Annotated in this window: 32 protein-coding genes, 1 other RNA gene and 2 pseudogenes (1 of these 35 only partly in view); 13 read left to right on the top strand and 22 right to left on the bottom strand. The window is 65.7% G+C overall.

Annotation, left to right across the window (positions count from 1 at the left end; translation table 11 throughout):
• Positions 1-211 precede the first annotated feature (211 nt).
• Both XCSCFBP4642_RS0107555 and lpxH read left to right on the top strand, forming a co-directional pair.
• A complete protein-coding gene (locus tag XCSCFBP4642_RS0107555; protein ID WP_029218350.1) occupies positions 212-1,132 on the top strand; it encodes an IS110 family RNA-guided transposase in 921 nt (306 codons plus the stop codon).
• 362 nt (positions 1,133-1,494) lie between these two features.
• Positions 1,495-2,238, top strand: coding sequence for a UDP-2,3-diacylglucosamine diphosphatase (gene lpxH / locus XCSCFBP4642_RS0107545; RefSeq protein ID WP_029219263.1), 744 nt, complete (start codon positions 1,495-1,497; stop codon positions 2,236-2,238).
• A 123-nt stretch (positions 2,239-2,361) separates the two neighbouring features.
• On the opposite strand, the gene XCSCFBP4642_RS0107540 is transcribed toward lpxH, so the two are convergent.
• The 11 genes and pseudogenes from XCSCFBP4642_RS0107540 to XCSCFBP4642_RS0107495 form a co-directional block, all read right to left on the bottom strand.
• The gene (locus tag XCSCFBP4642_RS0107540; RefSeq protein WP_029219262.1) at positions 2,362-2,781 is read right to left on the bottom strand and encodes a hypothetical protein; all 420 of its coding nucleotides are present in this window, start codon (positions 2,779-2,781) and stop codon (positions 2,362-2,364) included.
• Positions 2,782-2,913: 132 nt separating this feature from the next.
• Positions 2,914-4,167, bottom strand: coding sequence for a zinc-dependent metalloprotease (locus XCSCFBP4642_RS0107535; protein ID WP_029219261.1), 1,254 nt, complete (start codon positions 4,165-4,167; stop codon positions 2,914-2,916).
• Between the two features lie 570 nt (positions 4,168-4,737).
• Positions 4,738-5,583: a ferritin-like domain-containing protein gene (locus XCSCFBP4642_RS0107530; RefSeq protein WP_029219260.1), complete on the bottom strand. Its 846-nt coding sequence runs from the start codon at positions 5,581-5,583 to the stop codon at positions 4,738-4,740.
• 174 nt (positions 5,584-5,757) lie between these two features.
• A complete protein-coding gene (purF, locus tag XCSCFBP4642_RS0107525) occupies positions 5,758-7,224 on the bottom strand; it encodes an amidophosphoribosyltransferase (RefSeq protein WP_029219259.1) in 1,467 nt (488 codons plus the stop codon).
• A gap of 30 nt (positions 7,225-7,254) precedes the next feature.
• Positions 7,255-8,004, bottom strand: coding sequence for a CvpA family protein (locus XCSCFBP4642_RS0107520; RefSeq protein ID WP_029219258.1), 750 nt, complete (start codon positions 8,002-8,004; stop codon positions 7,255-7,257).
• Positions 8,005-8,217: 213 nt separating this feature from the next.
• Positions 8,218-9,300: an SPOR domain-containing protein gene (locus XCSCFBP4642_RS0107515; protein ID WP_029219257.1), complete on the bottom strand. Its 1,083-nt coding sequence runs from the start codon at positions 9,298-9,300 to the stop codon at positions 8,218-8,220.
• A 68-nt stretch (positions 9,301-9,368) separates the two neighbouring features.
• Positions 9,369-10,598 (bottom strand): bifunctional tetrahydrofolate synthase/dihydrofolate synthase, encoded by a 1,230-nt coding sequence (gene folC / locus XCSCFBP4642_RS0107510; protein ID WP_425480184.1) that lies wholly within the window; start codon positions 10,596-10,598, stop codon positions 9,369-9,371.
• Positions 10,599-11,008: 410 nt separating this feature from the next.
• A non-coding RNA gene (locus tag XCSCFBP4642_RS26615) (sX9 sRNA) lies at positions 11,009-11,080 on the bottom strand.
• Between the two features lie 60 nt (positions 11,081-11,140).
• Positions 11,141-11,785: a histidine phosphatase family protein gene (locus XCSCFBP4642_RS0107505; protein WP_029219255.1), complete on the bottom strand. Its 645-nt coding sequence runs from the start codon at positions 11,783-11,785 to the stop codon at positions 11,141-11,143.
• A gap of 62 nt (positions 11,786-11,847) precedes the next feature.
• Positions 11,848-12,363, bottom strand: a pseudogene (locus tag XCSCFBP4642_RS26610) (S46 family peptidase); the annotation flags it as partial.
• 93 nt (positions 12,364-12,456) lie between these two features.
• Complete coding sequence (locus XCSCFBP4642_RS0107495) at positions 12,457-14,544, bottom strand: phosphocholine-specific phospholipase C (RefSeq protein ID WP_029219253.1); 2,088 nt, start codon at positions 14,542-14,544, stop codon at positions 12,457-12,459.
• 196 nt (positions 14,545-14,740) lie between these two features.
• Between XCSCFBP4642_RS0107495 and XCSCFBP4642_RS24255 the strand changes: the two genes are divergently transcribed.
• The gene (locus XCSCFBP4642_RS24255) at positions 14,741-17,059 is read left to right on the top strand and encodes a TonB-dependent receptor (protein ID WP_033898135.1); all 2,319 of its coding nucleotides are present in this window, start codon (positions 14,741-14,743) and stop codon (positions 17,057-17,059) included.
• Positions 17,060-17,434: 375 nt separating this feature from the next.
• Complete coding sequence (gene tdh / locus XCSCFBP4642_RS0107485) at positions 17,435-18,469, top strand: L-threonine 3-dehydrogenase (protein WP_029219252.1); 1,035 nt, start codon at positions 17,435-17,437, stop codon at positions 18,467-18,469.
• 159 nt (positions 18,470-18,628) lie between these two features.
• Here tdh and XCSCFBP4642_RS0107480 read toward each other — a convergent pair whose 3' ends face one another.
• The 5 genes and pseudogenes from XCSCFBP4642_RS0107480 to XCSCFBP4642_RS24250 all read right to left on the bottom strand — a co-directional run bounded on the left by XCSCFBP4642_RS0107480 (position 18,629) and on the right by XCSCFBP4642_RS24250 (position 23,773).
• A complete protein-coding gene (locus tag XCSCFBP4642_RS0107480; protein ID WP_029219251.1) occupies positions 18,629-19,345 on the bottom strand; it encodes a TorF family putative porin in 717 nt (238 codons plus the stop codon).
• Between the two features lie 473 nt (positions 19,346-19,818).
• Complete coding sequence (locus tag XCSCFBP4642_RS0107475; RefSeq protein WP_029219250.1) at positions 19,819-20,853, bottom strand: sulfate/molybdate ABC transporter ATP-binding protein; 1,035 nt, start codon at positions 20,851-20,853, stop codon at positions 19,819-19,821.
• A 7-nt stretch (positions 20,854-20,860) separates the two neighbouring features.
• On the bottom strand, positions 20,861-21,814 hold the full coding sequence (gene cysW, locus XCSCFBP4642_RS0107470) for a sulfate ABC transporter permease subunit CysW (protein WP_029219249.1): 954 nt from the start codon (positions 21,812-21,814) through the stop codon (positions 20,861-20,863).
• Positions 21,811-22,674, bottom strand: a complete 864-nt coding sequence (gene cysT / locus XCSCFBP4642_RS0107465) for a sulfate ABC transporter permease subunit CysT (RefSeq protein ID WP_029219248.1) — start codon at positions 22,672-22,674, stop codon at positions 21,811-21,813. Before cysT ends, cysW begins: the two co-directional genes overlap by 4 nt.
• A gap of 2 nt (positions 22,675-22,676) precedes the next feature.
• Positions 22,677-23,773, bottom strand: a pseudogene (locus XCSCFBP4642_RS24250) (sulfate ABC transporter substrate-binding protein).
• Positions 23,774-23,864: 91 nt separating this feature from the next.
• Here XCSCFBP4642_RS24250 and kbl point away from each other — a divergent pair.
• A complete protein-coding gene (gene kbl, locus XCSCFBP4642_RS0107455) occupies positions 23,865-25,073 on the top strand; it encodes a glycine C-acetyltransferase (RefSeq protein WP_029219247.1) in 1,209 nt (402 codons plus the stop codon).
• A 2-nt stretch (positions 25,074-25,075) separates the two neighbouring features.
• Positions 25,076-25,480, top strand: coding sequence for a hypothetical protein (locus tag XCSCFBP4642_RS0107450; protein WP_029219246.1), 405 nt, complete (start codon positions 25,076-25,078; stop codon positions 25,478-25,480).
• Here XCSCFBP4642_RS0107450 and XCSCFBP4642_RS0107445 read toward each other — a convergent pair.
• The 3 genes from XCSCFBP4642_RS0107445 to XCSCFBP4642_RS0107435 all read right to left on the bottom strand — a co-directional run bounded on the left by XCSCFBP4642_RS0107445 (position 25,419) and on the right by XCSCFBP4642_RS0107435 (position 28,104).
• On the bottom strand, positions 25,419-26,279 hold the full coding sequence (locus XCSCFBP4642_RS0107445) for a pseudouridine synthase (protein ID WP_029219245.1): 861 nt from the start codon (positions 26,277-26,279) through the stop codon (positions 25,419-25,421). The genes XCSCFBP4642_RS0107450 and XCSCFBP4642_RS0107445 overlap by 62 nt on opposite strands.
• Positions 26,280-26,298: 19 nt before the next feature.
• The gene (locus XCSCFBP4642_RS0107440; RefSeq protein WP_029219244.1) at positions 26,299-26,805 is read right to left on the bottom strand and encodes a hypothetical protein; all 507 of its coding nucleotides are present in this window, start codon (positions 26,803-26,805) and stop codon (positions 26,299-26,301) included.
• Positions 26,806-27,006: 201 nt separating this feature from the next.
• Positions 27,007-28,104 carry an OmpA family protein gene (locus tag XCSCFBP4642_RS0107435; RefSeq protein ID WP_029219243.1) on the bottom strand — a complete coding sequence of 366 codons (1,098 nt, stop codon included), beginning with the start codon at positions 28,102-28,104 and terminating at the stop codon, positions 27,007-27,009.
• A gap of 413 nt (positions 28,105-28,517) precedes the next feature.
• Here XCSCFBP4642_RS0107435 and XCSCFBP4642_RS0107430 point away from each other — a divergent pair, with 413 nt between their 5' ends.
• From XCSCFBP4642_RS0107430 to XCSCFBP4642_RS0107420, 3 genes are all read left to right on the top strand, one after another.
• Positions 28,518-29,540: a zinc-binding alcohol dehydrogenase family protein gene (locus XCSCFBP4642_RS0107430; protein ID WP_029219242.1), complete on the top strand. Its 1,023-nt coding sequence runs from the start codon at positions 28,518-28,520 to the stop codon at positions 29,538-29,540.
• 295 nt (positions 29,541-29,835) lie between these two features.
• Entirely contained in the window at positions 29,836-31,875 is a 2,040-nt protein-coding gene (locus XCSCFBP4642_RS0107425; protein WP_029219241.1) for an NADPH-dependent 2,4-dienoyl-CoA reductase, read from the top strand.
• 720 nt (positions 31,876-32,595) lie between these two features.
• A complete protein-coding gene (locus tag XCSCFBP4642_RS0107420; RefSeq protein ID WP_029219240.1) occupies positions 32,596-33,057 on the top strand; it encodes a cell wall hydrolase in 462 nt (153 codons plus the stop codon).
• A 43-nt stretch (positions 33,058-33,100) separates the two neighbouring features.
• Here XCSCFBP4642_RS0107420 and XCSCFBP4642_RS0107415 read toward each other — a convergent pair whose 3' ends face one another.
• Complete coding sequence (locus tag XCSCFBP4642_RS0107415) at positions 33,101-34,834, bottom strand: chloride channel protein (RefSeq protein WP_327192082.1); 1,734 nt, start codon at positions 34,832-34,834, stop codon at positions 33,101-33,103.
• Between the two features lie 457 nt (positions 34,835-35,291).
• On the opposite strand from XCSCFBP4642_RS0107415, the gene XCSCFBP4642_RS0107410 reads away from it, so the two are divergent.
• Positions 35,292-35,906, top strand: coding sequence for a glutathione binding-like protein (locus XCSCFBP4642_RS0107410; protein ID WP_029219238.1), 615 nt, complete (start codon positions 35,292-35,294; stop codon positions 35,904-35,906).
• A 188-nt stretch (positions 35,907-36,094) separates the two neighbouring features.
• On the opposite strand, the gene XCSCFBP4642_RS0107405 is transcribed toward XCSCFBP4642_RS0107410, so the two are convergent.
• A complete protein-coding gene (locus XCSCFBP4642_RS0107405; protein WP_029219237.1) occupies positions 36,095-37,081 on the bottom strand; it encodes a malate dehydrogenase in 987 nt (328 codons plus the stop codon).
• Positions 37,082-37,201: 120 nt separating this feature from the next.
• Positions 37,202-37,696 (bottom strand): peptidylprolyl isomerase, encoded by a 495-nt coding sequence (locus XCSCFBP4642_RS0107400; RefSeq protein ID WP_010368631.1) that lies wholly within the window; start codon positions 37,694-37,696, stop codon positions 37,202-37,204.
• A 243-nt stretch (positions 37,697-37,939) separates the two neighbouring features.
• Here XCSCFBP4642_RS0107400 and typA point away from each other — a divergent pair, with 243 nt between their 5' ends.
• The 3 genes from typA to XCSCFBP4642_RS0107385 all read left to right on the top strand — a co-directional run.
• On the top strand, positions 37,940-39,769 hold the full coding sequence (gene typA, locus XCSCFBP4642_RS0107395; RefSeq protein WP_029219236.1) for a translational GTPase TypA: 1,830 nt from the start codon (positions 37,940-37,942) through the stop codon (positions 39,767-39,769).
• An 18-nt stretch (positions 39,770-39,787) separates the two neighbouring features.
• Positions 39,788-40,255, top strand: a complete 468-nt coding sequence (locus XCSCFBP4642_RS0107390; RefSeq protein WP_033898126.1) for a DUF2127 domain-containing protein — start codon at positions 39,788-39,790, stop codon at positions 40,253-40,255.
• A gap of 108 nt (positions 40,256-40,363) precedes the next feature.
• Positions 40,364-40,861, top strand: the start of a protein-coding gene (locus XCSCFBP4642_RS0107385; RefSeq protein WP_029219234.1) for an amidase. 1,116 nt of this gene lie beyond the right edge of the window; only the first 498 of its 1,614 coding nucleotides appear in the window; it begins with the start codon at positions 40,364-40,366; the stop codon falls past the right edge of the window.

Raw genomic sequence — 40,861 nt, 5'->3', positions numbered from 1 at the left:
CCCCTTATCTCTTGGCGATCTGCCAGATTAGGCGTCGAGAGGCGGCGTGGTCGACCGATAACCCATAGGTCTGAGCGACCGCGGGAGAGCGAGGTCGCCACGCCGCAATCTCCTGGCAAACGCCCGAACAGTTGCTCGAGTAGGCGCTCGTAACGATAAGGCTGGGCTGCCCAGGAGAGCTCTCGACCCGTCGAGCATAGCGGAGTTGATCATGAACGAGAGTGTCGGAATCGATGTCTGCAGGCAGTGGTTGGACGTGCATGTGCATGGCTTGCAGCAGGCGCGGCGATTTGCCAATCAGGCCACGGGCCTGCGTCAGTTGCGTGACTGGCTGGCGCCGCTGACGTTGTACCAAGTGGTGGTGGAAGCAACCGGGGGTGCTGAGCAATTGGCGCTGGACACGCTGCATGCTGCCGGCCTGCCGATGGTGCGGATCAATCCGCGCCAGGCGCGCGATTTTGCCAAGGCCACCGGTCAGCTGGCCAAGACCGATCGGCTGGATGCGCGTGCGTTGGCACACATGGCGGCGGTACTGCCGCTGACACGCTATCAGCCGTTGGAGGACTGGCGCCGGCAACTGCGCGCCTATCAGCAGCGGCGGATGCAGGTGGTGACCGTCGTGCAGCAGCAGCGCCAGCAGCTGTCTACGCTTACCGATGCCTGGCTCAAGCGGCAGGCGCACAGCGCAGTGCGGCAGTTGCAGCAGCAGGTGGCGCAGCTGGACGCACGCATCGCCCAGCAATTGGCCGCGCGTGCAGAGTTGCAGGTGCTGCGTCAGGTCAAAGGTGTCGGCCCGGTGCTGCTGGCGAGCCTGGCGGCACAGCTGCCGGAACTGGGCCAGCTGAGCGGCAAGGCCATTGCCAAGCTGGTCGGGGTCGCACCGCTGGCGCGCGACAGCGGCGCGATGCGTGGGGTGCGGCGCATCTGGGGCGGGCGGGCCGGCATCGGCCAGGTGCTGTACATGGCCACCCTGGTGGCCGTGCGCTTCAACCCGCCACTGCGCGATTTTTATCAACGGCTGCGTGACAAGGGCAAGGCCGGCAAAGTGGCCCTGGTGGCGGCCATACGCAAGTTGCTGGTCATCCTCAACGCCAAAATGCGGGATCAACTGGCGGCTGCCGCCGCCAGTTGATCAAGACAGTTGCTCTCCCGNGGCAAAGTGGCCCTGGTGGCGGCCATACGCAAGTTGCTGGTCATCCTCAACGCCAAAATGCGGGATCAACTGGCGGCTGCCGCCGCCAGTTGATCAAGACAGTTGCTCTCCCGTAGGAGAGGGGCTTGCTGCTGCGGTCAGCTGAAAAAACCCTTTAAACCGGACGCATATCCGGCGTATTTGGAGCCTGGCCGGCAGGCTAACCGGATGGCAGTCACCGGCTACTGGTACCGAAAGACGCGCATTGCTCGGACAACAGATGTTGAGGGGCCATACCGCCGCACGCCTCACCAATTCCCGATTCCCGATTCCCGTCCGCGTTCCCACCGTACAATGACGCAATGACGACCCTGTTCATTTCCGATCTGCATCTGGATCCGGCGCGGCCGGCGATCACCGAGCTGTTCCTGGAGTTCCTGCGCATGCAGGTCCCCGGCAGCGATGCGCTGTACATCCTTGGCGATCTGTTCGAAGCCTGGATCGGCGACGACACCCCGTCGACCGCGGCCGACGCGGTCGCCCTGGCGCTGCATGCGGTGGCCGATGCGGGCGTGCCGGTGTTCTTCATGGCCGGCAACCGCGACTTCCTGGTCGGCGAACACTATGCGCGGCGTGCGGGTTTCCGCATCCTGCCCGACCCCACGGTGATCGACCTGTACGGGCACACCACCCTGCTGATGCACGGCGACCTGCTGTGCACAGACGACACCGCGTACCAGGCCTTCCGCGCGCAGACGCGCGACCCGGTGTTTCAGGCGCAATTCCTGTCGCAGCCGCTGGCCGCGCGCGTGGCGTTTGCGCAGCAGGCACGTGCCGCAAGCCAGGCCCGCTACGCCGAACTCCAGCAAGGCGATCAGGCGCAACTGGAAACCGTCACCGATGTCTCGCCGTCCGAAGTGGAGACCACCTTTGTGCGTTACGGTGTGGATCGCCTGATCCATGGGCATACCCACCGCCCCGCCATCCATACCATGCAGGCCGGCGACCGCACCTGCACGCGCATCGTGCTGGGCGACTGGTACGAACAAGGCTCGGTGCTGCGCGTGGATGCCGACGGCGTCGCGCTGGAACAGCTGCCACTGTAGTGCGCCGCCAGTGTGTTGCGAGCGGCCAACCCGCCGCTCACGTACCAGCGAGCACTACCTTCGCGCTGCGGCCGGGAGTCGGCACCTGCCGGTATTGAAGACGCCTGTGGTGAAGCGCAGGCCCTACTGCAAGCTGCGCGCGCGCTCGGCATAGTCGACGAAATCGGCGTTGACCACGTCGTACCATAACACCGTGCCATCGGCCTGCACGCGGAAGCGGTCGCGCACCGGGCTGGTCTGCGGGTCACCGGGGCAGCCATTGCCGTGGCGTTCGTGGACGGCAAATTCAAATGCATCAGCGGCAGGTGTATCGCCGGCTTCGGTAAGGATGCTGATGCAGTTGTCCGGATACGCATGATCGCGCTGCAGCTGCGCTTGGAGCACATGCAGTGCGCGGGCCTCGGCATCGTTGCCGGTCACTACTGCCGAGGTTGCCGCGGCAGGCGTGGGCGTGCTGACGGCGGGCTCGGCCGGTTGCTGCCGGCAGCCGATGATGGCCAGCGCGACCAGGCACGCGAGGGCATAACGCAAGAACGTGGACATGAGGACTCCGCTGGACAGGACGTGGCCGGCGGGTACCGGCGGTGTCTCTAGTCTGCGCGATCATCGTGTGCGGGAGTAGCGCTCCTGCCCCGGCACCTGACCGGTGCCGGGGCAGGAACGGCAGGCACGGCGTCAGCGGAAGCCGGCGATCGTGGCCTTGGTGTTGACCAGCACGCGCTGGTTGTCGGCGGTACTGGCATTGCCCATCGGCACGCCGTTGTAGCTGATGTTGGGATTGGACCAGTAGTTCAAGCGCGGGCAACCACTGGTGCAGTCGTAGGCCATGATGGTGCGCCAGCTGTTGCCGTAGCGATACCCGTGACCGTAGGCATACGGCGATGTGCTCGGGTCGTTCGTGGCATCGTGACGCGCGCTCTGCAGGTGGCCGATTTCATGCGCGAAACTGTAGTAGCCGGTCGCGCAATCCCAGTACACCGAGGCGAATGCACTGGCCGCATTCGACCCAATGCCCGAGGCCAGGCCGCAGTAACTGCTGTTGTCCAGCACGATCACGCCCACGTCCGCGGTGTAGGTATTACGGCTGGTGTGGATGCTGTCCATGTAACCGTCGTTGGTCACCCGGAAGCGCTGCAGGTCGGTGGTGAAGTTGCCGGTTTCGGTGTAGCTGGTGGTCTCGTAACGCGCCAGCTGCAAGGTGATGCCGACGTTGCTGTTGATGTAACCCTGGTTGGCTTCGGCCACCGCCAGCTGCACCAGCGATTGCATGTTGCCGCCATACGCGGTCACGGCCTTGTTGGTGGCCACGACCAGTACGCGGATGGTGGCCGGGCTGCCGGATGAGGCAGCAGCGATGGTCACGCGCCCGTCGCCCGGCATGTCGAACTTGGGCAACAGGCTGTACTCGGCCGGATGCTCCTGCGGCATGCGCTGCTCGTCGACCTGCACCAGCACGTGGCGGCCATCGGCAAGCGGACGCAGGCGATAGAGCTTGCCGGCATAGCGAATCGTGCCGGTCACGGTGTCGCCGCTGCGCGCCAGGATGGCCGAGTTCATCGGGTCCACGCCCGACAGCGTGCGCGCGCGCGTGCCGGCACGCGGGCCGAGATTGCCGTACCAGACGCTGTCGCCGCCCTCCAATGCATCCACCTTGGCCTGCGTCGCAGTGATGGTCTGGCCGTCCAGCTGCAACTCCAGCAATTTTTCGCCGGCGGTCACCGCACCTGCATCGAGCTGGACCACCTGCGCATTGGCAGTGGACGGAGCGCTCAACAGGCGTTGCAGCGAAGGTTCGGCTGCAGCGGTGGCGGTGGCACTGCGGCTCAGCGCAGGGCCGGTTTGATACAACGGCTTGCCGGCAGCGGCGGCCGAGCCGGCCAGACACATGGCAATCAGACCGACCGTGGTGCACATCGACTTCGACTTCATCGTCTTTCTCTCCTAAGACATGAAAGTTACGGATGTGAAACACCGGGCCCCTGTCCCCGGGACGCCATTAGGACGCGTGTAACTGTACAGAATGCAAGTTGTTGTAACGGAAAATTATGTTTCTGTGATGTTTACCGATACATGGATGCGATTCCAGCAGCTCTCCAACGAGAACCAGCGCACAGTCCTACTGAGAAGAGCGCGTTCCGAAGGCGCGTGCAAAACGAGCACAAGCCGCATTCACGGACAACTGGGCGATCCCGCGTCGTCATGCGGATCGCTGCACATAGACCTGATTGCGTCCGCCACGCGATTGGCTGCGTCGATCCTCACCTGTGTTGCAGACACCGCGCCGCGTCGGAGTCGTGCAGGTGGCGTGTGCCGCCACGTCGTCATGCATGGCACCGCGTGCATCGATACCCGCCTCATCGGCCATGACGTGAAGGTGCGCTCAAATCTGTGGCGCGTGACGCGGCGTGTGTGGCGTCATTGGAATCCGCGCACGCATGCGTCAGGTGGATTCACAGCACAGGTCACGAACGCAGATTCGCCGCTCCCGTGCAGGCACCCTCAGCCAGCCTGCTCCACCAAGTCGGCTAGCTCGTCCTCGTCGAAACCGGCAAGCAGGCGCGCCTGCAGATTGAACGGCCCATGCAGATACCCGCCAGCGTATTCGCGCAGCAGAGCCTTGAAGCGTGCGCGCGGCTCGACGCCGGCCTGCTCGCAATACCAGCGGTACCAACGCGAGCCGGCGGCCACGTGCGCCACCTCTTCGCGCAGAATGGTTTCGAGCACCTCGGCAGTGGCAGCGTCGCCGAGCGAACGAAGTTTGACGATCATCGCCGGTGTCACGTCCAGGCCGCGCGCTTCGAGCACCCGCGGCACCAGGGCCATGCGCGCCAGGCCATCGTGTGCAGTCTTCTCGCACATTTCCCACAACCCGTTATGCGCGGCGAAATCGCCGTAGTCGTGGTCGTGCGCCTGCAATCGTGCGCGCAGCAGCATGAAGTGGCGCGACTCGTCATCAGCTACCGCGACCCAATCGGCATAGAACGCCGCAGGAAGCCCGCGAAAGCGATACACCGCATCCCAGGCCAGATCGATGGCGTTGAGTTCGATGTGCGCAATGGCGTGAATAAACGCAGCGCGCCCTTCCGGCGTGCCCAGTCCACGGCGCGGCAAGTCGCGCGGATGCACCAGCAGTGGCGTTGCCGGACGGCCTGGCATACCGATCGGCGCAGGCGCAGACGCCGCCGGATCGAGCGTCAAGACGCCTTCGCGAAAGGCGGCTGCGTAGTGCTGAGTCAGCGCGACTTTCTGTCGCGGGTCGGCCTGGTCCAGGCACAGGCGCGCGGCGTCGAACAGATCCGCGCTTGCGAACGGATCGCTGCTCACTCCGTTGGCCGCACGGGGCACTGACACGCTGCAAAAACGCATTGCGCTGGCACTTGTTCGCGCGTAGGTAGCTGCCCGTTGCGCAGGCGCGCTTCATCGAGCGTGTCGATGGCTGCAGCGTTTTGTTTGCCGCACCCCGCCGACACTCTCCGCACGCCAACCAGCGCGGCCAATTGGCCGCCCTGGTTCGGTGACTCAGGCGCGGCGACGCTTCTTGGCATCGTCCGAGCGCAGCTGCTGGATGCGTTCGAAATACCCTGGCTCGATGCCGGTGATGTATTCGCCGTTGAAGCACGAGGAATCGAACTGCTTGATGTCCGGGTTGCCCTCGCGCACCGCCACTTCCAGGTCTTCCAGATCCTGGTAGATCAGCCAGTCGCAGCCCAGAAACTCCTGGATTTCCAGCTCGCTGCGGCCATGCGCGATGAGCTCTTCGGCCGCCGGCATGTCGATGCCGTAGATGTTGGGGTAACGCACCGGCGGCGCGGCCGAGGCCAGGTACACCTTGCGCGCACCGGCATCGCGCGCCATCTGCACGATCTGCCGGCTGGTGGTGCCGCGCACGATGGAATCGTCCACCAGCAGCACCACGCGGTTGCGGAATTCCAGGTGGATCGGATTGAGCTTGCGGCGTACCGATTTCTGCCGTTCGCCCTGCCCCGGCATGATGAAGGTGCGGCCCACATAGCGATTCTTGACGAAGCCCTCGCGGTATTTCACGCCGAGCACGTTGGACATTTCCAGCGCCACATCGCGCGAGGTGTCCGGGATCGGGATGATGGTGTCGATGTCATGGTCCGGGCGCAGGCGCAGGATCTTTTCGCCCAGCTTCAGGCCCATGCGCATGCGCGCCTTGTGCACCGAGATGTTGTCGATCATCGAATCGGGACGCGCGAAGTACACGTACTCGAAAATGCACGGCGCATGGTCGGTCGGTGCGGCGCACACTTCCGAGAACAGCTCGCCGCGCGCGGTGATCACCAGCGCTTCGCCCGGGCGCACATCGCGCACGCGCTGGTAGCCGAGGATATCCAGCGCTGCCGATTCGGAGGACACGATGTATTCGGTGCCTTCGGCGTGTTCGCGCTTGCCCAGCACCAGCGGGCGGATGCCGTGCGGGTCGCGGAACGCCACCAGGCCCAGGCCCAGCACCACGCTGACCACCGCATAGCCGCCCTTGCAGCGGCGGTGCACGCCAGCCACCGCGCGAATCGCCGCTTCGGGGGTGAGCATGCGCTGCGCGTCCAGCTCGTAGGCGAACACGTTCAGCAGCACTTCGCTGTCCGAATCGGTGTTGATGTTGCGGCGGTCGGCTTCGAACACCTGCTGGCGCAGCGCCTCGGTGTTGATCAGGTTGCCATTGTGCGCCAGCGCGATGCCGTACGGCGAATTGACGTAGAACGGCTGCGCTTCGTCCATGCCTTCCGACCCGGCGGTCGGGTAGCGGCAGTGTGCGATGCCGACACGGCCCTCAAGCACCGCCATCTTCTTTTCGTCGAAGACATCGCGCACCAGGCCGTTGGCCTTCTGCACGCGTAGACGCGTGCCGTCGGCGGTGGCGATGCCTGCGGCGTCCTGCCCACGATGCTGCAGGACGGTCAGGCCGTCATACAGCTGCCCGGCGACGCTCTGGTTGCCGACAATACCGACGATGCCACACATGGTGCGTGTTCTCCGCTTCGGCTTGCGCCGTTACTGTGAAGGTGGCCGTGCCTGGCCATGGGACTCGACCCGCGCGGGGTCGCTTTCTCCGCCGCGAACCTGCGCCGGATCGATATTGGCCGGCATCGCCTGCGCCGGATCGCGTCCGTCGCTGGCGGCCTTGCCGGGTTGCTTGCCAAGGGCACGCGTGATGGTGTCGCTCAGCCCGGAGCCCGCAAGCGCCTTGCCCAGGTCCGCATTATCGCCTGCCGGGGGCAACTTCCCCAACTCCGTTGGCAGGTTGCCGAGTTCCATCGATGGCATCTCCATCGACGGCATCCGCCACGCCGGCAGTTGCGCCCGCATCCAGCCCGCACCGGGCTGCAGTACCGGCAACAGCACCGACTGCCGCCATGCCGCCTCGCGCGGCAACGGGGTGAACCCCATCAGCAGCACCAGCACGCTGGCCAGGAATGCGCCGCGCACCGCGCCCAGCCCGAACCCGAGCATGCGATCGGTGCCGCCGAGCTTGATCGCATCCACGCCCGCGCGGATCACCATGCCAATCACTGCCACGCTGATCAGCACACCGACGAACACCATGGCGTAGCCGCCGAACGATTCGGTCGCAGACGGGTGCCTGCCATCGGCCAGCCAGCGCGCGGCCGCGCCGCCGAACAGGAAGGTAGCCCAGCCGGCCAGCAACCACGACAACGTGCCCACCACGATGGCGACAAAGCCGCGCAACAAGCCCAACAGGGCCGACACCAGAATAATGACGCCCAGCACCATGTCGATCATGGGCAACCTCTCCGCGTGGCGCGCGCGCCGTGAATGCAATTGGGCTCGGTCGTCACTGCCCTCCCCTCCATGGGTGCGAGGCGTTCGAACATCCAGCAGCTGCAGGCGCGCAGTGCAGGCAGTGAGCAGACACGTGACGGTCCGCCGACAGTGCAGTGTACGAGCGGCTGCCACCTGCGCGGCGGCCGCGTTTGCTTGCGGCCGGCACGGCGATTACGGATGCGGACGCACCATGCCGGAGATACCGACCTTGGCTGCCACCTGGGCACGCAACTGTTCGGCATCGCTGCGATTGGCGACCGGGCCGACACGCACACGATTGAGTGCGCCCTTGTCGGTGCGGACCTGTTCGACGAATGCGCTGAAGCCGGCGGCGCGCACGCGGTCGCGCAGCGCATTGGCGTCTTCGGCGCGGCCGAAGGCACCCAGCTGTACCGCAAACCCGATGCCGCTGGCAGCCGGCGCTGCCGGGGCCGTGGGGGCAGGCGCAGCCGGCTTGGCCATTTCGGGCTTGGCGGGCTCCGGCGTTGCCGGGGTCCTGGCGACCTCGGTCTTGGCCGGTGCCGGCTTCGGCGCCTCGGCCGACTTGGGCGCGGCGGCAACCGGCTTGGCCGGCTCCGGCGGCAGGCTTTCGGTCCTGGTGGCGGCAGGCGTGCCAGCGGCAGTGGCGGTGGTGCTGCTGGCCGGCTTGGGCGCCGGTGCCGGGGTCGGGGTTGCCACCGGCGGCGGAGCGCTGGCGCTCGCATCCAGCGTCACCACCTGGGCGTTGACGTCGCTGCGGACCTTCACCGCCTGCAACCGGGCCGATTCGGCCTGGGCCTGATCGGCATACGGGCCTACGCGCACGCGCCAGGCCGGACGACCGCTGATCTGGGTCTTTTCGCTGAAACCAGGCAACTGCGCCTGCTTGAGCCGGGCGATCACCGCATCGGCATCGGCGCTGGTGGCGTAGGCGCCGAAGTTGACCGCGTAGTTGCCGGCCGCCACGTCCGGCGCGGACGGGGCGCTGGAGGGCGCGGCCAGATCGGCGGCGTCGGGGTTGTCCTGCACCGTTGCCGGGGCGCCGGGGGCACCGGCCATGCCCAGCGCGCCACCGGCCGGGGCATTGCCCGGCGTCACCAGCGGCAACTCACGGGTTTCGAATTCGCCCTTGCCGGGCGCGGCAGGCGCCTCGAGCGGCACATCGGCCACGCCGCTGGACGGCGCAGGGCCCTTGACCAGCATCGGCAGGAAGATCACGGCGAGCGCCACCAGAACGATGGCGCCAATCAATCGCTGTTTCAGAGCAGTGTCCACAGAAGAGAGCTAGAGGCGGCGTGGCGGGGTGCCGCGGCGATTATAAGGCCGGCGCCACCCCGACGACCTCAGCGGGCTGAATGAAGTGCGTCAAGCGCGTCGGCCACGGTGTGAAACGAGCCGAAGACCAGCACGCGGTCGCCGGGGCTGGCCGTGTCCAGGACCGCGCGCACTGCGACGGCAACATCGCGATGACACGGCGCCTGCGCGGCGGCACTGCCTTGCAGACGGGCCTGCAACGCCTGCGCCGATTGGCCGCGCGCGCCTTCAAGCCCCGCCAGCGCCCAATGGTCGATCTGCCCAGCTACTGCCTGCACCACGCCCCGCACATCCTTGTCGGCCAGTGCGGCGTAGATCGCATAGGTGCTGCCGGCATGCGCCTGCGTACCGAGCGCGGCGGCCAGCGCGCGCGCGGCCTGCGGGTTGTGTCCGACATCCAGCAATACCTGCACGCCATCGACCTCAAGCCGCTGCAGTCGCCCGGCCACTTGCGCGTTGCCGATACCCTGCGCCCAGGCTGCGTCGGGCACTTCCACCGGCAATGCCTGCAATGCGGCGATCGCGGCAGCGGCGTTGGCCAGCTGCACCGGCGCGTGCAGTACCGGCATCGGCAATTGCAGCGTCACTGCCACATCGTGCCAGCGCCAATGCGGCACGTCGGCTTGCGGGGTCTCACCCTGCCCTGCGTCGATCGGCTCGAAGAAATAATCGCTGCCGGCGCGGATCGCATTGGCACCCAGCTGGTAGGCGCGGCGCAGCACGCTCGACGGCGGGTCGATCTCGCCCAGCACCACCGGCTTCCACGCGCGGATGATGCCGGCCTTCTCGGCACCGATCGCCTCGCGGTCCCCGCCCAGCCAGTCGGTGTGGTCGATATCGACCGTGGTGATCACGGCGACGTCCGAGTCGACGATATTGACCGCATCCAGCCGTCCACCCAGGCCGATTTCCAGCACCGCCAGATCCAGTGCGGCGCCCTGGAACAGCCACAAGGCCGCCAACGTGCCGAATTCGAAGTAGGTCAGCGCGGTGTCGCCACGCGCCGCTTCGACTGCGGCAAAAGCAGTCGTCAGCGGTGCATCGCCGGCCTCTTCGCCATCGATACGCACACGCTCGTTGTAACGCAGCAGATGCGGCGAGGTGTAGGCGCCCACCCTCCACCCGGCAGCACGCCCGATCGCCTCGATGAAGGCCACCGTCGAGCCCTTGCCGTTGGTGCCGCCCACGACGATGACGTGCTTGGCTGGCGCTTCGATCTGCAGACGCGCAGCCACCTCGCGCACGCGCTCCAACCCCATTGCGATACTGCTGGGGTGTTGCTGCTCGATGTAGGCGAGCCAGTCGGAGAGTGTGGTGGGAGTGTTCACGGGGTTACCTGATGTCGTGCGTCGCGCCGCGCATTATCGCGCTTGCGATGCCGCTGTGGTCTTTGAATCATCACAGCAGTTACTGCATCGGAGTCATGTGGCGCCGACGATGCAATCCATTTCGATTGACGCGTCTGTCGGCAGAGAGAACTAATATCTGGCACGCACGCAATGTCAGGAAGATCGGCAGACTTTTGAATTCCATCCGATGGCATCGCCGGTTGCCGGTGCGCTGACGCCTTCAATGCTGGGCCGGAGACCGAGCCCTCTCAACGCCGTGACTTAGCACCCATCGCGGTTGCGTCCTGCCGGACGCGCTACCCGTCAGATCGCCTTCGAGCGGCTATCAACACGTAGCGGGCGGTCGTCAGGTGTGTACGCCGCGGAGGAACGGGCGTGCACGCGTGGTACATGCCGATTCGAGCACCGGCGGCGCCCGCCTGGCAGCCGCGCAGTCGTTTTGCTAGCTGCTCTTATAGCGCCCGATGCTTGGCCTCACCAAAGAACGGTGTGTGGTGCGCACAGTCGTTGAGGCGCACCACTTCCAGGTGCTCGACGTCATCGCCTTCGAGCAGGTTCAGCGTGGTCGGGGCCTGGCAGAAGCTCCATAGCCTGGACAACGGCAGGCCCAGGATCTTGCACAGGATCACGCGATTGACCGCATCATGCGCAACCACCAGCAGGGTGTCGTCGGCGACCAGTCCGTCGGCGGCGCGCGCCAGGCCGCGCCAGCTGCGGTCCAGCACCTGGCGCAGCGATTCGCCGCCGGGCATCAGCACGGTATCGGGTTCCTCGCGCCATGCGCGCAGGCGTGCCGGGTCCTTGTCGTTGATTTCGCTTGCAAGCAACCCTTCCCATTCGCCGTGCGCGATTTCCTGCAGGTCGGCATCGGTCTGCAGCAGCGATAGGCGCGACGCTCCCAGGGCAGCCTTGGCAGTGGCCTGCGCGCGCGACAGCGGCGAGGCGACCGCGCGGGTGATCTGCAAGGCCTGCAGCCGTTCGCCCAATGCGCGCGCCTGGCCTTCGCCGACCGGCGACAGCGGAATATCGATCTGGCCCTGGTAACGGCCTTCGGCGTTCCACGGCGTCTCGCCGTGACGAGCAAGCAGGATGCGCATGCGCTGAGAGTTCCTTGGGGGAGGGGCCGGCTCGCGGCAGCGAAACCGGACCGCATCATAACCGCAGGCAGCGCGATGTACTGGCTGAGCCAGTAGCACTGCAGCTGCCGGTCCATGGCCGGCACGTAGCGGCGCTCCATCTGCTTCATCGTGCCTTCGATGGCCGGCAGGTCGCGCTCCTGACACCCCGATTCGCGCTCGGCATTGGGCTTGGCGCGCTCCAGGGCCAACCGGTACAGCGTGACCGCCGCGCCCACCGTGCCGGTGGTCTCGAACTGGCGCAGCACGAAGTCGCGGTGCTGGGTGGCCTGGTCGCGCTTGACCAGCGTGACCAGGGTGTCGTGGGCCCTGAGCGCGGCGCGGCCGCTGGCGCCCTACCGCTTGGCCCAGGTCGGCACGGCGGGTTCACCGGCCTGCTTCTGCGCCTGCGCGCCGATCCCCTTGAGGAAATGCCTGGGCTGGTAAGGCACGTTGTCTTTTGCGTAAGCGGCCGGCTTGCCGTCCTTGCCGACATAGGCGCGGTAGAACGAGAAATCGCCGGTGTGGCGCGGCCACATCCAGTAGTCGACGTCGCCGCCGACGATTGCAGCCGAACGCACGACCAGTGGCAGGGATGCGCTGCCTCGCAACCGCGCCAGACCACTTCATGCGCAGCTGGCCGGCCTGGGTCATCAGGCCCAGGCGCGCCCGAAGCTGGGATCGCTGCGACTGGGCCGCCCGGTTTCCAGGTGGCCGGCCAGGCGGCGGCGGAAGGCCGCGCCCGGCTGCTCGATCACCAGGTCGTACCAGTGATCGCTCGCCGCCAGCGGCAGGCGGATGCTCTGCCGCTGGCCGGCAGCCAGTTGCAGCGGCCGCGGCGTCGGGCCGCCATGGTCCAGCGCACGCAATTGCAGCGCACAGGCCTGTTGGCCGGCGTTGCCGATCTCCAGCACCAGCGCATCGCCGTCCTGTCGCGCTTCCACCCAGGGGCTGGCCTGCTGTGCCGCATCGGGGTGCAGCTCGCCGGCGAACTCGCGCAGGAACCCATTCGGCCCATGCACGCGCAGCGCATACGTCCCCTCGTGCAGCGCACCTACCGGAACATCGTCGAGCTGCGTGCCCGGCAACACGGTGTAGTACCAGGGCCCACCACTGGCGGTGCGGGTGTAGACGTTGAACGCTGCCGCAGCGGTGCCGCTGTTGACGAACTGCAGCTGCAGTGCGTTGCCGGCGTGCACGCGCGCGTGCACCTGCAGGGCATAGGGCAACGCGCGCGCGGGGCGTTGGCCCGGCTCCTGCCTTGGCATGCCGGGGTTGCTCGGCGGCACCGGTAACGGTTTGTTGCGCAACGCAGCGGTCCGCGCGCGGTAGTCGTCGATCGATGGCAACGCGCTCAGCGCCGAATCGTCGGGCTTGCGGAAATCGAACACGCTGGTCAGATCGCCGCTGACCGCGCGGCGCCAGGCGCTGATGTTGGGCTCGGCCACGCCGAAGCGGCGCTCCAGCAGACGCAGCACCGAGGTGTGGTCGAACACCTGCGAATTGACCCAGCCACCGCGTGTAAACGGCGAGATCACCAGCATCGGCACGCGGATGCCCAGACCCACCGGTACGCCGTCATAGGCTTCGCCGCGCACATCGACATTGCTGCGCCCCATGCGTGCATCCAGCGCCGGCAGCGGCGCCGGCACATGATCGAAGAAGCCGTCGTTCTCGTCGTAGTTGATGATCAACGCGGTCCTGGCCCAGACCTGCGGATGGGAGGTCAACGCATCGATCAGCCGCGCCACCAGCGACTCGCCGTAGGCCGGCGGTGCTTCGGGATGTTCGCAGTACGCAGTGGGTGGAATGATCCACGACACCTGCGGCAGGCGATTGCCTTGCACGTCGGCCGCAATCGCGGCAATCAGATGATCGGCCTGCGTGGTGGCCGCGTTGTCTGCGGTGGACCCGGGCACGCAGGCACGCGCGCGGCGATAGCGCTCGTCGGCGCGATCGAGCCCACGGTAATGGGAAAAATACGCCAGCGAGTTGCAACCGAAGTTGTCGTATTCCTGGTACACGCGCCAGTCGATGCCTGCCGCCTGCAGCCGCTGCGCATAGGTGGTCCAGCCCATCGCCGCGTAACCGGGTTTGTCGCGCGCCATGTCGGCGGTCCAGTTGCCGTCATCGGCATTGCTGGCCACCTGCGCACGCAGATCGCCCACGCTCAGGCCACTGGTGCCGGTGAACAGATACATGCGATTGGGATTGGTAGGCCCATGCATCGAACAGAAATACCCATCGCAGATGGTGAAGGCATCGGCGAGCGCGTGGTAGTACGGGATGTCCTGGCGCTGGAAATAACCCATCGTCAGCTCGCCCTTGTACGCCACCCAGGCATCGTATTCGGCCCAGCGCGCCGGGTCCTGCCCATGGCCGGCCTTCCAGGAATGATCCAGGCTCTTGATCAACGGCGCGCTGGTGTTGCGCGAATCGAACGCAAACGGCAACAGCCGGCGCCCATCGGCGGCTGGCTGGCTCCAGACCAGGCTGCCGTCGCGCAGCTGCAGCGCGTGCGGGTCGCCGAAGCCGCGCACGCCGCGCAGCGCGCCGAAGTAATGATCGAACGAGCGGTTTTCCTGCATCAGGATCACCACATGCTCGATGTCGCGCAGCGTGCCGGTGCGCGCATTGGCCGGCAACGCCAGCGCGCGGCCGATCGATGACGGCAAGGCTCCGGCGGCGGTAAGTGCGGCAACCCGCTTGAGGAAGTCGCGGCGCGAAGAAGATGACGTCATGACGAAAGCCTTGCCGAAGTCGGGGGCGATGCAGCGCGTGTCGCAATGCGCAGCGCACACGTATAGCCGTCAAGCACGACAGTTTTGCGACAGCGGCCGTCATCAATGTTTCATGAGCTGTTGACACCCTGCGTCGCGAAACGTCGGTCTTGCACCGCGCGTCCGCCCCCAGCCGTGCTCGAACAGGATTCCTGCCATGACTTCCGCTCGTCGTTTTGAGGTCACTCCGTTAGCGCTGGCCGCGCTGCTTCCCGTCATGGCATACGCCGCCGAGCCGGTTGCCGCCGGCAGTGCAGATGCTCCGGCCGCAGTGGCCGATGCCGCGGGCACCGCCACCCAACTGGATGCGATCAACGTGGTCTCGCAGGGCAGTACGCGCCAGGTGCAGCGCATCAGCCGGCAGGACATCGAGCAGCTGACACCGGGCAGCAGCGCCTTCAAGGCAGTGGAAAAGCTGCCGGGCGTGCAGTTCCAGTCCGCCGACCCGTTCGGTACCTACGAGTGGTCCACGCAGGTCACCCTGCACGGTTTCGATCAGAGCCGCCTGGGCTACACGCTGGATGGCATTCCGCTGGGCAACATGAGCTACGGCGTCACCAACGGCCTGCACATCACCCGCGCCATCATTTCCGAAAACCTCGGCTCGGTAGAGATCGCGCAAGGCGCCGGTGCGCTGGGCACCGCCTCCAACACCAATCTCGGCGGGACCATGCAGTTCTACTCGGCCGATCCGCAGACCACGCCCGGTGCGCGGCTGGTGCAAACGGTGGGCAGCGATGCAACCCGCCGCACCTTCGTGCGCGCCGATACCGGCGATCGCAATGGCTTGTCGGCGTACCTGTCCTACGCCAATGCCAGCACCGACAAGTGGAAAGGCTTCGGCGACCAGACATCCGAACAGGCCAACCTCAAGACCGTGTATCAGTGGGGCGACGGCCATCGCCTGAGCCTGTTCCTGGATACCTCGCGGCGCAAGGAATACGACTACATGGACCTGTCGTTGACCAGCCAGCGCGCGCTGGGCTGGGATTACGACTACCTGCAGCCGGATTGGGCCACTGCCGTGCAGATGGCACGCGCGTACCAGAGCACCGGCGCCACCAGCGGCGTGGCCAATGGCTATCCGCAATCGCTGGCCGGCCTGCCCAGCGACTACAGCTGGCTGGATGCCAGCTACTACGCCGGCGGCGGCCTGCGTCGCGATACTCTGGCCGGCCTGTCGGCCACGTTCGTGTTCGGCGGCGCAACCCTGGATGCCGCCGGCTACTACCACGCCAATCGCGGCGAGGGACAATGGGTGACGCCGTATGTCGTCACTTCGGCGCAGATTCCAGTGTCGATGCGCACCACCGACTACGGGCTGGATCGTTTTGGCGGCACCAGTGCGCTGAAGTGGTCGTGGGGCAACCATGATCTGGAGATCGGTGCCTGGGCCGAGAACGCGCGCACCACGCAGGGTCGCAACTACTTCGCGCTCGGTAACGAGGGCTACACCTCGCTGTACAACGTCTTTGAGGCGCAGACTCCGTTCCGCCGCGATTTCCTGCAGCGCTACACCACCCAGACTCGCATGCTGTACCTGCAGGACACCGTGCGCCTGCTCGATGACCGCCTCACGTTGAACTATGGCGCAAAGTCGCTCGACACCACCACGCGCGCGCAATCGCTGGTGCCGACCACCTCGCTGGCGCAAGGCCGCATCCGTGCCGAAGACAACTTCCTGCCGCAGGTGGGCATCAACTACAAGCTCGACGAGCGCCAGGACCTCTACGCATCCTACAGCAAGAACATCGCTGCGTTCGGGTTCACCCCGTTCGCCACCTCGCAGGCCGCGTTCGACCGCAGTCGCTCCACGCTGGAGCCGGAAGAATCGCAGACCGTGCAGGTGGGCTACCGCGTGCAGGACGCCCAGTTCCAGCTCTCGGCCGATGCCTACTTCACCAAGTTCTCCAACCGCCTGTTGACCACCTCGCCGTGTACCGCAGTGCAGACCTGCGCGGCGATCCTGAGCAACGTCGGCGCCGTGCATAGCGCCGGTGCCGACCTGGCGCTGATGTGGCGCCCGATCGAAGGCCTGAGCTGGTTGAACTCGCTGTCGTGGAATCGCTCGCGCTACCAGGACGATTACCTCAACAACGGCGTGGTCGCCACCTCCGGCAAGGAGGTGGTCGGCATCCCCGCGCTGATGTTCTCCTCCAGCGCCAGCTACCAGTTCGGCAACCTGCGCCTGGACCTGGACGGCAAATACGTCGACAAGCGCTACATCACCTTCCTCAACGATTCGCAGGTGCCTTCGTACTGGCTGTTCAATGCCGGCGCGCGTTACGACTTCGGCCGCCTCGGCGGGGTAGCTGACGTGGCCCTGGCACTCAATGTCACCAACCTCACCGACAAGCACTACTTCGCCAGCACCGGTACCAACGGCTATGTCGCCTCCGATCCGGCCGGCTACAACCAGACCATGGTGGCTGGTGCGCCGCGGCAAACCTTCCTGAGCCTGGATGTGAAGTTCTGAGCATCTGCCGTTGCGCCCTCATCCGGCGCTGCGTGCCACTTTCCCGCATGCGGGAGAAGGGTCAAGGCGGTGGTGACCTCCATCCGGCGCTGCGTGCCACTTTCCCGCATGCGGGAGAAGGGTGAAGGCGGTGGTGACCTCCATCCGGTGCTGCGCACCGCCTTCCCCCGCATGCGGGGGAAGGTGCCCGAAGGGCGGATGGGGGCAGCGCGCGAAGTCGCCCCTTGCCCGGCTCGTGCGCCCGCTCGTCCACCGCCTACTCCCGTCTCCCGGCAGGCGCCGGATCAACGTGGGCGACCGTCCTGCACTGCCGCATGGCGGATGCGGCATCGGGCATATAATTGCGGACTTATTTCACTTAGCAGGCCTCGCCATATGGCGCAGACGATGAAAGCGCTGGTCAAGCGCGACGCGGGAAAAGGCATCTGGATGGAGCAGGTGCCGGTTCCCACTCCCGGCCCCAACGAGGTGCTGATCAAGCTCGAAAAGACCGCCATCTGCGGCACCGACCTGCACATCTACCTGTGGGACGAATGGAGCCAACGCACCATCAAACCCGGCCTGACCATCGGCCATGAGTTCGTCGGCCGCGTGGCCGAGCTCGGTTCGGCGGTGACCGGCTATCAGGTGGGCCAACGCGTCTCGGCCGAAGGCCATATTGTCTGCGGCCATTGCCGCAACTGCCGCGGTGGCCGCCCGCACCTGTGCCCCAACACGGTTGGCATCGGCGTCAACGTCAACGGCGCGTTTGCCGAATACATGGTGATGCCCGCCTCCAACCTGTGGCCCATCCCGGACCAGATCCCGTCCGAACTGGCGGCATTCTTCGACCCCTACGGCAACGCCGCGCATTGCGCGCTGGAGTTCGACGTCATCGGCGAAGACGTGCTGATCACCGGCGCCGGCCCGATCGGCATCATTGCGGCGGGCATCTGCAAGCACATCGGTGCGCGCAACGTGGTCGTCACCGACGTTAACGATTTCCGTCTCAAGCTGGCCGCCGACATGGGCGCCACCCGCGTGGTCAACGTGTCCAATACGTCGTTGAAGGACGTGATGAAGGACCTGCACATGGAAGGCTTCGACGTGGGCCTGGAGATGAGCGGCAACCCGCGCGCGTTCAACGACATGCTCGATTGCATGTACCACGGCGGCAAGATCGCCATGCTTGGCATCATGCCGCGCGGTGCCGGCTGCGACTGGGACAGGATCATCTTCAAGGGTCTTACCGTGCAAGGCATCTACGGCCGCAAGATGTATGAGACCTGGTACAAGATGACCCAGCTGGTGCTGTCGGGCTTCCCGTTGCAGAAGGTGCTGACCCATCAGCTGCCGATCGACGATTTCCAGAAGGGCTTCGACCTGATGGAAGAAGGCAAGGCCGGCAAGGTCGTATTGAGCTGGAACTGATCGGCTGATCCTGCCGATACGCAAAAGGCGCCGCGAGGCGCCTTTTGTATTTCCATTTCCTGACGTCACCTGGATGCAGGAACCGAAGATGCTGCGCGCAACGCTTCGCTACGCACGGCAACGCGAGGAAGGTGCGAGAGTCGCTTCAGCCAATCGCACTCATGGCCAGGTGACCGTTGCCGTCGCCACCAGATGGTTCTGCGAATTCTGCCGCCCGAAGCCGAATTCGGCCGCTTCGCTGGTGTCGTAATAGCCCACGCTCAGGCCAAGTGGACCGAAGGTCTTGCCCACGTTGACGCCGAAATCGTTGTAGTCGTGATCGATCTGGCTCAGCGCCGAGGTGTAGATGCTGTGCCCGGCATGCGCGCCGATGGTGAAGTTGTGCGGCAACGCCCAATTGGCATCCAGTGCGTAGTAATAGCCATCGGTGTCGCTGCCGTACAGATCGTTGGTGTACGCCAGGGTCAGGCTATAGGTCTTCAGGAACGTAGTCTTGGTGATCAGCTCGGCGTAGTTGGACGCACCGGCACCGAGATAGTGATAGCGGTTCACCATCACGTCGAAATTGAAATTCGCACTCAGGTCGGTGTTGTAGCCGGCAAAACCGTCCACTTCCCAGTCCGGATCGCCCGCGCCGAAATCGACATTGGAACCCCAGGTCCCGACATAAAAGCCGTAGGGCAGCTTGTAGGTCAGGCCCGCCTGGAACGCAGGTTCTTCGTTGGTCTGCGAGATGCCGCGGAACAGGTAATCACTGGTCAGCGCAAACGTGCCGCTGAGCGGCGGCGCGGGCGCGTCTTCGTCTTGCGCCTGTGCCAGCGGCACCACGCCGAACAACAGCAACGACAGACAACAAGCGAGCGAGGACGGCTTCATGGGGGGCTTCTCCTGGAGCGATGGGCGGTCGGATGGCGCGAAGCGAGAGCTGCAATGAATTCTTAGTCGAACTGTCGTTGCAGCGCAACATAAAAGTCGCGCTCGCTTGATCCAGCGCACATCCTTCGCCTGGCGATGCGCCGATCGGGTATGCCTGTCATCGACCGCGGCTGCGGAATCTTGATGTTGGGGAATCGGGAATCGGGAATCGGGAATCGGGAATCAGAGTCGGAAGCCAGATTCGGAAGCCAAGGACATGGGAGTCTGGAATCCGTATTGGAAGTGTCGGGCAGGCCGCTGGAGACGTGCCGTTCGCGAACCACTCCACTGCTCCGCTTGCAACGCGGCTAGCGCCGGTCGCTTGCCGGTCGGTCCTGGGACACCGCATTCAAGGGCACGGCAAACCGCGGGTTCCCTCAGCAATTCCCGGGCACGTCCATCGCGCCCGAGTGAAACGCCTCGGCGGCGGATCCTCAGGCCGGAAACACCCCGTAATGGCGTGCGGTCAGTCGCAGCTGCTGGCCGGGCTGGAAATTGCCGGCCGAGGCCGGCAGCTCCACTTCCACCTCGTTGCCTGCCGGCTGCAGCGTGGCGCGCAGCCGCAGCCGTGGGCCGCTGCGCTGCGACCAGGCCACGGTGGCCGGCCAGCCGGCGTCATCATCGGGCACCAGGTCCTCGGGCCGCACGTAGACTTCCACCGGGCCGGCGGCCAGTGCGGCATTGGCTGCCGGCAAGGCATGACCTGCCACCTGGATCTGCCCCTGCTCCAGCACGCCGGGAATACGGTTCACTGCCCCTACGAAGGAATACACGAACGGCGAGGCCGGCGTGTCGTAGATCACCGCCGGGGTGTCGAGCTGTTCGATGCGACCGCGGTTGAGGATGGCAACCCGGTCAGCCAGCTCCAGCGCTTCCTCCTGGTCATGGGTCACGAACACCGTGGTCAGGCCAGTGCGCTCGTGCAACTCACGCAGCCAGCGCCGCAGGTCGCGGCGCACCTGCGCATCCAGCGCGCCGAAGGGTTCATCCAGCAACAGCACGCGCGGTTCGATCGCCAGCGCCCGCGCCAGCGCCACGCGCTGCCGCTGGCCGCCGGACAACTGGGTAGGATAACGCTGCTCCAGTCCCTGCAGCTGCACCAGCGCCAGCAGCTCTTCCACCCGCGCACGGATGCGCGCTTCGGCCCAGCGCTCGTCGCCGCGCCGCACGCGCAGCCCGAACGCAATGTTCTCGAACACGTCCATGTGCTTGAACAGCGCGTAATGCTGGAATACGAAGCCGACCCGGCGCGACTGCACGCTCATGCGGGTGGCGTCCTCCTCGCCGAACAGCACCTGCCCACCATCGGCATGCTCCAGCCCGGCCATGATCCGCAACAAGGTGGTCTTGCCCGAGCCGGACGGCCCCAGCAGCGCCAGCAGCTCGCCTTGGCGCACGTCCAGACTGATGTCGTCCAGCGCGGTAAAACTCTCGAACTGCTTGCGCAGACGGTGGATACGGATGCCCATGGTGACCTCAGTGGCGGTGATTGGCGGCCAGCGAATCGCCGTGCCGCCATTCCAGGTACGTCTTCAGCGCCAGCGTCAGCAGCGCGGTCAATGCCAGCAGCGAGGCGCAGGCGAATGCGGCGCTGTAGGCGTATTCGTTGTAGAGAATCTCCACGTGCAGCGGCAGCGTATTGGTACGCCCGCGGATATGCCCGGACACCACCGACACCGCGCCGAACTCGCCCATCGCCCGCGCCGCGCACAACAGCACGCCGTACAGCAGGCCCCAGCGGATATTGGGGACAGTCACTCGCCAGAACATCTGCCAGCCATTGGCGCCCAGGCTCAGCGCGGCCAATTCCTCGTCGCTGCCCTGCTGCTCCATCAGTGGCATCAGTTCGCGTGCGATGAAGGGAAATGTCACGAACGTGGTGGCCAGCACGATGCCAGGCAACGCAAACACGATCCGTGGCAGCTGAATCACGAAGTCGCCCAGCGCCGGCAGCTGCACATGCCAGCCTTCGTCGATCAATGGCCAGGCCCAGCCATTGCGGCCGAAGATCAGCACGAAGATCAGCCCCGCCACCACCGGCGACACCGAAAACGGCAGGTCGATCAGGCTGACCAGCAGGCGCTTGCCGCGGAACTGGTGCTTGCTCACCGCCCAGGCAGCGGCCACGCCGAATACCAGGTTCAACGGCAGCACGACGGCCGTCACCAGCAGCGTCAGCTTGATCGCCGACAGCGCATCCGGGTCGACCACCGCGCGCAGGAAGGTCTCCCCGCCGCCGCGCAATGCTTCGGCGAAGACCAGCACCAGCGGCAGCAACAAGAACGCCAGCAGAAATCCCAGTGCACCCAGGATCATCAGCCCCTGCACCCAGCGCGGCTCGTTGGTGGCCGAATCGGTGATGCGGCGCGCCTGCTCGGTCATCGCACGGGTCTGCAGCATCGAGGGCAACGAGGAAACAGCATCGGTCATGCTGGCCTCCGTTGATAGCGCAACAGGCGTGCCTGCAACGTGTTGACCACCAGCAGGATCACCAGCGACAGCAACAGCATCGCCGCGGCGATCGCGGTGGCGCCGGCATAGTCGAACTCTTCCAGCCGGATGGTGATCAGCAGCGGCGCGATTTCGGTGGAATTGGGCAGGTTGCCGGCAATGAAGATCACCGACCCGTACTCTCCCACCCCGCGTGCGAAGGCCAGCGCAAACCCCGTCAGCACCGCCGGCCACAGCCCCGGCAACACCACCCGCCAGACCGTCTGCCAGCGCGAGGCGCCCAGCGTGGCGGCCGCAGCCTCCATTTCACGATCGCTTTCGGCCAGCACCGGCTGCACCACCCGCACCACGAATGGCAGGCCAACGAACACCAGCGCGATCACGATGCCGAGCTGGGTATAGGCCACCTTGATACCGGCCGCCTCCAGCCAGCGCCCGATCCAGCCGTTGCCGCCATACAACGCAGTCAGCGCGATACCGGCCACTGCGGTGGGCAGCGCGAACGGCAGGTCGATCACCGCGTCGAAGAAGCGCTTGCCGGGAAACCGGTAACGCACGAACACCCAGGCCACCCAGGTGCCCATCAGCGCATTGAACGCGCCTGCCGCCAGGGCGGTGCCGAAGCTGAGCCGCAACGCCGCCAGCGCGCGCGGTTCGCTCCAGACCTTCCACAACCCTTCCCAACCCAAGCCGCTGGTCTTGATGAAGATGCCCAGCAACGGAATCAGCACGATCAGGCCGAGCCAGGTCAGGGTGATGCCCAGACTCAGGCCCAGCCCCGGCATCACGCGGCGGCGGCGCGCTGGCGCCACCGGGTGGGGTGCAACCGAGGTCTGCATGCCTACTTCTTGGCCTGGATCTGGTCGAACAGGCCGCCGTCGGCGAAGTGTTCCTGCTGTGCCTTGTCCCAGGACCCGAACGCCTGCTGGATCGTCACCAGCTTGATGTCCGGGAAACGGGCCAGGTCCACCGGATCGGCAAACTCCGGATGGCGCGGGCGATAGAAATGCCTGGCCGCCAGCTTCTGCCCTTCCGGCGCATACAGGTAGCGCAGATAGGCGTCGGCCACCTCACGGGTGCCATGCTTGTCGACGTTCCTGTCCACCAGCGCCACCGATGGCTCGGCCAGGATCGACAGCTTCGGCACCACGATCTCGAACTTGTCCTTGCCCAGTTCCTCGCGCGCCAGCAGCGCCTCGTTCTCCCAGGCCAGCAGGACGTCGCCGATACCACGCTGGACGAAGGTGGTGGTCGCACCGCGCGCACCGGTGTCGAGCACCGGCACGTTGCGGAACAGCGCCTGCATGTAGCGCAGGATGCGCTCGCGGTCGCCCTTGAAGATGTGGTCCGCATACGCCCAGGCGGCCAGATAATTCCAGCGCGCGCCGCCGGAGGTCTTGGGGTTGGGCGTCACCACCGCCACACCCGAACGCAGCAGGTCAGGCCAGTCCTTGATGTTCTTCGGGTTGCCCTTGCGCACCAGGAACACGATGGTGGAGGTATACGGCGCGCTGTTGTCCGGCAGCCGCTTTTCCCAATCGCTGTCGATCAGCTTGGCCTTCTGCGCGATCGCATCCACGTCGTAGGCCAGCGCCAGGGTCACCACGTCCGCCTCGATGCCGTCGATGACCGCGCGCGCCTGCTTGCCGGACCCGCCGTGCGAGGTCTCCACCGTGACCGTGTCCTGCGGGTGCTGCTGCTTCCACTGCGCCGCGAATGCGGTGTTGAAATCGCGGTAGAACTCGCGGGTGGGGTCGTAGCTCACATTGAGCAAACCGATGTCGCGAGCGCCTGCTGGGCCGGCCAGGGCCAGCAAGATGCATACGAGGGAAACGAGGCGGAAGCGGGGGTGTGTCACAACGATCTCCTGGCCGGGGGGCACAGCTGAACAGCAAGCATGCCATGCTGCGCAGCGTCACGCGGGCGGTGAAATGACATCCACGCCGTTGCTTATGCCGATTTTGCATGACGTAGTGGTATGCCATGGTGATCGTTAAGATTGCGCTTCTTCCTTGCCACTGCGACCGCCATGACCCGTCCGCCTGCCGCGCTCACCTCCCACTACGCCGCCGAGCTGGATGCCATCCAGTCCCAGGGCCTGTTCAAGTCCGAGCGCATCATCACCGGCCCGCAGTCGGCACGGATCACGCTGGCCGCTGGCCGCAGCGTGCTGAACTTCTGCGCCAACAACTATCTGGGCCTGGCCGACCACCCGGACATCATCCAGGCCGCCAAGGATGCGCTGGACAGCCACGGCTTCGGCATGGCGTCGGTGCGCTTCATCTGCGGCACCCAAGACCTGCACAAGCAGCTCGAGCGCACCATCGCCGAGTTCTTCGGCACCGAGGACACCATCCTTTATGCCGCCTGCTTCGACGCCAACGGCGGCCTGTTCGAACCACTGCTCGGCGAGCACGATGCGATCATTTCCGATGCGCTGAACCACGCCTCCATCATCGACGGCGTGCGCCTGTGCAAGGCCAAGCGCTTCCGCTACGCCAACTGCGACATGGCCGACCTGGAGGCGCAGCTGCAGGCTGCCGATGCGGCCGGCTGCAAGACCAAGCTGATCACCAGCGACGGCGTGTTCTCGATGGACGGCTTCATCGCCCCCCTGGACGAGATCGCTGCCCTGGCCCGCAAGTACAACGCACTGGTGCATATCGACGAATGCCATGCCACCGGCTTCCTGGGCGCCACCGGTCGCGGCTCGGCCGAGGTCAAGGGCGTCCTGGACCAGATCGACATCTTCACCGGCACCCTGGGCAAGGCCATGGGCGGCGCACTCGGCGGCTTCACCACCGCAAAGCGCGAAGTGATCGAGTTGCTGCGCCAGCGTTCGCGCCCCTACCTGTTCTCCAATTCATTGCCGCCGCACGTGGTGGCTGCCGGCATCAAGGCCTTCGAAATGCTGGATGCCGCGGGCGAGCTGCGCACGCAACTGGTGGAAAACACCCGCTACTTCCGCGAACGCATGACCGCCGCCGGCTTCGACCTCAAGCCCGGCGTGCACCCGATCAGCCCGGTAATGCTCTACGACGCACCGCTGGCGCAGACGTTCGCCGAGCGCCTGCTGGAAGAAGGCATCTACGCGATTGGCTTCTTCTTCCCGGTGGTGCCCAAGGGCCAGGCCCGCATCCGTACCCAGATCAGCGCCGCGCATACCCGCGCGCAGCTGGATCAGGCGATCGACGCCTTCATCAAGATCGGCCGCGAACTGGACGTCATCAAGGCCTGAGCATGCGGACAGTGCTGCGCCAACGGCTCCTGCTCGCGGCGCAGACCGATGCCCAGGCCCGGTTGCTGGACGGCAGCTGGGAAACCCGCTGCCTGCATTGCCGTCGCCGCCTGCACATCGGCACCGACGGCGAACCACTGGGGCACACCACGCTGGAACACGTGGTACCGCAGGCCTGGTTCGGGCGCCGCGCCGCAGCCGACCTGTGCATGCTGGTGGGCAATGCGCCCAACGATGCGCGCAATCTGGCGCTGGCCTGTGCAGGCTGCAATCACGCCAAGGGACGGCGCCATGACGCCAACGGTGCCGGCGACGCACGCGCGGTGGACGTGGTGAGTGCCTTGCTCAGCGCGCGCCTGGCGCGCTGGCGCGACCCGGCGTCAGCGCCAGGACTTCCGCCGCACTGAGCATCCGCCAGGCGCCTGTGCCCAGCGCGCCGATCGCCAGCGGCCCGATCGCCACGCGCACCAGCCGCAGCACGCCGATGTCCACGGCCGCGAGCAATCGGCGGATCTGCCGGTTGCGGCCTTCGTCCAGCACGATTTCCAACCAGGCATTGCGCTCACCCTCGCGCAGCAGGCGCGCCTGTTTTGCACGCAGCAATCCGCCATCACCGTCGGGGTCGGGATCGATCACACCGATCTGCAGCTGCGCCAGCTGCCCGGCGTTCGGGTGGCAATCGATCTGCACATGATAGGTCTTGTCCGGCCCGCTGGCGGGATCGGTCACCGCCGCCGCCCATTGCGGATCGTTACTGAACAGCAGCAGACCTTCGCTGGCCTTGTCCAGGCGCCCGACCGGCGCGATCCATGGCAGGCCCGCACCATCGAAACAGCGGTACACGGTGTCCCTGCCCTGCTCGTCGCGCACCGTGGTAACCACGCCGCGCGGCTTGTTGAGCATCACATAGATCCGCGAAGGTCCAGCCAGGGGTTGGCCGTCGATGGTGACGGCCGCCGGTTGATCGGTGCGGATCGGGAATTCAGGGTCGCGGATCACCCGTCCATCGACGCTGACCCGCCCATCGGCGATCCAGCGGGCCGCCTCGGTCCGCGAGCACACGCCCAGCTTGGACAGCACCCGCGCCAGCCCATGTCGCGGCGCGGAGTTGCCCTGTGCGGTGGTGGACGCACGCGCGGCGCGCGCCGGCGGTGCCGGGCCACGCGTGCGAGGCCGGGACGTCGCCGGCGGAAGCCGCCGGGTCATGTCGTCCCGACCGCGTGGATTACTTGTTCTCGACCGGCTTGGCGTCGGCTGCCGGCGCCGCTGCAGCAGGAGCCGCACCGGGGGCTGGACGCGCCTTGACCACGCGCACGCCGCGCGCCTTCATCCAGGCGTCGAATTCTTCGGCCGTCATGCGCTTGCCGTTCTGGCTCATGTCGAAGCGCCACGGCGTGTTGTCGAACGCGGTGGTGGCCTTGTAGGCGACCGGATCGTTCGGATTGACGGTGCCGCCCGGCGGAATGACCTTGGCCAGATCCTGGCAGCCTTCCACGCGCAGACGCAGCAACACGCGGTCCACCGACTGTTCGGTGGTGTAAGGCTGTGCCAGCACGCCGGTGGGCATGCCCAGCTGCACGCTACGGGTGTAGAACTCGGCGGCCGCCGGCGCAATCACGGTGGCGGGCAACGGCAGTGGCTGGGACACCGTGCTGCCGGCGCAGTTCGGAGCGGCGTAGGCGGCGGGAATCAGAGCGAGACAGAGCAGTCCTGCCGTAGCGGTACGCAGCATCGTTGGTTCTTCCAGTAAGAGTGTGGTGTCGACGCGGCGAGTGTAGGCAGCGATGAACGCTGTTTCAACAGGAACCGTGCCGGGAGGGCAACACAGACAGCATTGCAGCCTGTACGCGGAGGAATTAGCGGACTTTCGGAGCACACATAGACAAAACCCGGCGCAAGGCCGGGTTTTGTATGAAACAAGCTGGCGGTCCGATTAGTTCTGGACGTTCAGCTCGGTACGACGGTTCTTCGCACGGCCTTCCGGATTGTCGGAACCATCCGGGTTGGCGTTCGGAGCGATCGGGCGGCTCTCGCCGTAGCCGATCGGGCCGACCAGACGCGACGCATCGACGCCGTTCTTGGTCAGGTAGTCGTACACGGTGGTCGCACGACGCTCGGACAGCTTCTGGTTGTACGCGTCGGTACCCTTCGAGTCGGTGTGACCGGCAACCTCGACCTTCAGATCGGGGTAACGCTTCAGGATCTCGGTCGCTTCGCTCAGGATCGACACGGCATCCGGACGCAGGGTCGACTTGTTGAAGTCGAAGTTCACGCCCTTCAGGTCGATCGACACAGGCACCGGGCAGCCGTCCGGACCGATGGTCTGGCCAGGCTGGGAGTTCGGGCACTTGTCGTCGCAGTTGTTGACGCCGTCGCCGTCGTCATCCAGGTCGGCGCAGCTCGGAGCAACCGGAGCCGGAGCCGGCGGCGGCGCGGTCGACGGAGCCGGTCCCAGCGGGATCACGACGCCGACCGAAGCCAGCACGTCGCCAAACCAGTCTTCCTGCGGAGCAGCAACGCTCTGGTCGTTGAAGTCGGCGCGGTAGGCCAACTCGGCACGCACGGCGACGCGCTTGTCGAAGGTGGTCTGCAGACCCACACCAGCCTTGGCGGCAAAGTTGCCGTCCTTCTGCTGGCCCGGCGACACCGGGTTCGGGGTGGCGTCGAACTCTTCTTCCGAGCGCTGGTAGCCCAGGCCGAACAGCAGGTACGGGTTCCAGCCGCGGCCTTCCTGGATGAAGTGGCGACGCAGGTCGAACGAGATGCCGTACTGGCTCCAGTTCTGATCCTGGTTGGCGTCGAAGTTCGGGTTCTGGTAGTTCAGTTCACCGTCGATCGACCAGTTCGGGCTGACGAACTTGCCCAAGCCCAGGGTGACGAACGGAGCATCATTGGTCAGGCGATCGCTGTCCTGGAAGTTGAAGCCAGCGCTACCGGTCAGGTACCAACGGTCATCGAACTCCTGCGCGGACGCAGCCTGGGCAACTGCCAGACCGCCGAGCAACGCGGCAGTGAGAATTTTCTTGTTCATTTATACAGCTCCTTCTTTGGGAGATAAAACCGATAGAGGCGTTGTTCTTGGTAAAGATGCTCGTCACATCCAGAGCCATCGGGGCGCAGATTAAGCCGGCCTCAGTGAAGATCGCGTTAACGGTCATATAACATGTGAAAGCAATCGCCAGGGCTGCAAACCCCAGCCAATACTACGTATACAGCTTCATGAAGAAAAGGACCGGTTGCCCACTTTTACCGACCATCTGATATGAACGGGAGCCGAATTAATCCCGGTGAGGACGATGACACCTACGCCTGTTTTGACCTTGCTGAGCGCCGCAGAAACCACATTGGTGAACGCCAGACCCGGTCCGAGCTGAATTGTGGGGTCGGTGGTTGCAGCCAACTTGCGTCACAACGCACCCTGAACTCCCCACCAGGAGCGTTCCGATGAAAGCTGTCGCCTTCGCACGTTATCTCCCGATCGACGACCCGGCCTCGTTACTTGACATGGAGCTTCCGGCTCCCGTATCGCCGTCGGGGTATGACCTGTTGGTACGAGTGGAAGCAATCTCGGTGAATCCGGTCGACACCAAGGTACGTGCGCCCAAGCCGCAGACCCTGGACGCACCCAAGATCCTGGGCTACGACGCCGCCGGCGTGATCGAGGCAGTGGGTCCGGACGTCACCGCGTTTGCGGTGGGCGATGAGGTCTATTACGCCGGCGACATCAGCCGGCCGGGCAGCAACGCGCAGTACCAACTGGTGGATGCGCGCATCGCCGGCTGCAAACCCACCTCGCTGAGCTTTGCGCAGGCCGCTGCGCTGCCATTGACCACACTCACCGCGTGGGAGCTGCTGTTCCAGCGCATGCCGTTCGCCTTTGATGGCGCACGCAACCGCGGCCGGCATCTGCTGATCATCGGCGGCGCCGGTGGAGTTGGCTCGATCGCGATCCAGCTGGCGCGGCATGCCGGGTTCACGGTGATCGCCACCGCATCGCGACCGGAAAGCATCGAGTGGGTGCGACAGATGGGCGCCCAGCATGTGATCGATCATCATCAACCGCTTCACCCGCAGCTGCAGGCGCTGGGCCTGCACAACGTGGAAGCGGCACTGAACCTGGCCGACACCGATCGCTACTGGCAACCGCTGGGCGAGATCCTGGCGCCGCAAGGGCATGTCGGCCTGATCGTCGAGCCGCGCGGCCCGTTGGCGATCGGCGACCCGTACAAGTCCAAGTGCATCGGCATCCATTGGGAGCTGATGTTCGCCCGCTCGCGTTACGCCACCGACGACATCGTGGAACAGCATCGCATCCTCAACCGTGCGGCGAGCCTGATCGACGCAGGTGAGCTGCGCACGACACATACCGAAACGCTGTCGCCGATCAATGCCGGCACCTTGCGTGAAGCGCACCGACGGCTGGAAAGCGGCAGCACCATCGGCAAGCTGACGTTGGCCGGCTGGTAGCCGCCGCAAGCGCCATGTCGTCGCCTGTCTGACAACGTCGCTGCCACGCGTCTCAAGCGAAACAGGAAAAAAGACGCAGGGACTTGTCCTTCGCACGCCACGGGCGTCAGGGACAGACGCATCCGGACGCAGAAAACAGGCGCGGCACCGCGCACACCCTGACACGGCAGGAGGTACCCGCCCGGCCTTCCAGCAACTGCGCCGCAGCCGGCAACCCGGGCCCGGACGCCCGGGACTTGCCGCCACGCCCGTTTGCCTGCATCGTGCGCACTCCGTACGCCAGCGTATCCATATCATGTCGCCCGCCACCGGCCCTTCGCCCTCGCCCTTCCCGCACCTGTTCACGCCGCTCGATCTGGGCTTCACCCAACTGCGCAACCGCGTCCTGATGGGATCGATGCATACCGGGCTGGAAGACCGCGCACGCGACTTCCCCAAGCTGGCGGCGTATTTCGCCGAGCGCGCGGCCGGCGGGGTTGGCCTGATCGTCACCGGCGGGTTCTCCCCGAATGTGGTGGGCTGGCTCAAGCCGTTCGGCGGCAAGCTGTCGTGGCCCTGGGAAGTGCGCCCGCACCGCCAGGTCACCCGTGCCGTGCACAAGCATGGCGCCAAGATCTGCCTGCAGCTGCTGCATGCCGGGCGCTACGCCTATCACCCGCTGTCGGTGGCACCGTCCAGGTTGCAGGCGCCAATCAATCCGTTCACCCCGCGCGCCCTGTCTGCAGCGGCGGTGGACCGCCAGATCGCCGCCTATGCGCGGTCGGCGCGGCTGGCGCGCGAGGCCGGCTACGACGGCGTGGAGGTGATGGGTTCGGAAGGCTATCTGATCAACGAATTCACCGCGGCACGCACCAACAAACGCAGCGATGCCTGGGGCGGCGATGCGGCCAGGCGGATGCGCTTTGCGGTGGAGATCGTGCGCCGCATCCGCGAGGCCTGCGGACCGGACTTCATCATCATCTACCGGCTGTCGCTGGTGGATCTGGTCGAAGACGGCAACCAGTGGCAGGACATCCTGGCCCAGGCCCAGGCGATCGAGGCAGCTGGCGCCACCATCATCAATTCCGGCATCGGCTGGCATGAGGCGCGCATCCCGACCATTGCCACCTCGGTACCGCGCGCCGCATTCGCCAGCGTGACCGCCAAACTCAAACCGCACCTGCGCATTCCGGTGGTGGCGAGCAACCGCATCAACATGCCGGAGGTGGCCGAGCGCATCCTCGCCGACGGCGCGGCGGACATGGTGTCGCTGGCGCGGCCGTTGCTGGCCGACCCGCAGTGGACCAACAAGGCCCGCGCCGGGCAATCGCATACCATCAATACGTGCATCGCCTGCAACCAGGCCTGCCTGGATCATGTGTTCGAGAACAAGCTGGCCACCTGCCTGGTCAATCCGCGCGCGGCCCACGAAACCGAGCTGGTCTACACGCCCACCACCACGCCCCGGCGCATTGCCGTCGTCGGTGCAGGGCCGGCCGGCCTTGCCTGCGCCACGGTCGCAGCCGAGCGCGGCCACCGGGTGACCCTGTTCGATGCCAGCAGTGCGATCGGCGGGCAGTTCAACATCGCCAGACGCATTCCCGGCAAGGAAGAGTTCAACGAGACGCTGCGCTACTTCAGCCACCGTGTCGAGGCGACCGGCGTGCAGTTGCGCCTGGAGACCCATGTGCAGGCAGCCGACCTCACCGAGTTCGACGAGGTGGTGCTGGCCACCGGCATCGAGCCGCGCAAGGTCGACTTCCCGGGTGCCGACCATCCGATGGTGGTGAGCTATCTGGACGTGGTGCTGGGCCGCCACGTGCCCGCCGGCAAGGTCGCCATCATCGGTGCCGGTGGCATTGGCTTTGATGTCGGCGAATTCCTGGTGCACGAAGGCGAGCCCGTGTCGCTGGACCCGGTACGCTGGATGGCCGAATGGGGCGTGGACCCGACCTTCGAGACCGGCGGCGCGCTGGCCAAACCGCAGCCCGAGCGCCCCGCCCGCCAGGTCTGGTTGCTGCAACGTAGCCCGGGGCGGCCGGGTGCGCGGCTGGGCAAGACCACCGGCTGGATCCACCGCGCCACGCTCAAGGCCAAGGGTGTGAAGATGCTTGGCGGCGTGGAGTATCTGGGCGTGGACGATGCCGGACTGCGTATCCGCGTGGAGGGCAGCGAGCAATTGCTCGATGTCGGCACGGTGGTGATCTGCGCCGGCCAGGAACCGCGCCGCGAGCTGCTGGTCGCCTTGCAGGCGCTCGGCAAGCAGCCGCACCTGATCGGCGGCGCCGACGTGGCGGCCGAGCTGGATGCCAAGCGCGCGATCAACCAGGCCAGCCGACTCGCCGCAACCTTGTGATATCTGCGCCGGTACGCCGGTGCTGTTGCGTTGCGCAAGGCGACAGCAAGCGGGTGCCGGCGGACCAGGCTCACTGCGCCGGCATTGCCTGCTTCTCACCCTTGCGAAGCGCACTGAAGCCTGCAGCGACAGCGTCGCTTCGATGCAGTGGTGGCAAGTACGCGACACAGGGCTGCGTCCCAGGCGGCATGCCGGTCACATACGCCTGACCACGTGAGCCGCTGGCTGCGGCCAGACAAACGCGGACGGACGCTGCGTACACGGCGCGCCCGATTGCCGACAGCTTCCTGGTCAATGTGACCGGCTTTTACCGATGGACAGATGACGCGTGCAGCTGGCGTGAATCCGTCATGCATTGCGGCAGTGCGCATCGTCATTGCAAATGTATCGACGCCGATGCGGCGACGCTTGCTTGCTGCGTTGTCGCTGACCCGATGCGACGCGCATCCGCTGCTGCAATGCATGCCGTCCAACCGGCCAAAGCAGGCACAGCCGACGTTGCGCTGCTTCAGCGCTGCCCATTCAGGCACGATTCTGTGATCGACGCCTACCGTGCGCCAACTTTTTGACCCACCCACTTGGTGGGCACCTTCGGCAGATCTCTTTCGCCGGAGACCGGGCGGCCCGTGACAGGTCGCCTCCCCATGACGCCAAGCCTTTCGCACTGGTGCAGCCACCCTGGATGCCCTGCGGACCGGCCCATACGGAGCAAGGAGTTGTATGAAGATGATCTGGATTTTCTGGCTGGCGCAATTGATGCCGCAGCCAGCTGCAGATTCGCTGTGCCTGAGTACCACCGTGTACCTGGAAGCGCGTGACCAGACCTTGCGCGGCCAGCAGGCCGTCGCTGAAGTTGCACTGCGTCGGCTGGACAGCGGTCTGTGGGGTGATTCGATGTGCGAAGTGGTCACTGCGCGCAAGCAGTTCGCACCGACCATCGTGGCCCCGGGCACGCAGCTGAAGAACGATGACGCCTGGAACAAGGCGCTGGATGTTGCACTGGCTGCAGAACGTAACTGGGCACTGCCTGCCGGTCAGCGCAAGGAAATCGTGCCGGGTGCCAGCCACTTTGCTGCCAGCGCAATTGCAAGCCCAAGCTGGCGCAATGCTTACCAAGTGGCCACCATCGGCGACCACACCTTCTATCGCGTGCAGAAGCTGCGTCCGCGCACAGCGTCCTAAGCGACGCACCGCAGCATGCTGCGGCGTGTCGATACCGCCGCCATCACGCCTCTGGAATTGCTTGCGCTGTCTTTGCCTGGATTGAACGGCGCGCAGAGGTTCGTACGATTTCCCGAGCTGCCTGCAGCCGGCTGCCATGTGCCGCGAGCAGATCGCTACGCGTGATGATGCCGACCACACGCAAGGTCTGCTGTCCGTCCACGACCACCAACCTGCCGACACCGGCATCGCTCATGTGATCGGCGGCCTCGCGGAGCGAGTGTTGCTCGCCGATGACCACCGCCGCGCGCTGCAGCAGCGCAGCGAGCGGCATGTCATCGGTCTTGCGTTGGTCGAGCAGCTCGCGGCGCGTCAGCACGCCCTGCAGCAGGCCCTCTGGGCCGGTGACCGGAAAGCCCTGGTGGCTGACCTCGGCCCCGCCACCACGCAACCACTGGCGTACTTCGCCCAGTGTCTGGGTTGCCTCCAGGCTCACCACGTCGCGGCTGCACACCGTGCCTACCGCGATCTGATCCAGATGATCGGCGCTATAGTCGGATGGAACGCGAACGCCGCGACGCACGATCTTCTCGGTCATGATGGTGTGGCGCATCATCAGGCCAGAGACCAGATACGCCGCCGCGCAGCCGCCCAGCAGCGGCAGCAGTCCGTGCGTTTGCTGGGTCGCTTCGAAGGCAAACAGGACTGAGGCCAGAAATGCACGCGAGGCACCCGCGAACATGGCCGCCATGCAGACCAGCGCCGCCATCCGTGGGTCGACACCGAGCCACGGTGCATAGGTCGCCACGGCAACCCCGAGCACGCCACCCAGCGCACCACCGATGGTGAACAACGGCGCCAACGTGCCGCCGGAGGTTCCACTGCCCAGCGCCACCGACCACGACACCAGTTTGGCCACGCACAGGATCAACATCGTGCCCAGCCCCACGCCGCCGCCCAGTACCAGAATGATGTTGTCGTATCCCACGCCCAAGGTCCGCGGCACCCAGTAGCCGACAACGCCGATCACCACGCCACCAATCGCCGGCCACCACATCCAGTGCAGCGGAATCCGTTCGAATGCGTCTTCGATGCCGTAGGTCAGACGTGTCACGCCGACGCTGATCGCACCGACCACGGCTCCCATCGCCACATAAGCGAACAGCGCACTCAACACCGCCGGCGGCAGCATCGGCATGGGAAATACCGGGCCGGCGCCTTCGAACACACCGTGCATCGCGGCGCCGACCATCGCCGCCAGCGCCACCGGAATCAGCGAGCGCGCGCGGCGTTCGAACAACAGCAGTTCGACCGCCAACACCACCGCCGCGATCGGCGTTGCAAAGATCGCGGCCATGCCGGCGGCAGCACCTGCAGCGAGCAAGGTCTTGCGTTCGTCGGCAGTGACATGCAGTCGCTGCCCCAGCAGTGATCCAAGTGCGCCGCCTGTGGCGATGATGGGTCCTTCCGCACCGAATGGCCCGCCGGTCCCGATCGCCACGGCCGACGATGTGGGTTTGAGCCAGGTCATGATGGGCGGAATGCGGCTGTCGTTACGCAATACCTGTTCCATCGCCTCGGGAATGCCGTGCCCCCGAATCGCACCCGAACCGTAGCGCGCCATCACACCGACGATCACGCCACCGACGACCGGCACCGCAATCGCCCAGGCTCCCAATGCATGTTCTGCCGGGCTGACCATCTCGACGTCCAGGCGACCGAAATATGCCAGGTTGGTGACCAAGCCGATCAGCGCGGTCAGCAGCTGCGCAACGCCCGCCACGACGAATGCCAACATCAGGCTGAGACTGGCGATCCAGGGCACGCGGCGATCGAGCGGCCGAAACTGAGCCGGCATCTGTGCCAGTGCTGGATCCAATGATGGGGCGAGCGGAATCGCCACGCGTGTATGCGTGGTGGAGTGGGAATCGATCAAGGGGGAACGCCGGAAGTGCGACGCGGCAAAGGCTACGCCGATCGTCCCGCAGTAGCTGGCTGAAACTTAAACCTGCAAGTGCGCGTGTGTCGAAACGAATACGCATGGCGGTCCACGCCCACCCACCGCACGGCCACACCGATGCTGCCGAAACATCGGCGGCAGAGTTCGCCCAGGACCAAACCGCCTTGTCGGTGCCTCGTCCATCGCAGTGCCTGTCTCGGTGCGCCACGCCACGCGCCCCCGTCGTTGCGCTGCGCGCCGCGCGTGCAGGACAACCCGGCTAAACTTGCGGTCCTGCTCCTCACTGGATTGGACCATGAAGCTCTACACCAAGCCCGGCGCCTGCTCGCTCGCTGACCACATCGTCCTGCGCTGGTCCGGGTTGCCGTTCGATCTGGTAGTGGTCGATGCCGCCACCATGAAGTCGCCCGACTATCTGCAGCTCAATCCGGCAGGTGCCGTGCCGTTGCTGCTGATCGACGATTGGGCGCTGACGCAGAACGCTGCCATCCTGAATTACATCGCCGATGTTGCGCCGCTGACCGGCCTGGGCGGCGATGGCAGCGCGCGCAGCCGTGCCGAGATCAATCGCTGGATCGCATTTTCCAACGCCGACGTCCACCCGACCTTCAAGCCGATCTTCGGCAGCACCGGCTACCTGCAGGATCAGGCATTGATCGCGCGCAGCCAGGACGATGCGCGCAGCAAGTTGCGCACGCTCTACGCGCGTGCCGATGCGCATCTGCAGGGCCGCCAGTGGCTGGCCGGCGACAGCCATACCGGCGCCGATGCGTATCTGTTCGTGACCTTGCGCTGGGCCCGCAAGGCCGGCGTGGACGTGAGTGGGCTGACGGCACTGGATGCCTTCTTCCAGCGCATGCAGGCCGATGCCGACGTGCAGGCAGCGCTGAAAGCCGAAGGCCTAGAGTAAGCGATAACGCGACCAGGGCACGCACCTTGGTGGCCGAATCACCGAGCGCACGTGCGCCGCGTTGTCGCTGCGCACAGTGCACCCCACGCTGCACCGCCGCGATGCCCACCCGCTGGCGTCACGCTGGTGGGCAGGCACAAAAAACGCCGGGCAATGCCCGGCGTTTTGACTTGCAGCAACCGTGGTGCTCAGCCCAGCAGATGCGACACGCCGCTGCGCTCTTCTTCCAGCTCGGCCAGGGTCTTGTCGATGTACTTCTGGCTGAACTCGTCGATCGGCAGATCCTTGACCAGCGTGTACTGGCCGTTCTCGGTGGTGACCGGGAAGCCGAAGATCACGCCTTCCGGAATGCCGTAGGAGCCATCGGACGGCACGCCCATGGTGACCCACTTGCCATTGCTGCCCAGCACCCAGTCACGCACGTGGTCGATGGCCGCATTGGCGGCCGACGCCGCCGACGACAGGCCACGGGCTTCAATGATCGCCGCGCCGCGCTTGCCCACGGTCGGGATGAAGGTGCTGGCGTTCCATTCCTGGTCGTTGATCGCATCGCCGATGGACGCGCCATCGGCGGTGGCGAAACGGTAGTCCGGGTACATGGTCGGGCTGTGGTTGCCCCACACCACCAGCTTCTCGATGCCGCCGACCGGCTTGCCGAGCTTGAGCGACAGCTGGCTCAGGGCACGGTTGTGATCCAGGCGCAACATGGCGGTGAAGTTCTTCGGGTTCAGATCCGGCGCCGACTTCATCGCGATGTAGGCGTTGGTGTTGGCCGGATTACCGACCACCAGCACCTTGACGTCGCGCTTGGCCACCTTGTTCAACGCCGCGCCCTGCGCAGTGAAGATCTTGGCGTTTTCCAGCAGCAGGTCCTTGCGCTCCATGCCCGGGCCGCGCGGACGCGCGCCGACCAGCAGGGCGACGTCGATGTCCTTGAACGCCACTTCGGCGTCGTCGGTGCCGACCATGCCGGCCAGCAGCGGGAACGCGCAATCTTCCAGCTCCATCATCACGCCCTTGAGCGCGGCCTGGGCCTTCTCGTTGGACAGTTCCAGCAATTGCAGGATCACCGGCTGATCCTTGCCCAGCATTTCGCCGGAGGCGATGCGGAACAGCAGGGCATAGCCGATCTGGCCGGCAGCGCCGGTCACAGCAACACGAACAGGTGCTTTCATGGGTGTTTCCTCTGCTAAAAAGCGTTGGTGGGGGTGGCGCGCTGGCGGGGCCGCAAGGCCTGGCGGCGCGCGTTGACAAACGAACGGCCGCACAAGGCGGCCGTTCGACGGGAACTGCGATCAGGCGGCGAGGATCTTGTTCCACTCCGCGACGCGGTCGGCCTTGGCCGCCAGCACGGCGTCGGTATCGCCTTCGATGGTGAGCGTGTTGATGGTGTCGCCCTGGGCAACGCTGTCCACCACGTCCAGGCCCTGGGTGACCTTGCCGAACACGGTGTGCTTGCCGTCCAGCCACGGGGTGGCGGTGTGGGTGATGAAGAACTGGCTGCCGTTGGTGTTGGGGCCGGCGTTGGCCATGGACAGCACGCCGCGCTCGTGGCCGACGCCGTTGTTGGCCTCGTCTTCGAAACGGTAGCCCGGGCCGCCGCGACCGGAACCTTCCGGGCAGCCGCCCTGAATCATGAAGTCGGCGATGACGCGGTGGAAGCTCAGGCCGTTGTAGAAGCCGCGCTTGGCCAGGTTGACGAAGTTGGCAACCGTCAGCGGAGCCTTCTCCGGGTACAGCTCGACAACGATCGGGCCGCGGGAGGTGTCGAAGGTGGCGATCAGGGACATGGAAATCCTTGCAGGTTCTGGAGTGATCAACAGCTCACTAGGATACACCCGGGCGCGTAGCCGGCCGCGCGGTTACGACCATGGTCCAACGGTTCTGCCCGCCCCGGCTGCCCGGCCCGTCACGCTGGCTGAATGGGCGATCTGAACCGACGTGCGCTAATCCGCAACGGCAGCGCAACGAAACCGCTATAATGTTGGGCTTACCTCATCTCAAGACTGGCGCCAGACAGGGGCCCTTTCCGCATGTCCATTGAAAAACTCCGCAATATCGCCATCGTCGCGCACGTCGACCATGGCAAGACCACCCTCGTCGACTGCCTGCTGAAGCAGTCCGGCACCCTGTCCGAACGCACCGTCTTGGCTGAGCGCGTGATGGACAGCAACGACCAGGAAAAGGAACGTGGCATCACGATCCTGGCCAAGAACACGGCCATCACCTGGCAGGGCAACCGCATCAACATCGTCGACACCCCCGGACACGCCGACTTCGGTGGCGAAGTCGAGCGCGTGCTGTCGATGGTGGACTCGGTGCTGATCCTGGTCGACGCGATGGACGGCCCGATGCCGCAGACCCGCTTCGTGACCCAGAAGGCGTTCGCGATGGGCTTCAAGCCGATCGTGGTGGTCAACAAGATCGACCGTCCCGGCGCGCGCCCGGACTGGGTGATCGACCAGGTGTTCGACCTGTTCGACAAGCTCGGCGCCACTGACGAGCAACTGGACTTCCCGATCGTCTACACCTCGGCATTGAATGGCTACGCCAGCCTGGATTCGAGCGTGCGCGACGGTGACATGACCCCGCTGTACGAAGCGATCATGCAGCACGTCTCGGCACCGGACGTCGATCCGGACGGCCCGTTCCAGATGCGCATCAGCCAGCTGGACTACAACAACTTCGTCGGCGTGATCGGCATCGGCCGCATCCAGCGCGGCGTGCTGAAGAAGAACATGCCGGTCAGCGTGATCGACCGTGAGGGCAAGAAGCGTCAGGGCAAGGTGCTGCAGGTGCTGGGCTTCCTGGGCCTGGAGCGCATCGAGCAGGACACCGCCGAAGCCGGCGACATCGTCGCCATCTCCGGCGTGGCCGAGCTGACCATTTCCGACACCGTGTGTGCGCTCGACGCCCCCGAAGCGCTGCCGGCGCTGACCGTGGACGAACCCACGATCTCGATGACCTTCCAGGTCAACAATTCGCCGTTCGCCGGCAACAAGGACCTGTCCGGTGGCAAGTTCCTGACCAGCCGTCAGCTACGCGACCGTCTGGACCGCGAGAAGGTGCACAACGTGGCGCTGAAGGTCGAGGAAGGCTCCGACGCCGACAAGTTCCTGGTCTCCGGCCGTGGCGAACTGCACCTGTCGGTGCTGATCGAAAACATGCGTCGTGAAGGCTACGAGCTGGCCGTGTCGCGCCCGGAAGTGATCATCAAGGAAATCGACGGCAAGCAGATGGAGCCGATCGAACAGCTGGTGGTGGACATCGAAGAACAGCACCAGGGCGGCGTGATGGAAAAGCTGGGCACCCGCAAGGGCCAGCTGAAGAACATGGAGCCGGACGGCAAGGGCCGCGTGCGCCTGGATTACATGATCCCGGCCCGTGGCCTGATCGGCTTCCAGAACGAATTCCGCACCCTGACCCAGGGTTCGGGCCTGCTGTTCCACGTGTTCGACCATTACGGCCCGAAGGAACAGGGCGCCATCGCCAAGCGCCAGAACGGCGTGATGATTGCCAACGCCCCGGGCGCAACCCCGGCCTATGCGCTGGGGCCGTTGGAAGAGCGTGGCCGCCTGTTCGCCGCCGAAGGCGACAACGTGTACGAAGGCCAGCTGATCGGTATCCACTCCAAGGACAACGACCTGACCGTCAACGCGATCAAGACCAAGCCGCTGACCAACATGCGTGCGTCGGGCAAGGACGATGCGATCAAGCTGACCCCGGCCATCAAGTACACGCTGGAACAGGCGCTGGACTTCATCGAGGACGACGAGCTGGTCGAAGTCACCCCGAAGGAAATCCGCCTGCGCAAGAAGTTCCTGACCGAAAGCGACCGCAAGCGCGCTGGCCGTTCCGGCTAAGCCCTGGCGGTCACGCTCGTGCAGCGCAAGCCCTACAGCCCGGATCCGCGCGCGCATCCGGGCCTTCATGCGATCGCCTTGCTCGAGGCGGTCAAGGGGGTGCTTGCGCTGCTGGCGGCGACGGGCCTGGAAATTCTGGGCCCGCTCTCGCTGCAGAATGCGGTCAGCACGCTGATCCGCCGTTTCAATCTGGATCCCGACCACGGTGCACTGCCGTCGTTGCTCAAGACCATCAGCCCCGATGCCGTGCATCTGGCCGCTGCCGCCATGCTGGCCTACGGCCTGCTGCATGTGGTGGAAGCCTGGGGCCTGTGGCGCGCCAAGGCCTGGGCCTCGCTGCTGGGCTGCCTGTCGGCCGCCATCTATCTGCCATTCGATATCTACGCCATCGTCCGCCATCCTGGCTGGACCGCCTGGGCCGTGCTGGCGATCAACCTGATCGTCGTCGGCGTGCTGGCACGCGATCTGGTCCGGCGTCGCCACTGACCCACCCTGCCCCGTCCACGCGGACGCGGCCATCCGTTGTCACCCCGATCCTGCGCCATTAGCCTGCGAAGACCTCCCGGGGAACCCGCGCCGATGCGATCCACCACCTTGTCCTTTGCCTTGCTGCTGGCGCTGTGCGGCTGTGCGCATGCCGACGCCCCGACGCGCCACACACCTGACACGGCGGCCGGCACCGAGCCACTGGAGCTGGTCGAGGCCGATGTGGCCGGCCTGCAGGCGCGCATGCAGTCCGGCACCATCACCAGCCTCGAACTGACCGGCGCCTATCTACAACGCATCGCCAGCATCGACCGCGCCGGCCCGCAACTCAATGCGGTCATCGAACACAATCCGCAGGCCGAAGCCGAGGCACGCCGGCTCGACGACGAACGCCGCGCCGGACGTGTGCGCGGACCGTTGCACGGCATCCCGGTACTGCTCAAGGACAACATCGACGCCGTGCCGATGGTCAACAGCGCCGGCTCGCTGGCACTGGCCGCGTCCCGCCCGGCCCGCGATGCCTTTCTGGTGCAGCGCCTGCGCGCGGCCGGCGCGGTGATCCTGGGCAAGACCAACCTGAGCGAGTGGGCGAATTTCCGCTCCACC

This window comes from Xanthomonas cassavae CFBP 4642 (assembly GCF_000454545.1).
Classification (GTDB): Bacteria; Pseudomonadota; Gammaproteobacteria; order Xanthomonadales; family Xanthomonadaceae; genus Xanthomonas; species Xanthomonas cassavae.
The sequence above is the reverse complement of the archived record's forward strand: the minus strand, read 5'-3'. Positions and strand labels throughout refer to the sequence as shown.

Coding starts and splice junctions, on each gene's coding strand:
- XCSCFBP4642_RS0107555 (WP_029218350.1), top strand. CDS start 212: ATGAACGAGAGTGTCGGAATCGATGTCTGCAGGCAGTGGTTGGACGTG.
- lpxH (WP_029219263.1), top strand. CDS start 1,495: ATGACGACCCTGTTCATTTCCGATCTGCATCTGGATCCGGCGCGGCCG.
- XCSCFBP4642_RS0107540 (WP_029219262.1), bottom strand. CDS start 2,781: ATGTCCACGTTCTTGCGTTATGCCCTCGCGTGCCTGGTCGCGCTGGCC.
- XCSCFBP4642_RS0107535 (WP_029219261.1), bottom strand. CDS start 4,167: ATGAAGTCGAAGTCGATGTGCACCACGGTCGGTCTGATTGCCATGTGT.
- purF (WP_029219259.1), bottom strand. CDS start 7,224: ATGTGTGGCATCGTCGGTATTGTCGGCAACCAGAGCGTCGCCGGGCAG.
- XCSCFBP4642_RS0107520 (WP_029219258.1), bottom strand. CDS start 8,004: ATGATCGACATGGTGCTGGGCGTCATTATTCTGGTGTCGGCCCTGTTG.
- folC (WP_425480184.1), bottom strand. CDS start 10,598: ATGGGGTTGGAGCGCGTGCGCGAGGTGGCTGCGCGTCTGCAGATCGAA.
- XCSCFBP4642_RS0107505 (WP_029219255.1), bottom strand. CDS start 11,785: ATGCGCATCCTGCTTGCTCGTCACGGCGAGACGCCGTGGAACGCCGAA.
- XCSCFBP4642_RS0107495 (WP_029219253.1), bottom strand. CDS start 14,544: ATGACGTCATCTTCTTCGCGCCGCGACTTCCTCAAGCGGGTTGCCGCA.
- XCSCFBP4642_RS24255 (WP_033898135.1), top strand. CDS start 14,741: ATGACTTCCGCTCGTCGTTTTGAGGTCACTCCGTTAGCGCTGGCCGCG.
- tdh (WP_029219252.1), top strand. CDS start 17,435: ATGGCGCAGACGATGAAAGCGCTGGTCAAGCGCGACGCGGGAAAAGGC.
- XCSCFBP4642_RS0107480 (WP_029219251.1), bottom strand. CDS start 19,345: ATGAAGCCGTCCTCGCTCGCTTGTTGTCTGTCGTTGCTGTTGTTCGGC.
- XCSCFBP4642_RS0107475 (WP_029219250.1), bottom strand. CDS start 20,853: ATGGGCATCCGTATCCACCGTCTGCGCAAGCAGTTCGAGAGTTTTACC.
- cysW (WP_029219249.1), bottom strand. CDS start 21,814: ATGACCGATGCTGTTTCCTCGTTGCCCTCGATGCTGCAGACCCGTGCG.
- cysT (WP_029219248.1), bottom strand. CDS start 22,674: ATGCAGACCTCGGTTGCACCCCACCCGGTGGCGCCAGCGCGCCGCCGC.
- kbl (WP_029219247.1), top strand. CDS start 23,865: ATGACCCGTCCGCCTGCCGCGCTCACCTCCCACTACGCCGCCGAGCTG.
- XCSCFBP4642_RS0107450 (WP_029219246.1), top strand. CDS start 25,076: ATGCGGACAGTGCTGCGCCAACGGCTCCTGCTCGCGGCGCAGACCGAT.
- XCSCFBP4642_RS0107445 (WP_029219245.1), bottom strand. CDS start 26,279: ATGACCCGGCGGCTTCCGCCGGCGACGTCCCGGCCTCGCACGCGTGGC.
- XCSCFBP4642_RS0107440 (WP_029219244.1), bottom strand. CDS start 26,805: ATGCTGCGTACCGCTACGGCAGGACTGCTCTGTCTCGCTCTGATTCCC.
- XCSCFBP4642_RS0107435 (WP_029219243.1), bottom strand. CDS start 28,104: ATGAACAAGAAAATTCTCACTGCCGCGTTGCTCGGCGGTCTGGCAGTT.
- XCSCFBP4642_RS0107430 (WP_029219242.1), top strand. CDS start 28,518: ATGAAAGCTGTCGCCTTCGCACGTTATCTCCCGATCGACGACCCGGCC.
- XCSCFBP4642_RS0107425 (WP_029219241.1), top strand. CDS start 29,836: ATGTCGCCCGCCACCGGCCCTTCGCCCTCGCCCTTCCCGCACCTGTTC.
- XCSCFBP4642_RS0107420 (WP_029219240.1), top strand. CDS start 32,596: ATGAAGATGATCTGGATTTTCTGGCTGGCGCAATTGATGCCGCAGCCA.
- XCSCFBP4642_RS0107415 (WP_327192082.1), bottom strand. CDS start 34,834: ATGTTGGCATTCGTCGTGGCGGGCGTTGCGCAGCTGCTGACCGCGCTG.
- XCSCFBP4642_RS0107410 (WP_029219238.1), top strand. CDS start 35,292: ATGAAGCTCTACACCAAGCCCGGCGCCTGCTCGCTCGCTGACCACATC.
- XCSCFBP4642_RS0107405 (WP_029219237.1), bottom strand. CDS start 37,081: ATGAAAGCACCTGTTCGTGTTGCTGTGACCGGCGCTGCCGGCCAGATC.
- XCSCFBP4642_RS0107400 (WP_010368631.1), bottom strand. CDS start 37,696: ATGTCCCTGATCGCCACCTTCGACACCTCCCGCGGCCCGATCGTTGTC.
- typA (WP_029219236.1), top strand. CDS start 37,940: ATGTCCATTGAAAAACTCCGCAATATCGCCATCGTCGCGCACGTCGAC.